At 59.8% G+C, this 57671-nt stretch carries 46 protein-coding genes and 1 pseudogene (2 of these 47 only partly in view); 20 read left to right on the top strand and 27 right to left on the bottom strand.

Annotated elements, in window-relative coordinates; translation table 11 throughout:
- Positions 1 to 157, bottom strand: partial view of a 6-phosphofructokinase gene (pfkA, locus tag IC231_RS14510; RefSeq protein WP_185889977.1) — the 5' end (the start) only. Its footprint begins 815 nt before the window's first position; 157 of the gene's 972 nt are visible here — the first part of the coding sequence; its start codon is at positions 155 to 157; its stop codon lies beyond the left edge, outside the window.
- A gap of 250 nt (positions 158 to 407) precedes the next feature.
- Here pfkA and IC231_RS14505 point away from each other — a divergent pair, with 250 nt between their 5' ends.
- Positions 408 to 845 (top strand): tellurite resistance TerB family protein, encoded by a 438-nt coding sequence (locus tag IC231_RS14505; RefSeq protein WP_190785224.1) that lies wholly within the window; start codon positions 408 to 410, stop codon positions 843 to 845.
- A 104-nt stretch (positions 846 to 949) separates the two neighbouring features.
- On the opposite strand, the gene IC231_RS14500 is transcribed toward IC231_RS14505, so the two are convergent.
- From IC231_RS14500 to IC231_RS14485, 4 genes are all read right to left on the bottom strand, one after another.
- Positions 950 to 2164, bottom strand: coding sequence for an aspartate aminotransferase family protein (locus IC231_RS14500; protein ID WP_190785223.1), 1215 nt, complete (start codon positions 2162 to 2164; stop codon positions 950 to 952).
- Positions 2165 to 2256: 92 nt separating this feature from the next.
- The gene (locus IC231_RS14495) at positions 2257 to 2727 is read right to left on the bottom strand and encodes a hypothetical protein (protein ID WP_190785222.1); all 471 of its coding nucleotides are present in this window, start codon (positions 2725 to 2727) and stop codon (positions 2257 to 2259) included.
- Between the two features lie 33 nt (positions 2728 to 2760).
- Entirely contained in the window at positions 2761 to 3222 is a 462-nt protein-coding gene (locus tag IC231_RS14490; RefSeq protein ID WP_190785221.1) for a hypothetical protein, read from the bottom strand.
- Positions 3223 to 3320: 98 nt separating this feature from the next.
- A complete protein-coding gene (locus tag IC231_RS14485) occupies positions 3321 to 3863 on the bottom strand; it encodes an RNA polymerase sigma factor (RefSeq protein WP_190785220.1) in 543 nt (180 codons plus the stop codon).
- 139 nt (positions 3864 to 4002) lie between these two features.
- Here IC231_RS14485 and IC231_RS14480 point away from each other — a divergent pair, with 139 nt between their 5' ends.
- Positions 4003 to 4785 (top strand): hypothetical protein, encoded by a 783-nt coding sequence (locus IC231_RS14480; RefSeq protein WP_190785219.1) that lies wholly within the window; start codon positions 4003 to 4005, stop codon positions 4783 to 4785.
- 6 nt (positions 4786 to 4791) lie between these two features.
- Here the strand turns inward: IC231_RS14480 and IC231_RS14475 are convergent, their stop codons facing one another.
- Positions 4792 to 5526 carry a DUF481 domain-containing protein gene (locus IC231_RS14475; protein ID WP_190785218.1) on the bottom strand — a complete coding sequence of 245 codons (735 nt, stop codon included), beginning with the start codon at positions 5524 to 5526 and terminating at the stop codon, positions 4792 to 4794.
- A 178-nt stretch (positions 5527 to 5704) separates the two neighbouring features.
- Between IC231_RS14475 and IC231_RS14470 the strand changes: the two genes are divergently transcribed.
- The 3 genes from IC231_RS14470 to IC231_RS14460 all read left to right on the top strand — a co-directional run bounded on the left by IC231_RS14470 (position 5705) and on the right by IC231_RS14460 (position 9619).
- The gene (locus IC231_RS14470; RefSeq protein WP_190785217.1) at positions 5705 to 7978 is read left to right on the top strand and encodes a DUF5060 domain-containing protein; all 2274 of its coding nucleotides are present in this window, start codon (positions 5705 to 5707) and stop codon (positions 7976 to 7978) included.
- A 254-nt stretch (positions 7979 to 8232) separates the two neighbouring features.
- Positions 8233 to 8883: a zinc ribbon domain-containing protein gene (locus IC231_RS14465; RefSeq protein ID WP_190785216.1), complete on the top strand. Its 651-nt coding sequence runs from the start codon at positions 8233 to 8235 to the stop codon at positions 8881 to 8883.
- Between the two features lie 145 nt (positions 8884 to 9028).
- Entirely contained in the window at positions 9029 to 9619 is a 591-nt protein-coding gene (locus IC231_RS14460) for a hypothetical protein (protein ID WP_190785215.1), read from the top strand.
- A 30-nt stretch (positions 9620 to 9649) separates the two neighbouring features.
- On the opposite strand, the gene IC231_RS14455 is transcribed toward IC231_RS14460, so the two are convergent.
- On the bottom strand, positions 9650 to 9793 hold the full coding sequence (locus IC231_RS14455) for a hypothetical protein (protein ID WP_190785214.1): 144 nt from the start codon (positions 9791 to 9793) through the stop codon (positions 9650 to 9652).
- Positions 9794 to 10059: 266 nt separating this feature from the next.
- Between IC231_RS14455 and IC231_RS20450 the strand changes: the two are divergent.
- Positions 10060 to 11432: pseudogene (locus IC231_RS20450) on the top strand (chloride channel protein).
- A gap of 52 nt (positions 11433 to 11484) precedes the next feature.
- Positions 11485 to 12078 carry a hypothetical protein gene (locus IC231_RS14445; RefSeq protein WP_190785213.1) on the top strand — a complete coding sequence of 198 codons (594 nt, stop codon included), beginning with the start codon at positions 11485 to 11487 and terminating at the stop codon, positions 12076 to 12078.
- A gap of 73 nt (positions 12079 to 12151) precedes the next feature.
- Here the strand turns inward: IC231_RS14445 and IC231_RS14440 are convergent, their stop codons facing one another.
- The 5 genes from IC231_RS14440 to IC231_RS14420 form a co-directional block, all read right to left on the bottom strand.
- A complete protein-coding gene (locus IC231_RS14440) occupies positions 12152 to 13108 on the bottom strand; it encodes a transketolase family protein (protein ID WP_190785212.1) in 957 nt (318 codons plus the stop codon).
- A gap of 165 nt (positions 13109 to 13273) precedes the next feature.
- On the bottom strand, positions 13274 to 14680 hold the full coding sequence (locus tag IC231_RS14435; protein WP_211539077.1) for a vWA domain-containing protein: 1407 nt from the start codon (positions 14678 to 14680) through the stop codon (positions 13274 to 13276).
- A gap of 303 nt (positions 14681 to 14983) precedes the next feature.
- On the bottom strand, positions 14984 to 15886 hold the full coding sequence (locus IC231_RS14430) for a transketolase (protein ID WP_185889577.1): 903 nt from the start codon (positions 15884 to 15886) through the stop codon (positions 14984 to 14986).
- A gap of 97 nt (positions 15887 to 15983) precedes the next feature.
- Entirely contained in the window at positions 15984 to 16439 is a 456-nt protein-coding gene (gene bcp / locus IC231_RS14425; RefSeq protein WP_185889578.1) for a thioredoxin-dependent thiol peroxidase, read from the bottom strand.
- Positions 16440 to 16515: 76 nt separating this feature from the next.
- Positions 16516 to 17094: a lipocalin family protein gene (locus IC231_RS14420; RefSeq protein WP_190785211.1), complete on the bottom strand. Its 579-nt coding sequence runs from the start codon at positions 17092 to 17094 to the stop codon at positions 16516 to 16518.
- Positions 17095 to 17246: 152 nt separating this feature from the next.
- Here IC231_RS14420 and IC231_RS14415 point away from each other — a divergent pair, with 152 nt between their 5' ends.
- Positions 17247 to 18587 (top strand): NAD(P)/FAD-dependent oxidoreductase, encoded by a 1341-nt coding sequence (locus tag IC231_RS14415; RefSeq protein WP_190785210.1) that lies wholly within the window; start codon positions 17247 to 17249, stop codon positions 18585 to 18587.
- Between the two features lie 82 nt (positions 18588 to 18669).
- Here IC231_RS14415 and IC231_RS14410 read toward each other — a convergent pair whose 3' ends face one another.
- Both IC231_RS14410 and IC231_RS14405 read right to left on the bottom strand, forming a co-directional pair.
- Complete coding sequence (locus tag IC231_RS14410; RefSeq protein WP_190785209.1) at positions 18670 to 20691, bottom strand: M23 family metallopeptidase; 2022 nt, start codon at positions 20689 to 20691, stop codon at positions 18670 to 18672.
- Positions 20692 to 20870: 179 nt separating this feature from the next.
- Positions 20871 to 21485 carry a fumarylacetoacetate hydrolase family protein gene (locus IC231_RS14405; protein ID WP_190785208.1) on the bottom strand — a complete coding sequence of 205 codons (615 nt, stop codon included), beginning with the start codon at positions 21483 to 21485 and terminating at the stop codon, positions 20871 to 20873.
- 261 nt (positions 21486 to 21746) lie between these two features.
- On the opposite strand from IC231_RS14405, the gene IC231_RS14400 reads away from it, so the two are divergent.
- Both IC231_RS14400 and IC231_RS14395 read left to right on the top strand, forming a co-directional pair.
- Positions 21747 to 22541: a M48 family metallopeptidase gene (locus tag IC231_RS14400; protein WP_185889583.1), complete on the top strand. Its 795-nt coding sequence runs from the start codon at positions 21747 to 21749 to the stop codon at positions 22539 to 22541.
- A 27-nt stretch (positions 22542 to 22568) separates the two neighbouring features.
- Positions 22569 to 23138 (top strand): hypothetical protein, encoded by a 570-nt coding sequence (locus IC231_RS14395; protein WP_190785207.1) that lies wholly within the window; start codon positions 22569 to 22571, stop codon positions 23136 to 23138.
- A 180-nt stretch (positions 23139 to 23318) separates the two neighbouring features.
- Here IC231_RS14395 and IC231_RS14390 read toward each other — a convergent pair whose 3' ends face one another.
- Entirely contained in the window at positions 23319 to 24029 is a 711-nt protein-coding gene (locus IC231_RS14390) for an alpha/beta fold hydrolase (protein WP_190785206.1), read from the bottom strand.
- Between the two features lie 48 nt (positions 24030 to 24077).
- Positions 24078 to 25463 carry a UDP-N-acetylmuramate--L-alanine ligase gene (locus IC231_RS14385; RefSeq protein WP_190785205.1) on the bottom strand — a complete coding sequence of 462 codons (1386 nt, stop codon included), beginning with the start codon at positions 25461 to 25463 and terminating at the stop codon, positions 24078 to 24080.
- Between the two features lie 400 nt (positions 25464 to 25863).
- Here IC231_RS14385 and dnaB point away from each other — a divergent pair, with 400 nt between their 5' ends.
- From dnaB to IC231_RS14350, 7 genes are all read left to right on the top strand, one after another.
- Positions 25864 to 27399 carry a replicative DNA helicase gene (dnaB, locus tag IC231_RS14380; RefSeq protein ID WP_449550022.1) on the top strand — a complete coding sequence of 512 codons (1536 nt, stop codon included), beginning with the start codon at positions 25864 to 25866 and terminating at the stop codon, positions 27397 to 27399.
- 120 nt (positions 27400 to 27519) lie between these two features.
- Positions 27520 to 27876 (top strand): winged helix-turn-helix domain-containing protein, encoded by a 357-nt coding sequence (locus IC231_RS14375; RefSeq protein ID WP_211539070.1) that lies wholly within the window; start codon positions 27520 to 27522, stop codon positions 27874 to 27876.
- Between the two features lie 106 nt (positions 27877 to 27982).
- Positions 27983 to 30550: a TonB-dependent receptor gene (locus IC231_RS14370; protein ID WP_190785203.1), complete on the top strand. Its 2568-nt coding sequence runs from the start codon at positions 27983 to 27985 to the stop codon at positions 30548 to 30550.
- A gap of 215 nt (positions 30551 to 30765) precedes the next feature.
- A complete protein-coding gene (locus IC231_RS14365) occupies positions 30766 to 31344 on the top strand; it encodes a Crp/Fnr family transcriptional regulator (protein WP_190785202.1) in 579 nt (192 codons plus the stop codon).
- Positions 31345 to 31631: 287 nt separating this feature from the next.
- Positions 31632 to 32156, top strand: a complete 525-nt coding sequence (locus IC231_RS14360) for a (2Fe-2S)-binding protein (protein ID WP_190785201.1) — start codon at positions 31632 to 31634, stop codon at positions 32154 to 32156.
- A gap of 96 nt (positions 32157 to 32252) precedes the next feature.
- Entirely contained in the window at positions 32253 to 33275 is a 1023-nt protein-coding gene (locus tag IC231_RS14355; protein ID WP_190785200.1) for an FAD binding domain-containing protein, read from the top strand.
- Positions 33276 to 33280: 5 nt separating this feature from the next.
- Entirely contained in the window at positions 33281 to 35515 is a 2235-nt protein-coding gene (locus IC231_RS14350; protein WP_190785199.1) for a xanthine dehydrogenase family protein molybdopterin-binding subunit, read from the top strand.
- Positions 35516 to 35731: 216 nt separating this feature from the next.
- On the opposite strand, the gene IC231_RS14345 is transcribed toward IC231_RS14350, so the two are convergent.
- The 3 genes from IC231_RS14345 to IC231_RS14335 all read right to left on the bottom strand — a co-directional run bounded on the left by IC231_RS14345 (position 35732) and on the right by IC231_RS14335 (position 39299).
- A complete protein-coding gene (locus IC231_RS14345) occupies positions 35732 to 36187 on the bottom strand; it encodes a hypothetical protein (RefSeq protein WP_190785198.1) in 456 nt (151 codons plus the stop codon).
- Positions 36188 to 36284: 97 nt separating this feature from the next.
- Positions 36285 to 37454 (bottom strand): MFS transporter, encoded by a 1170-nt coding sequence (locus IC231_RS14340; RefSeq protein ID WP_190785197.1) that lies wholly within the window; start codon positions 37452 to 37454, stop codon positions 36285 to 36287.
- 141 nt (positions 37455 to 37595) lie between these two features.
- Entirely contained in the window at positions 37596 to 39299 is a 1704-nt protein-coding gene (locus IC231_RS14335) for a hypothetical protein (RefSeq protein ID WP_190785196.1), read from the bottom strand.
- Between the two features lie 304 nt (positions 39300 to 39603).
- On the opposite strand from IC231_RS14335, the gene ygiD reads away from it, so the two are divergent.
- The gene (gene ygiD / locus IC231_RS14330) at positions 39604 to 40437 is read left to right on the top strand and encodes a 4,5-DOPA-extradiol-dioxygenase (RefSeq protein WP_190785195.1); all 834 of its coding nucleotides are present in this window, start codon (positions 39604 to 39606) and stop codon (positions 40435 to 40437) included.
- Positions 40438 to 40516: 79 nt separating this feature from the next.
- On the opposite strand, the gene IC231_RS14325 is transcribed toward ygiD, so the two are convergent.
- Together IC231_RS14325 and IC231_RS14320 are read right to left on the bottom strand one after the other, a co-directional pair.
- The gene (locus tag IC231_RS14325; RefSeq protein ID WP_190785194.1) at positions 40517 to 43084 is read right to left on the bottom strand and encodes a BamA/TamA family outer membrane protein; all 2568 of its coding nucleotides are present in this window, start codon (positions 43082 to 43084) and stop codon (positions 40517 to 40519) included.
- 148 nt (positions 43085 to 43232) lie between these two features.
- Positions 43233 to 43850 carry an efflux RND transporter periplasmic adaptor subunit gene (locus IC231_RS14320; protein WP_190785193.1) on the bottom strand — a complete coding sequence of 206 codons (618 nt, stop codon included), beginning with the start codon at positions 43848 to 43850 and terminating at the stop codon, positions 43233 to 43235.
- A gap of 471 nt (positions 43851 to 44321) precedes the next feature.
- Here IC231_RS14320 and IC231_RS14315 point away from each other — a divergent pair, with 471 nt between their 5' ends.
- Positions 44322 to 46799 (top strand): M1 family aminopeptidase, encoded by a 2478-nt coding sequence (locus tag IC231_RS14315; protein WP_190785192.1) that lies wholly within the window; start codon positions 44322 to 44324, stop codon positions 46797 to 46799.
- Between the two features lie 242 nt (positions 46800 to 47041).
- On the top strand, positions 47042 to 49681 hold the full coding sequence (locus tag IC231_RS14310; RefSeq protein WP_190785191.1) for an MGH1-like glycoside hydrolase domain-containing protein: 2640 nt from the start codon (positions 47042 to 47044) through the stop codon (positions 49679 to 49681).
- A 26-nt stretch (positions 49682 to 49707) separates the two neighbouring features.
- On the opposite strand, the gene IC231_RS14305 is transcribed toward IC231_RS14310, so the two are convergent.
- From IC231_RS14305 to IC231_RS14280, 6 genes are all read right to left on the bottom strand, one after another.
- The gene (locus IC231_RS14305; RefSeq protein WP_190785190.1) at positions 49708 to 50082 is read right to left on the bottom strand and encodes an ankyrin repeat domain-containing protein; all 375 of its coding nucleotides are present in this window, start codon (positions 50080 to 50082) and stop codon (positions 49708 to 49710) included.
- 311 nt (positions 50083 to 50393) lie between these two features.
- Positions 50394 to 51461 (bottom strand): bile acid:sodium symporter family protein, encoded by a 1068-nt coding sequence (locus IC231_RS14300; protein WP_190785189.1) that lies wholly within the window; start codon positions 51459 to 51461, stop codon positions 50394 to 50396.
- 84 nt (positions 51462 to 51545) lie between these two features.
- A complete protein-coding gene (locus IC231_RS14295; protein WP_190785188.1) occupies positions 51546 to 52913 on the bottom strand; it encodes a PepSY-associated TM helix domain-containing protein in 1368 nt (455 codons plus the stop codon).
- Positions 52914 to 53091: 178 nt separating this feature from the next.
- A complete protein-coding gene (locus IC231_RS14290) occupies positions 53092 to 55623 on the bottom strand; it encodes a TonB-dependent receptor (RefSeq protein ID WP_190785187.1) in 2532 nt (843 codons plus the stop codon).
- A gap of 202 nt (positions 55624 to 55825) precedes the next feature.
- Positions 55826 to 56875 (bottom strand): LLM class flavin-dependent oxidoreductase, encoded by a 1050-nt coding sequence (locus IC231_RS14285; RefSeq protein ID WP_190785186.1) that lies wholly within the window; start codon positions 56873 to 56875, stop codon positions 55826 to 55828.
- Positions 56876 to 56981: 106 nt separating this feature from the next.
- Positions 56982 to 57671, bottom strand: partial view of an MDR family MFS transporter gene (locus IC231_RS14280; RefSeq protein WP_211539068.1) — the 3' end only. It continues 885 nt past the right edge of the window; 690 of the gene's 1575 nt are visible here — the last part of the coding sequence; its start codon lies beyond the right edge, outside the window; its stop codon occupies positions 56982 to 56984.

Below are 57671 nucleotides of genomic sequence, written 5' to 3'. Positions count from 1 at the left end.
CGAGACGCACGAATTCGCCTTTGATCATGCCGCTGAACCCGCGCATGATACCATAAACCTCAATGCCGTGGTAAACGGCCGTACGCACGACGGCCCGGACGCAGGCGTTCATGCCGGGTGCATCGCCGCCGCTGGTGAAAACTGCTATACGCTTCATCATACTGCTTCTCGAAAGTCATTCCTGCACTCACCTGGAGTACGGAACTGGCAAAGGTGGCAAATCAATGCCGAAAACCCGCTGATTTCTGCTTGCCGGGCGAAATTTTGGAGGGGAAGACCAGCTGTTTTTTTTGGGTGTACGTAAGCAGACCTGTTGGAAACCAGCACTCAGACGAGTAACTTCCCCTTTCGGCCTTGTGCCGAGCCGCTTTCTCGTTCTTTTTCCGCTCCCTACTCCGTGCCCACCTATGTTTGGTTTTTTTGAAAACGAGCAGACCCGCAAAATCAGGAGTCACATCCAGAACCTGGCGGCACTAGCTAAGGCCGATGGCCATCTGGACGAGCGGGAAATGAGCTTTATTGTAGCGGTGGGCAAGAAAAACGGCATGCGGGCCGACGAAATCCGCAACATAGTAGCCAGTAGCAGCACTAACCGCCTAGTCGTGCCCGACAATGATTCGGAACGGTTCGACCAGATTTTTGACATGGTGGACATGATGCTGGCCGACGGCATAGTGGACGACAGCGAAATGAATTTCTGCACCGTAATGGCCGAAAAGCTGGGCTTCCGCAAAGACGTGGTAAACCTGCTGGTGAAGCAGATTTCGCAAGGCGTGAAAGACGGAATGGACCGGGAAACCATTAAGTCCGAAACGCAGCCTTTTCTTAAAGGCATCAGACAGTAGCCAGCACCGGCAATACCTTTTGGGCAGCGCCCCGGCCAGGACATCAGCAGCGGATGGGTACTGGCCGGGGCGTGCTGTTATGAGGCATCGGCCGGATTTCATCTTTAATGGGCCACCGCCGGCGCCTCGTCGCAAACTGCCGAAATAGCCCGCAGCAGCGCCGCGCAGGCTTCGTCGATTTCCGTGTCGGTGATGATGAGCGGCGGGGCTAGCCGCAGCGAATTGTCGCAGAACAGAAACCAATCGGTGAGGATGCCTTCGTGCTCAAGGGCTTGGTCGATGATGGGCTTGAGCACCTCAAACGAGTCGAACTCCACGGCCATCAGCAGACCGCAGCCCCGCACCGCCCGGATGGCCGGATGCACCAGCTGCCGCCGGAAGCGGGCAGCTTTTTCGGCTACGCCTGCCAGCAGGTTTTCCTGCTGAATGACGCGCAGCGTGGCCAATGACGCCGCGCACGACACCGGATGGCCTCCAAACGTAGTGCAGTGGCCTAGGATGGGGTTGGTTTTGAAGCCGGCCATGATTTCCTGCGAGGAAATAAAGGCTCCGATGGGCATACCGCCACCCATGCCTTTGGCACACAGCAGAATATCCGGCTCAATGCCAAACTGCTCGAAGGCCCAGAAACTGCCGGTGCGCCCGAAGCCACACTGAATTTCATCCAGAATTAGTAGCGCTCCTACCTCATTGCAGCGCCGGCGCAGGGCGGGCAGGTAGCCCGGCTCAGGCACCCGCACGCCCGCCTCGCCCTGCACGGTTTCGACAATGACGGCCGCCGTATGCTCGTCAATCAGGGCCAGGTCGTCGAAGCTGTTGTAGCGGAAGTGCCGGACATCAGGCAGCAAGGGGCGGTAGGAATTCTTAAAGCCTTCGGAACCGGTGATGCTGAGCGCGCCGTGCGTGGAGCCGTGGTAGGCATTCAGGCAACTGATAAAGCCTGTGCGGCCAGTGTGGCGCTTGGCCAGCTTCAGGGCACCTTCCACCGCCTCGGTGCCGGAGTTGGTGAAATAGACTGTGTCGAGGTGGGGAGGCAGCGTTTCGTGCAGGGCCTGGGCCAGCTGCGCGGGCGGCGCCTGCACCAGTTCGCCATATACCATCAGGTGCAGGTATTTATCCACCTGGTACTTGATGGCCTCGACTACGCGCGGGTGGCGGTGGCCTATGTTGCTGACGCCGATACCGGAAATCAAATCGAGGTAGCGGCGGCCGTCCGGGGCATACATATACACACCTTCGGCCCGCTCGATTTCCAGCAGCAGCGGAAAGTCGGAGGTCTGGGCTTGATGACGCAGGAAAAGCTGGCGAGTGGTAAGCATCCGGCAAAGGTACGGACCCCCAGGCCATGCGTGGCACCCCACGCTACCCTGCCAGCCAACAAAAACGGCCGCCGAAGCAGCCGTTTTTTCACTTATTCCTCAAGACCGCCGGGCGGTGTGCCACCGCGCCGGTCGGCTACGCGCTTCAGCACCTCTTTGGTAAACTGCCGCTCGGCCACGAACAGCTTGCCTACCTGCCGGATGCTGAGCACCTTCTGAAACTTATCGAAATACTCTTTTTCCAGGTTCACTTCCTGCTGGCGAAGGGCCAGGGCCTGCGTGAGATTTTCCTTGATCTGCACATCGGACAAGCCGTCGGGATTGTCGGTGCGCAGGGTGCGCATGCGGCGGCTCAGGTCGCGGCGTTTGGCCGTAAACTCGTTGTAGACCGGCCAGAACCGCTGGGCCTGGTCCTGCGTGAGGACTACCTTTTCGGTGATGTAGGCAATCCTGGCGTTTTCGAGCTGGCTCAGGCGGCCACCCTGGCGGCCCCCGTTCTGAGCCATAGCCGGTGCGGTAGCCAGCAGGCAGAGCAACAGCAGATTGCGGAGAAGATTATTCATTGGGAGAGAATCGAAAGGAAAGGCAAAAACAGCTTACAGATAGAGGTCTTCGGTGGGTTGGATGTCCAGCAGGTCCTGCACCTCGGCTGGCGAGGCACGCAGGTAGGCTTCGGGCAAAGCCTGCTCGGTGGTGGGCAGCTCAGCCAGGTCGCTGAGCGTAACACGCTGCTCGCTGGCCAGCAGGTATTCTACCAGCTCGGTACGGGGCACAGTGGCAAGCGTACCGGCAGCGCTGCTGGTAGCAGGCAGCGGACCGGGTTGGTTCAGGAGGAACGAAGCCGCGAAGCCGCCCAGCACGACGCTGGCCGCCAGCGCCGTGCGCAGCGGCGCCGACAGAGCGGCCAGCCACTCCGGTACCGGCCGGCGGCCCGTAGCAGGAGCGGGCTGCACGCGCTGCATCACGCGCATCGGCAGCTGATCGAAGTAGCCGTCCGGGGGCGAGGCCAACGGCTGCGGCCGGCGGGGGTGGTCGTCCAGACGAAATGGTGTTTTCATGGCACTTAGAAGCGGTCCGAGCCGCAAGGTTTAATCCGGTAACAGGCGCTGCCGGCTGATCAGGTAGGGTGGCTTAGCCTGCCTGATCAGCCGGCAACTCAATCAGACTGCGTGATGTAGTGTTCTATCTTCTTGGCGGCGTGGTGGTAAGAGGCTTTCAGCGCGCCTACGCTGGTACCCGTTACTTCGGACATCTGCTCGTAGGGCATTTCGTCGTAGTAGCGCAGGTTGAACACGAGGCGCTGCTTGTCGGGCAGCGTGAGGATGGCTTTCTGCAGCTTCAGCTCAATATCGTCGCCGGCCAGCGCAGGGTCGGCTTCTACTTTGGCGGTCAACTCGGCGGCTACATCATTGAGGGGCAGGAAGAATTTGCGCCGCTTGCTGGAAAGGAAGTTCAGGCATTCGTTGGTGGCAATGCGGTAAATCCAGGTGTAAAGCGAAGCATCCTTCCGAAAGCTTTCCAGGTGCTTCCATACCTTCACAAACACGTCCTGCGTGAGGTCGTCGGCGTCGTCGTGGTCGATGACCATTTTGCGCACGTGCCAGTACACCTTCGTCTGGTATTTGCGCACCAGCTGGTTGAAGGCCACGTTGCGGGAGGCCGGGTCTGCGAATTTGAGGAGGATGTCCTGGTCTTCCAAGCAGAAGAAGCGGGTTAGAAGCGGCGGGAGGCGGGCACGGACCGGTTAGAGGCGGCCGGGAGCGGGAGGTTTAACGAGCCGGGAGGAAAATGCTGACTGGCCATTACATTTATGCAGTCATCTTACCAGCTATTTCCGGATGTTTGTCATAAAGGTCGAAGTGGCAGCGGCTGTGGCGGCGCTGGTTATTGGCAGTAGTATGCCGATGGAAAGTGAGCAGTACCGCAGACAGGTGCTGGCCGATAAGGCCCTGCGACCCGTCGAGCAACTCAGCCGCTACCACCGATACGACTTCTCCCCGCTCTGGTTGAAAACCGATAATGAGAATATCCTTGGCTTTATCGGCAACGACTACCAGCGCCTACGCATCAAGCTGCTCACAGCCCGCCCCGACCCGCGCCAGCCGGGGCGCTACTCAGTCACCGGCAAATCGAAGGTGAAGGACAACCTGCTGCCGTTTGAGGGCACGTTCCGGCTGCTGCACGTGCGGGAGGCCGCTGCGCTGCCGGAGGGCCTGGATGGAGCGGCAGTGCCGGCCGTGAAGACGGGCGTGATGCTGGCCGAATATGAGTTGAAGGAACCAGCCGGCCAACAGAGCGCGGGCGTATTCAGAGGCATCCTGAGCACCAACTGGTACCTGGACCGCAGCGGCAAGATGCAGTACGACGACCTGCGCCAGCACGCCGATGCCTTCTCGAACAACCAATGCGTCGGGACCTGGCAATCCTACAAAACCAACCTCACGAAACGCTGCAACTGGGGCGACCACCGGATTCCGGCTGCGGCTGGCCTGGACCAGGGCGCAGGGGAGTTCAGCCCCGCCGACAAATACGTGGCGAACGGCTGGCAGTCGTATCGGCAGGCTTGGGCAGACAACGATGCCGAAGCCCGGCGCCAGGAAAAGGCGGAGTGGTGGAAATAACGGGCGCTACTTCGTGCTGAACGCCACGCCCAGCGTCAGGTTGGTGTTGTCGCGGGATTTGCCTTCCAGCACGCGGCTCTCAAAGGTGTAGAGGTAGTTGGCCGTGATGGCGAAGCGCGGCGTGAAGCGTAGGGCCAGCGAAGTCAGCTGGTTCACGCGGTAATCGGTGAAGCCGCTGAGATTGGGGAGGTAGAAGGTAGTGGAGTTCAGTGAAAAGACCCGGTACGAGTACACCAGCTTCAGCCGCAAGGAGCTGCGCGATACGATGCGCTCCGAGCCGTCCTGGAAGTAGGTGGCCTCCCGGATAAACAGGTTGCTCAGCGACACTTCGCGCCCCAGCGAATCGGAGTAGAACGCCCATCCCGGCCCCAGGCCCAGTTGCACGCGCCCCGTAATGCCGCGCAGGTTGCTCCGCTCGTAGCCCCCGATGCCGTAGGCCCGGAAGTGGCCCTTCCAGTAGTAGGGCGTGGCATTGAACAGGAATTCCCGCTCTTTGAGCAGCTTTTCCTGCTTGCCGTACGAGAAGCTGCCATTCACCGGCGCCCCAAAGTGCTTGCCGCGTAGCAGCGTGACGTTGTGCGTGGTCGTGAGCAGCGTCCGGTTTACGCCGCCCGACGTGTACTGGCCCGTCAGCTGCCCGCCATACCGGATGATGGTGGTATCGGGGCGCTGGGCGTAGGCCCCGAACGGGAGTAAAAGCAGCAGCGGAAACAGAAGAATCAGTTGGGTAGGTACACGCATTCAACAGCCAGGCAAAAGCAAAGAGCAGCCACCAGGCCTGCTCTTCAACGGAAACATGAGCCGGCAAAAGTGGGAAATGATTCTGCTTTGGCTGCCGCCGAAGGTCTGCGCTTCGGTGCATAATGGGTAGCTTGGGCCCGCTACGGCCTGCAAAATGCTACCCGATACTGCTGTTCTTATGCGTTGCCTGTTTCTTGTTCTGTGCTATTTCTGCCTGGGAAATTCGTCTGCCCGGGCGCTACGCATTACGGAGCAGCGCCTGGTGGGCACGGCTCCGCCTACGCGGCTGCAGAAGCTGGAAATAGGGTTGGCGCTGGAAGCAGGGCAGGTGCGCAACCCCTACGATCCGGCCGAAATTACGGTCGGGGCCGAGTTTGTGTCGCCGGACGGGAAGGTGTACAGGGCGCCGGGCTTCTGGTACCAGGATTTCCGGCGCTGCACCACCTGCGGCCCGCCGCCCCGCCAGGCCAACGACACCTGCTACTACTGCTCCACCTGCCCCGAAGACCCGCGCTACCTCACGCCGGTAGCCACGCGGCTGCCATGGCGCATCCGGTTTGCCCCGCCGCAGGCCGGCCGCTGGAGCTACCGCCTGCTCGTGCGCCACGCCGATACCAGCGTGGCCAGCGCGCCCATGTACTTCACGGTGGCCGCTGCGGCCAACCCCGGTTTTGTGCAGGTGCATCCCAACGGCCGCAATTTCGCCTTCGCCGACGGACAGGTGTTTTTTCCGCTGGGCATGAACGTGGTCAATTACGAAGTGGAAGACCACTACAGCCGGCTGCCCTACCTGGATGTGCAAAAAGGTATCAACCGCATTGCCGACAACGGCGGTAATTTTGCCCGCCTCATGCTGGCGCATGGTCAGTTCAGCCCCGAGGGACCCGGGGACCCGCCCGGCCGCTACGACACCCGCCAGAACCGCGCCTACGACCTGGATGCCCTGGTGGAGCTGGCCGCTCGCCGCCGCATCTACCTGCAGATGGCCGTAGCCATTGCCGCCGAGCTCTTCGATTCCGACGAGTTCGGGCACGCGTGGCGGAAGCACCCGTACCGCCAGGTGCTGGCGCCCGGCGCGTCCTCGCTGCACTTTTTCACGGATTCGCTCAGCCGGCAGCTGTTCCGGCAGCGCATCCGGTACGTGCTGGCCCGCTGGGGCTATTCGCCGGCCGTGCTGGGGCTGGAAATGATGAACGAAGCCGATCTGTACGGCTCCGGCAACGCCGACAACTTCTGGAGTCCCGGCAACTCGGCACGGGTGGGGGGCTGGGTAGATGAGATGATAGCCTATGCCCGGACGCTGGCCCCGCAGCATCTCTACACCAGCAACCTGGGCTACGCCTTCAGCAGCCAGTATCCGGGCCCCGACGGGCAACCGCTCTACCAATCCAGGGAGCTGGACTATGTGCAGGACCACTACTACAGCTCCGACCTGAGCGTAGAGCACCAGCGGGCCTTTCTGGCCCGCCGGGCAGCGGCTTTGTATCCGGGCAAGCCCTATCAGCTGGCCGAATTTGCGCTGGGCATCGAGAAGCCATGCTGGTACAACAGCTCCAGCTTCACGGCCGGTCAGTACCCGGCCGGCCTCAAGTACCACGACCTGAACGAAATGCACAATACGCTGTGGTCCTCGACGTTCAACGGCTCGGGCGGGGCCGCCACGTACTGGTGGTCCAACCAGGTGCTGGGCCTGTGCTCGGGCGGGCAGTACCACTATTTCCGGCCGCTTCAGCAGTTTCTGGCCGGCTGCCCCATCTTCAGCGAAGCCTACGAGCCGCTTGCCAGTGCCTGCCCGGGGGTGGCCGGACCCAAAGATGCCCCGCACCAGCCGACAACGCCCGGCAATTGTGTGCCGCTGTGGGCCGTAGACAAAGAAAGCGGGCAGAATGCCGCCCTGGAGCCTGCCGGGGCTGCCACTTCCAGCGCCGCGCTGGAAGTGTTTGCGCTGCGCAGCCCGGCCCGGGTAGTAGGCTGGGTGCATAACCGCCACAACTACTGGTATAAGCTGCCCCATCTGGCGGGCTCGTTTACGGATACTTCCTGCCAGCGCCTCAACGACAACCAGCCCAGCACCCCCGACAGTATTCCGGCGCTGGTGGGCCAGCAAGTCACCATTCCGGGCATGGCGCGGCCGGGGCGCTACCGCCTCGAATTTTTCAGCACTTACCCGTTTTATGCGCTTAGCCGCGGCGGCCGGCAGGCCCAGGGGGGCGTCATTGCGCAGTTTACCACAGAAGTGCGGGCTGTTGAGGGGCAGCTCACGTTTACGGTGCCGCCGCTCCGCCCGCTTGGCACCCCGCCCTTCGCCCCCGACTACGGCTTCAAGGCCACGTGGCTGCCGGAGCCGACCGCACCGCCAAAAGCGCCGCTGAAGACAACCCCTAAAGTGCCAGCCAGGAAGCCCGCCGCGCCCCCGGCACGGAAACCGGCCAAAGCACCAGTTCGGCGATAGAGCGTGTTTGGCAGGTGCAATGCAGTGTTTTTTCAGGAGTTTTTCGCTGCTGCTGCTGAAAACAGCGTCCGGTTTAAGCTTCCCGGCGTAGGCTGAGGCAGGAAGCGGCCCGGCGTAGTGGAAGATGGTGCCAGCGGGGTGTTGGGAGCGGACGGGCCGGCAAACAGCAGAGGCGCCTGAAGCCGCCGGGCTCAGGATAGCGAATCGGAAATAGAGAAATACTATTTTTAGGCCTCTACTCCTCCTTGTTCACTATGAGCAGCATGATTCAGTTCGTGGCCAACCACGACGACTTATCAACTGACAAAGGCTTTCAGTTCAAATTCTACTGCGACAAATGCCGCAACGGCCACATGTCGCGCTTTCAGCCCAATGCCATTGGCATTGCCGGGGAGCTGATGCGGGCGGCGGGCAGCCTGTTTGGCGGCAGCTTCTCCAGCGCCGGCAGCGCCGCCTACCACGTGCAGCGTGCCATCGGCGGCAAAGCCCACGACTCGGCGCTGGAAAAGGCCGTGCAGGAAGGCAAAGCCTACTTTAAGCAGTGCACCCGCTGCGGCAACTGGGTGTGCCCCGATGTGTGCTGGAACCACAGCGCCAGCCTCTGCGAAGGCTGCGCCCCCGATGAGCACGAAGAGCTGGCCGCCCAGCAGCGCCAGGCTGCCAGCGAGCAAATCCGCACCAAAACGCGGGAGCAGGACTACACGAAGGGCCTTGATTTCCTTAATACCGGTGGCCTAGTGCAGTGCCCTAACTGCCAGACCAAGCTGGCCCCCGGCCAGAAGTTCTGCCCGAGCTGCGGCGCGCCCAACGCCACCGCCCAGGCGAAAGACAAATTCTGCGGTGACTGTGGCGCCACCGTGAAACCCGAGCAACGGTTCTGCGCCGAGTGCGGCGGGAAGCAGTAGATTTCCGGGCCACAACCGTTTATTATTCGGCAAAAGAGAGTAAATCGGAAATTAATTTGCTTCAGGTGTAGTAATCTGTTTGGTGGAAAAAATTTCAAACGCTGATACAGTGCATTATACTGTTTACAGTTTATTCGGAATGTAATTGTCTGCAGAAATATCAAAAATAAACAGGCAAAGAATTGTTGCTGCTTTCCCCGATTATCTGCAACAAGACGCCGAAGTAGTAGCAGATTTTTTGCTCAACAGAAATCTTGACCTGCATCCAAGCCTGCACCAAGAAGTATCTCTGCTTGGGCAAAAGCTGACTATTCCCGGGCGGATTTATTCAGAGTTGCCACTGGAAGAAGCAACAAGTATGTTGTCTGCTGTTCAGCAGGCAATCCTTAATTGTCTTTTCTTGCGGCATCACAACGGGTTTGTACGACAAAAATGCTTGGAGCGTCTTGTAGATATAAATGAATATTTTATTACTCCTTTCGTAGTGAGCCTGTTAGGGGAATATGTAATTGAAATTCTATTTGTGGCTGATAAAGTTATTAATAGTAATACAGTAGATAATTACATAGCATTCATTGTGAAAAATACCGAATATTGGGATAAAACGAAAAGTAGAGTAATAAGCTACTGGAACGAGTATTATAGACGAAACAGATATGAGGATATACGTGAGTATATCGGCATGCAGATAGCGAATCGGTTGGACAAAGCTAAGTGGCAGTCAGGTGTTGGCTAGGCAAAACGTGCGCAACGGATAATAACCCTTCTACACCAAAAACGCCCCGGCTGCTACCAGCAACCGGGGCGTTTCTGTAGGCGGCAGGCTGTTACTTCCGGTCCAGCAGTAGGGCGTGGCGTTGAGCAGCCGTTTCCGCAGCTCCTGTTTGCCAAACGTGAAGCTGCCCGCCATAGCAGATGATGGTGGTGCCAGCCTTCGGGCCCGGGCCGGTAGGGACGCGCCACCGAGCAGTAGCAGCAGCGGTAGCGAAAAAAGGAAAAATACGCGTATAAGTACGGGAACAGCAGAAGGGCCGCTCCGGGGCAAAGGTAGCCTGGCCGCCGGGAGCATAGGCTGGTAGCCATTCATCCTACCCTCATGGGGCAGGGCTACCTTTGACGCGCGGGCCTTCGCTGTGTCCGTCACTCACCCGTTGATTTTACCTCGTTCCCGCCTGCATGCCGCTACCCGATTCGCTTCGCCGCCAGCTCAAAATCCGCTATGATGCCATTGCCAACCACCACATCAAGCGCGACCTGCTGAACGCGCTGCCGTTTTGGGTGGGAGCCGTCGTTACCGGGCTGGTGGCGGTGCTGTACGCCAAGCTGTTTGGCTGGGCCGAAGCCGGCACCCGCTACCTTTACCATCTGTCGCCGTGGCTGTTTCTGGCCGTTACGCCGCTGTGCTTTTTAGCGGGCTGGTGGCTGGTGCAGCGGTATGCGCCGTATTCGCGGGGCAGCGGCATTCCGCAGGTCAGCGCCGCCATCGACCTGACCAATCCCCGCCACCGCTACAAGGTGAGCCGGCTGCTGAGTTTGCGCGTCATCTTCGTCAAAATCCTGTCGAGTCTGGTGATGGTGGTGGGCGGGGCCGTTATTGGGCGCGAGGGGCCGACTATCCAGATTGCGGCCTCCATCTTCAAGAAAATCAACGACTGGCTGCCCGCCTGGTACCCTAAAGTGTCGCGGCGCAACATGGTGGTAACGGGGGCGGCGGCCGGGCTGGCCTCGGCCTTCAACACGCCGCTGGGCGGTATCGTGTTTGCCATTGAGGAAATCACCAAAACGCATTTTAACTACTTCAAATCGGCCCTGCTCACGGGCGTTATCATTGCCGGCCTCACGGCCCTCAACCTGCTGGGGCCCTACCTGTACCTGGGCTACCCCAAGCTCGACCACCTGCCCATCTGGATTATCTTCGTGGTGATACTGGTGGCGGTGCTCACGGGGTTTGCCGCCAGCAGCACCGCCGAAGCCATTTTGTGGCTGCTGCGCCAGAAAGCCCGCCTGACCAGCCCCCTGCAACGCGCGCTGTACCCGGTGGGCTGCTGATTGCCGGGCTGGGCGTGGCTTTTGGCGAACAGGTGTTCGGATCGGGCAAGGAAATCATGGTCAGTACGCTGTTTACCGCCGACAAGCACGTGGCGTGGTACCTGCCGCTGCTGCGCATTATCGGGCCGGTTATTTCCTTCTCCACGGGGGCGGCCGGCGGCGTTTTTGCGCCCGCCCTGAGCGCCGGGGCCAGCATGGGGGCCGTACTGGCCGAGTGGATGTACCTTTCCGATACGGCCACCAACCTGCTGGTGCTCTGCGGTATGGCCGGCTTCCTGACGGGCATCACCCGCAGCCCGTTCACCTCGTCCATCCTGGTGATTGAAATGACCAACAGCCACAACATCATCTTCTACCTGATGCTCACGGCGCTGCTGGCTAACTTGGTATCCAACCTCGTCACCCGCCACTCCTTCTACGACCAGCTCAAGGTGCAGTACATCCAGGAAATCCACCGCACGGAGGAGCAGGCGAGAACTGTAGAAAACAAGAGGGAATAGCGTAGTTTGGGGGATAATCAGGTAATCATTATGCTATCAAGCCTTTGCCAGAATGATAAATAGGATAGTGCTATTTGTGGGGGTTACTGCATTTGCAGCAACAGCTCACGGCCAAACGGTGCTCCAGGGCGACTCGCTGTACCGAGGATTACAGGTGGGCAAGTCAACATTAGAGGATATCAGGCGGATAATGGGCAGTAGTTATAGAAAAGGGAAAATGATCCGGCAATTTCACGCCAAGTGGCGCGATGGTGGAACTGGTTCGTATCAGGTTATCTATGGCTACATTCTGGAATACCAAAGAGACGGTGTTCAGTTTGCCATAGAAACGGCGGAAAAGCCCGAGGGCCAGCAGACAATAAGCGGTATACAGTTCAGACCAAAATCATCAATAACTACTTTCAAAGGTATTTCTCCAGCTAATACCTTTGCGGATGTCATTAGCCGGTATGGCCCTTTAGACACAACTCAGACCAGAAGAGTGATACCGTACGTTTATGGCTGGAGTGTAGATAGGGGAGAGAAAACGGAAAAGCGGTATACCATTCTTCGATACGGCAATGGTATTCGCTTTGTGAGCTACGGCCCAAGAAACGAAGCTGAAAATCTGAATGTCCGTAGAGTGGATGAAATCTGGCTTGATTGAATGAGTAAACACAACGCCCCGGTTGCACTTGCTGCAGCCGGGGCGTTGTGGTATATATAGAAGTCGTTAAAACCTACTTCCGGCGGGCCATTACCTTCTCCACGGCGGCCACAATGGCGTGCTCGTTGAGGCCGTATTTCTCCATCAACTGGTCGGGCGTGCCGGACTCGCCAAAGGAGTCGTTGACGGCTACCATCTCCAAGGGCAGGGGCTCCTCGCGGGCCAGCAGCTGCGCGATGGAGTCGCCGAGGCCACCGTTCATCTGGTGCTCTTCGGCCGTCACCACGCAACGTGTTTTGCGCGCCGATTCCAGAATCAGGCGTGCATCCAGCGGCTTGATGGTGTGGATGTTGATAATTTCGGCGTTGATGCCTTTCTCGGCCAGCAGCTTGCCCGCCAGAATAGCTTTCCAGACGAGGTGGCCGGTGGCGAAGATGCTCACGTCGGCACCCTCGTTCAGCACAATGCCTTCCCCAATCTTAAACTCCTGGTCGGCGGGCGTGAAGTTGGGCACCACCGGGCGGCCGAAGCGCAGGTATACCGGGCCTTCGTGGTCGGCAATGGCGATGGTAGCGGCTTTGGTCTGGTTGTAGTCGCAGGGGTTGATGACCGTCATGTGAGGCAGCATTTTCATCATGCCCACGTCTTCCAAAATCTGGTGCGTGGCGCCGTCTTCGCCCAGCGTGAGGCCGGCGTGCGAAGCGCAGATCTTCACGTTTTTGTTGGAATACGCAATGCTCTGCCGGATCTGGTCATACACGCGGCCCGTGCTGAAGTTGGCGAAGGTGCCCGTGAAGGGAATCTTGCCCCCAATGGTGAGGCCGGCGGCCAGGCCCATCATGTTGGCTTCGGCAATGCCCACCTGGAAGAAACGCTCGGGGTTGTCCTTGATGAAGGCGTCCATTTTGAGCGAGCCAATCAGGTCGGCGCACAGGGCCACTACGTTGGGGTTGGTGCGGCCCAGTTCCTGCAGGCCGGCCCCAAAGCCGCTGCGCGTGTCCTTCGATTCGGTGTAGGGAAAGTCTTTCATTATGGAGGGTTGTAGGGTCCTTTGTCGTTATTTAGTCTGTCATGCTGAGCGGGGTCGAAGCATCTCTACCTCTGGCTAATTCTGCCGTGAGGACGAAGCGGTAGAGATGCTTCTGCTGCGCTCAGCATGACAGCCTTTTGTTGGAGTAATTCTCGGTGCGCTCTATCACTTCCCGAAAATGCTCACCGAGCTGGTCTGGCCCGAGCGGATGGTGAAGTTGCGCACGTCGGTGAACTTGCTGCCGGTGGCGTTGGTGGTGCGGAAGATGAGCCGGTAGGCACCCGGCTGCATGGGCACGTTTACTTTGCTGCTGCCGCCATCGGGCAGGTTGTACACCCACGTCTGGGTTTCGTCGTCGTTGAGAGCGTAGATGCTGCCGTAGCCTTTCAGGTCCGAAATGATGTTGAGCGTGCCGGGGGCCAGATACGTAATGGTGGCTTCCCGGCCCTGTTTCACCGTGAGGCGGTGCGTCTGGCGGGGCAAGGTCAGCACCTCCACTTCGTAGTCGCCGGCCAGCAGCTTCTGCCGCGTCCCGAAGGGCAGAGCCACCACGGTAGCCGCGCTTCCTCGGGCCCGCACCACGGCCTGCACCTTGCCGTAGGGGTTGGCCGTCATGTTGGGGCTTTGTAGCCAGAGCGTGCCTTGGGGCGTTTTGTAGGTTAGTACGTTGGCCTTGCCGGGCTTAATGGGCAGGTTTTCCTGCCGCACGGGCGGCACCGTATTTATCACCAAATCGTAGCTCTGCAGCGCGTCGATGTCGAGGGCATCGGGTTTGCCTTGGGTGTCGCGGTAGTGCACGTAGTTGTATTCGGGCTGACCGGTGATGTTGTTGAGAAACGTCATGTTCACGTTCGACTCCACCGGCTTACCGCCCGCATCCGTCAGGTTGATAGCCACAGTGGTTTTGGCCAGCGTCTGCGCCACTACATCGTTGAGAATGGTGCGGAAGGTCTTGACGTCGGCGGCGTTGTAGTATTGGCCCAGGCATTCAAGCTGCTTGCCAAACTCCCGTTCGGCCCCGATTCCAATCACAAACGGCTTGAGAAACACGTGCTTGCGCTGCAGTGCCACCGACGTAGCGCACGGGTCGCCCTTGCACGATTCGAGGCCGTCAGTTATCAAAATCAGGACGTTGCGCGCTGTTTTATCAGTTGGGAAGTCGCCGGCCGACTGGAGCAGCGAGTAGGTAATGGGCGTGTTGCCCTTCGGCTCGATGGACTTGAGCCGGGCCTTGATAGCACCGGCATTCTTCGGCGCAAACGGCACTTCTAGCTTCGAGTCTTCGCAGTTGTTTTCCTCGCGTCCGTGCATGTGCCCGTAGGCGCGCAGTCCCAGCTCCAGGTTGGGGTAGGCGTTGAGCGAGTCCACCATTTTGGCCAGCAGACTCTTGGCCACCTCCATGCGCGGCCGGCCTTCCCAGGGCGCCAGCATCGAGCCCGAGGCATCCAGCAGAAACAGGATGCGCGTGACGCGCGGCTTGGCCGGCGGCACGTTCTGGGCATGGGTCGGAACCGCCAGCCACAACGCAGCCAGCAATACCCAACACCCTACCCAGGACATGCGCTTATTCATAGGGAGTTAAAAGGTGACCGTTGAGCTTTAATTAGATGTTCTTGCTGCTTTCAGGAAATTAGAGCTACAGCAAGTATCAAGGCAACGGAACCTGACAAAACAATCAATCTGAGCTTGGTAGCTTTTTTTTCGGTCCACTTTCCCAAGGCAAAAGCAAGAAAGAAAAGGAGAATACATATTCCCAGACTGGAAGTATCATCTAGGGCCCTTGTGAGCAGTACCGCGCCTGCAATCCAAAGGGTACATAAAATTCCCCTATAGACCGCAGGGCGAAGCAGTTCTTGCATTGCTGTTTCGTCCAGCCTAGTAGTCTGAAGCCGTATCGACGATGAGTTGCTGCAGGGCTTTTTCCAGCTGCTCGTCGTTTGGGGCCACGCCGTGCCACTTGTGCGAGCCCATCATGAAATCGACGCCGTAGCCCATCTGCGTGTCCATGAGCACCATTACGGGGCGTCCGTTGCTGAGCAGGCCCTGCGCTTCCTCGATGGTCGCCAGCAGTTTCTCCAAGTCGTTGCCATCGGTTTCCACTACCTGCCAGTTGAAGGCCTCAAACTTGGCGCGCAGGTCGCCGAGGCCCCCGATTTTCTCGGTGGGACCGTCAATCTGCTGGCCGTTGCGGTCTACGAAGGCAATCAGGTTATTGACCTTGTGATGCGGGGCGTACATGGCCGCTTCCCACACCTGGCCTTCTTCCAGCTCACCGTCGCCCATCAGCACGTACACTGTGCGGTCGTCGTTGTTGAGCTTCTTGGCTTGGGCGGCACCTACGGCCACGCTCAGGCCCTGGCCCAACGAGCCGGACGCTACCCGAATGCCGGGCAGGTGCTCGTGGGTGGCGGGGTGGCCCTGCAACCGTGAGTTCAGCTTACGGAATGTGGACAGCTCGCTCACCGGGAAGTAGCCCGAGCGGGCCAGTACCGAGTAGAAAACCGGCGAAATGTGACCGTTGGAAAGGAAAAACAGGTCCTGCCCGGTGCCGTCCATATCAAACGGCTGGGGCGTGTGCTTCATCACCTTGAAATACAGCGCCACCAGCAGGTCGGTGCAGCCGAGCGAACCGCCGGGATGGCCCGAATTGACAGCGTGTACCATGCGCACGATGTCGCGGCGCACCTGCGCGGCAATCTGTTTCAGCTCAGCTACCGAGGTGGTGGCGGAAGGAGCATGCGTTTCGGGGGTAGGAGCGAGGGGCGTGACCTGCGACATGAGATTCAGAAAGGAAAGGTGATGGTGAGGCAAAGGTAGAAACTTGGGCGGGGCGTGCCATAAAAAAGCCCCGCCGTTTTGGCGAGGCTTTATACTATTACAGCGACATCAGTTGGGCGGCGTGGTTCTTGGTGTCGACTTTCGTTATCACCTTTTCAATTTTGCCGGTTTCATCAATCAGGAAGGTGTAGCGCATGGTGCCCATGTACTTACGGCCATACATAGATTTTTCCTGCCATACGCCGTAGTCCTCGACCAGCTTTTTGTCTTCGTCCACGAGCAGCGGAAACGGCAACTCATATTTCTCGGCGAACTTCTTGTGCGACTTCTCGCTGTCGATGCTCACGCCCAGCACCTGAATGCCGGCAGCCTGCAGGCTCTGGTAGTTGTCGCGCAGGTCGCAGGCCTGGGCAGTGCAGCCGCTGGTGTCGTCTTTGGGGTAGAAGTACAGGGCCACTTTGCGGCCGGCATACTCCTGCAGGCGGTGCGTGGTACCGTGCTGGTCTAAGGCTTCGAAGGCCGGGGCCTGCTCGCCAACTTGAGGAATGGGCATAATCAGGGGTTTGCGGCAAATGTAGCGCGGAAGTCCGGTATAGCCCAGCGCAGCGCCAAAATCCCGCTGGCCGCAGCTATGGCTTGCCGTCGATGGGCTGCGGCGTAAAGATCAGCTGATCCACGTTGAAACCCAGGTCCCGGGCCTTGCCCACGAGCATGTCGCGGCGGTTGCGCTCCATGTGGGGCGTGCGGCTCAGCAGCCAGAGGTTTTCGCGGCTGGGGGTGCCCACCAAGGCGTAGCGGTAGTCAGAATGGTCGAGGTCCAGCACCCAGTAGTCGCCCTCGAAGGGCCAGAAGAAACTCACTTTCAGCTTGGCATTGGTAGCGGTGTCTACCACGCGGGCGGTGCCGTTGGCCACTTCAGTGGGTCCGTTGAGGCCTTCCTTGTGGCAGGTATTGCGCACACTCACCTTGCCATCGGGCCGGAGCTTGTACTGGGCCGTGACGTGCTGGCAGTCTTTTTCGTAGCGGATAGGCAGCCGAGCTACTTCATACCAGAGCCCCATGTACTTGTGCAGGTCTACGTGGGGCACAGTTTCCAGGGGCGCGTGCAGTTGCCGACGGGTGTAGGCGTAGGCCGCTACGCCCGTAGCTACGGCAGCGCCTAACACAGTGAATAATACCGGACGGCGGCGTTTGAGTAGGTTAGCCATAGGAGTGAAAGTAAGGTCCGTGACTTTTACGCAGCCGCGCCACAACAAGCTAAACAGTCAGAGCGGAACCCTTTCGCGGGCCTGTCCGGCTGATCTGACCGGTTGCCGGATTCGCGCGTATAGGTGCTGTAGATACTATTTCTCTCCGAATCATGCTGCAGCTGGAACAACTCACGCTCAATATCCCGGATACGACCAAACCACGCGTCGTTATCATTGGTGGGGGCTTTGGGGCGGTCAATCTGACCAAAAACCTGCCCGACGAACATTTTCAGGTGGTGATGCTCAGCAAGCAGAACTACCACGGCTTCTGGCCCTTGCTCTACCAAGTAGCCACGGCGGGTCTGGAGCCCGAGTCCATTGCCGAGCCCATTCGTAAGCTCTTCGACGACCACAACGACTTTCACTTTCGCTTCACGCGGGTCAACAGCATCAATCCGGCCGCCAAAACCGTCAGCACCGTCATCGGCGACGTGCGCTACGACTACCTCATTATTGCCACCGGTACTAAGTCCAACTACTTTGGCAACGAGCAAATCAAGCAGAATGCTTTTGGCCTCAAGCACCTCAGCGACGCCGTGAACCTGCGCAGCCAGCTGTTGCAAAGCTTCGAGCAGGCCAACCTGACCCAAAACGCCGAAGCCCGCCAAAGCCTGCTCAACATCGTTATTGCAGGGGCCGGGCCTACGGGTGTGGAACTGGCTGGCTCGCTGGCCGAAATGCGCCAGCACGTGCTGCCCCGCGACTATCCGGGTATGGATTTTCGGGAGATGAACATCTATCTGGTTGATGGGCTGGACCGGGTACTGCCACCGATGTCGCCAGAATCGAGCCGGCACACGCACGGCTACCTGGAGAAGCTGGGTGTTATCATCAAGCTCAACAAGTTCGTGGACTCCTACGACGGGCAAACTGTCAAATTCAAGGACGGTGAGGAAATCCGGAGCCAGACGCTGGTGTGGGCCGCCGGCGTGGCTGGCGCGACTATAGAAGGCCTGCCCGCCGAAACCGTGGAGCGTGGCCGCTACCTGGTCAATACGTTCAATCAGGTGCAGGGCTTCACCGACATCTTCGCCATCGGCGACGTAGCCGTGATGAAAAGCGACAAGTGGCCTAAAGGCCACCCGCAGGTAGCGCAGCCCGCTATTCAGCAAGGTGTGCATCTGGCCAAAAACCTGGTGCGCAGGCTGCGCGGCGACGAATGGAAACCGTTCAGCTACTTCGATAAGGGCTCTTTGGCCATTGTGGGCCGCGCCCGCGCCGTCGCCGATTTGCCCGGCAACAAGAGCCTGAGCGGGTTTATAGCGTGGGTAGCTTGGCTATTCGTGCACATCTACTACCTCGTGGGCTTCCGCAACAAGCTGATTGTAATGGCCAACTGGGTGTATCGCTTCTTCACGTACCAGCGCGGCACCCGCATTATCATTCAGCCCTATGTCAATTCCGAGGACAAAGTGGGGCAGGAGTTCGTGCGCCTGCAGACAGTGGACTGATCTGGCATATGCCCGAACCATCGATACAAAGAAAGGCCTCTCTTCCACGAAAGAGAGGCCTTTCTTATGAATACCGGCAGGCTTAGAGAGTCACATGAATGACCTTCTCATTGCCGGCCTGGTCGGTGAGGTACAGTGTGGCGGGGCCACGTAATGGCGGACCGAGCTTGTCGGAACGCTCCGAAAACAGCGTAGCATTCTTGTGCTCGAAGCGCAACAAATGGAACTGGCCATTCACCTCCAGCTTGTAGGAGGCCAGGCCCGAGAGGTCGTCGCCGACTTTGAACACCACACCGCCAGCGCCCTTGCTAAGCAAACGCCCCGAAGGCGGAATGGTATCAGTCAGGATGCAGAACTGTCCGAAGGCTTTGATAGGGGCCGAAATGGTGGTGCCAGTTGCGTCCCACTTGCCACCCACGTAGGCTTTGCCGCCCTTCGCCGTCACACCATAGATAGCCGTGCGGCGCGGATCTGCCACGGGCCCATCGGGCCGCAGGCTGACGCGCATGGTTTCGTAGAGCGGGGTGCGGGGCAAGTGTACAGTCCAGAGGCCAGTTTTGTAGCTGGTCTGCACATACAGCGTGTCAAACAGCGTTTTGGGTGAGAAACTCAGTTGCAAGTTGTGTGTGCTGAAGGCAAAATCCTGACCCGATGGAATCAGCCCCTGCCGATCAAACCGCTTTGTAACACCACCGAACTGTAGGGAGTCGGGGAGGCCGGCGCGTAGGTCGTAGAGGTAGGTGTTTTCGCTCTGCACCGTGTAGCTAGGCTTGAGGGTGAGGCGGCGGTTGCCTTTATAGAGCGTGAGCGGGCCGCCGGTGGCCGCTGTATCGGGGTCGGCGGCTACGGCCACCAGCAGGTTGCGGCTGATATCGTAGCGGAGAGCCGGCTTTTTCACCAGCGCCGAGCGGGTTTTGTAGTATGTTGGCTGTTCGCCGCGCAGTACAAATTGCAATGGTGTCTGGTTGCCATAAGAGTCCGCCAGAATGATTTCGACGGTGTAGATTTTGTCGGCATCCACCCGTAGTTTGCCTTTGGCAGGACCGGTGGTATACATGCTCAAGTCGTTGCCATCATCCAAAAACAGCTTTTCAAACTGCCGGCCCTGCGTGTAGCGCCACTCGTAGTCTACGTGCCGGTTGATCTGGCGGGAACCTTCCGGAAACGGAATATCATCCACTACATGCTTGTAGAGCGGCTGCCCGTTCACGCGCACTTCCACCCGCTGCAGGCCGTTCTTGTTCCAGACTCCATCAAACCGGTCGAAGCCCTGCACCAGCAGACCCACGTGGCCAAACGCCGGAATAGTATCCGTCCAGACATAGCCTCCGCCGTTAGGTAGCGGCGGTGCCTTTGGCACAAACACCGACTTGCCAAAACGCCCCTGCACGCGGGCCTCAATGCCCAGCGCCTCCACAGCAAACGCCTGCAGCTGCGGCGCCACATGGTCCTGAATTTCAGGGAAGCCGCCGAATTGCAATGGGTTGAGCTGGTTGTCTTTGGCGTCGCGGACTTCCCAGTGCAGGTGCGGGCCCGCCGAGCCACCTGTGTTGCCCGAAAGTGCGACCACCTCGCCGCGTTTCACCGGAAACTGGTCTTTCTCAAAGAACAGCTCCAGCTCATAGGTCTGCTTGGCATATTGCTGCCGCAGTAGCTCCTCCGAAACCGGCCCCTTGAAGTGGTTGAGGTGTCCGTACACTGTGGTCAGGCCGTTGGGATGCGTGATGTAGAGCACGTTGCCGTAGCCGAAGGAACTCCGCTTGAGCCGCGAGATATAGCCATCGGCCGATGCGTACACCGGCAAATCCACCCGGCCATCGGTCTTGATATCGAGGCCGCCATGGAAGTGGTTGGGGCGCAGCTCGCCCATGCTACCAGCCAGGTAGTTCTGCACGCCAGGCTTGATCGGAAACAGGAAATACCCGTTCGGCACTTCGGGCCGCGCGCCAGTGCTGGCTTGAGCAGGAGCAGTAGGCTTTTGAGTAACCGTGTCGGGCTCCTGGCCGCTGCATGAAGCCGGTAGCGCCCCCAACGTAAAGAGCAGCGGCAGTAGCGCCAGCCCCAGCAGCCGGCGCGGCTGCTTCAAGGAAAAAATATCGGGCATTCAGAAAGGAATCAAGGAAACTCCGGCAGTGTGGGTGCACATGCCAGATAATAAAGGTGGTCGTGTCAGCAGCGCTGCCTGCTTGGCATGGAGTGAAACGAAGCCAACGGCACTGTCAACGACGAAAGTCCCGGTGGCGTACAGCCGCGGAAAAAAGTAATCCGCAGCCAATTGCAGGGTTATTTCACGGCCAGATTCAGCAGTTGGCGGTCTTCGATGTAGCCAGTTAGCTGGTCGCCGAGCTTTACCGGACCTACGCCACTGGGTGTGCCGGTGAAAAGTAGGTCGCCCATTTTGAGCGTGATGAACTGCGAGATGTAGCTGATGATTTTGCTGAAATCGTGCAGCATCAGGCCGGAATTGCCCTGCTGGCGCACCTCGCCGTTTACTTCCAGCCGGAAGTTGATGTTCTTCAAATCGGGGAAATTAGCAACAGGTATGAACTCCTGTGAAAGCGGAGCCGAGCCATCGAAGCCTTTGGCCAGCTCCCAAGGCAGCCCTTTGCTCTTGAGCTTGCTTTGCAGGTCGCGGGCCGTGAAGTCGATGCCCAGGCCGATGGCGTCGAAATACGTAGGCGCAAACTTCTCTTCGATGTTCTTGCCGTTGCGGCAGATCCGCAGCACCAGTTCTATTTCGTGGTGAATGTCCTGCGAGAAATCGGGGATAAAGAAGGGCTGGTTCCGCTGAAGCAGAGCCGTGTCGGGCTTGGCAAAAATGACAGGCGCGTCGGGCGTTTCGTTCTGCAGTTCAGCAATATGTTCGGCGTAATTGCGGCCAATGCACAGAATTTTCATGGAGCGGTGTGGGGCGTGGGGCTGGGGTGGCGGGCAGTGCAGGATGTTCTTCGCTTCATCCAACTTGCTGCCTGCCTGACACTCAAAAATAGGGTTAATTCGGGCCGCCTACTGAGTAGGAGCGGAAAAAAACGGGTACGCAATGTTGGCACCAGGGTTAAGTAAACATTTTGCCCGGCCTCCGACGTATAGAATGCGTTGCTCAGCGTGGTACTCACTGCACCACACGCTGCTGTCTCTCACTCCTAAGCTCTCTTTCCGATGATCAGAAAATTTGCTCTGGCCAGCTGCCTGTTCGTGGCCGCCGCCTGCTCCACCGTTCCAATTACGGGCCGTCGCCAGCTCAGCCTCGTTTCCGATGCGGAAATGAACACAATGGCTGCCACCGAATACCAAAAAGTGCTGGCCTCAAGCCGCGTGGTGAGCAGCGGTGAGCAGGCCGCCATGGTAAAGCGGGTAGGTCAGCGCATCCAGCAGGCAGTAGAAACGTATTTCCGCCAGCAAAATGCCCAGAGCCAGCTGGAAGGTTATGCTTGGGAGTTCAACCTGATTGATGATAAGCAGGAAAACGCCTGGTGTATGCCTGGCGGCAAGGTGGCCGTGTACAGCGGTATTCTGCCCATCACGCAGGACGAAACCGGCCTGGCGGTGGTAATGGGTCACGAAATTGCGCACGCAGTAGCCAAACACAGCTCGGAGCGTATGAGCCAGCAAATGGCGGCGCAAGGCCTGGGGGGCGTACTGTCGGCCTCGGCGGGGCAAAACCCAACGGCTACGCAAAGTGTGTTTATGCAGGTAGTAGGAGCCGGCTCGCAGCTGGGGCTGCTTAAATACGGCCGCAGCCAAGAATCGGAAGCCGACCACCTGGGGCTGATTTTTATGGCCATGGCCGGCTACAACCCGGATGGGGCCGTGGCATTCTGGCAGCGGATGGAGGCCCGTGAGGGTCAGGCTTCGCCACCGGAATTTCTGTCCACGCACCCTTCCAGCGGCACACGTATCGCCGATATTCAGCGGGAGCTGCCCGAAGCGCGCAAGTACTATACTGCCCGTTAAACGGTGCTTACTGCCTATCTTTCCCGCATGATGCTTTCTATTCGCCCTTTGGGGCGCCTGCTATTGGCCGCTGTGCTGCTCACTGCCACGCTGCCCGCCTGCGAAACCACCAAAAAAGGCTTCCCGGAGATGAACTCGCCCAATGGCGAGTCGGACGAAGCCGCCCGGCGCAAGCGGGAGCCGGCCAGCAAGCTTATTGCCTCCGTAGGGGAAAGAGGATTGATTAAATACGTGCTGCCCCGCGAACAGCTGGCGCAGGCGTTCAACCGCCAGTTCAGCGACGGTACCAGCATCGACAAAACCATGGTGCGCAAAGTGCAGGGTAAGCCCAAGGACCCGGCTGTGTACTACGTAGTGGGCTTGGGACTCCGCAACGGTATGTTCCGCGGAATGGCGCTGCCGCTCACGTTGTCTGGCAGCGAATTGTATTTGAGTTCCAACGCTTCGCGCTATGTTATTTCCGGGGTGGGCTGCACGTTCTGCTTTTTCAACTTCGAGAACAACGATATAGTAGGGACTTCCTGCGAGGAAAACACCGGCGGCAGCCGCTGCGACCTGCGTGTGGAGGACAACAATACCCTGTTTACGCCCCGCTAGCCATGCTCAGCCGCAAATGGATTCTGCGCCTCTCGCTCACGGCCCTGGCCCTACTCGTCACGACGGATAGGCGCCGACCGCGCCCGGCCGTGCCGCCTGGCAAGCCCGAGGAGAAGTAGCTACAGAAAAGGCCCGCCAAGTAGCGGGCCTTTTCTGTGCGCTTCCGGAACGGTGCCAAAGCTATACTCTGTCTTCCTGCACCAGTTCCACAAACCGGGCAATGCGCGTCACCAGCAAATCGGGGTTTACTTTCTCCAGCGGGTGCGGCGTATTCATGATGATTTCGAAGGTAGCGCGAGGCATGAAGTCGGCGAAGTGGCGAGAGGCGTCTACCCCAGCTGTTTTGTCCAGCTCACCCACCAGCACCTGTACCGGAACTTCCAGCGTCGCCAGGTTCTGTGGCGTCAGCAGGGGCGCGTCGCCGAGGCCCCGCATGAGGCTGGCCGTGGCGTTTAGTAGCTCTGGCAGCTGCGTAGGTGCGTGCAGTTGCTCCAATTGCGCCACAAACTGAGGCACTTTCTCACGCATTTTACCAGCATCCAGAAAACGGGTTTCCAGCGCGGCCGTGGCGGGTGTCCAGTCGAACTTGGTGCCCAGCGTGGTGATGCTGCTAAACAGCTCCGGCGCGTCCACTGCGGCGGCCAAGGCTGCGTAGCCGCCCATGCTGTAGCCGAATACGTGCACCGGCGGCAGCTGGCGGCTCCGGATAAACTGCTGCACCTGCTGCGCAAAGTGCTTCATCGTGTGTTCAGCGGCCACCAGCGGCTGCCCGCCGTGGCCGCTGAACGAGAAGGAATGCACCGCATAGAAAGGCGGCAGCTCCCGTTTCAGCCATTTCAGCTGCGCCTCCGATGCCAGCGCCCCGTGCAGCAGTAAAATCGTGTGTTTCATAGCAGAGAGGCGGTTCCCTGTGCGTTGCGCAAGGGTGGGCCCGAAAAGTTAGTTGGTCACTTCGGCGGCCAGCTGGTTCAGGTCCAGCCCATCGAACGTACCCGACGACATCATCAACAGGTTAGCGTTCTGCCAGTTCTGGGCGTGCAGAAAAGCGGCCAGTTCGCGGCTATCCGTAAACACGCGCAAATCGGGACGCTGGAAGGCGGCCTGCACGGCTTCGGGCGGCAGCGCCGGCAGGCGCTTGTGCTCCAGCACGTGCGGGTTGAAATACACCACCGCCACATCGGGTGCATCAAAGGTGTGGGCATATTGCGGCAGGAAGGCCGGATTGAGCGAGCTGAACGTGTGCAGCTCCAGGCAGGCTACCAGCCGCCGCTGCGGATACTGCTTCTTGAAAGCCGTAGCGGTGGCTTTCAGCTTACTGGGCGCGTGCGCGAAGTCCTTGTACACCACCGAGTCGGCGCCTTCTTTCACCAGCTCGAGGCGGCGGGCGGCTCCCTTAAACGTGCCCAGGGCCTCGTAGAAGTCCTTGCCTTTGATGCCCAGACATTTGCAGACTTCCTTGGCCGCCGAGATGTTGCGCAGGTTGTGCTCCCCAAACACCTGCACGGGCACCTCTTCGTCTTTCTTGTTAAGCAGGAAGGTTTTGCCGTTCCGGATGACGTTTTCGTGCGGGCCGTAGCCAATGTACTTCACATCGGGGTTGCTGGGCACGGTCACCAGCTGCACCTGCTCGTCGTCCCGGTCGTAGATGAGCGTACCGGCCTTGGGGGTCATGTCGGCGAAGATTTTGAATTGCTCCCGGTAGACTTCCTCGGTCGGAAACACGTTGATATGGTCCCAGCTAATACCGGAAATCACGCCGATGTGGTGGTGGTACAGGTGGAACTTCGGCCGCCGGTCGATGGGAGAGGAGAGGTATTCGTCGCCCTCGATAATGATAATAGGCGCATCATCAGTCAGTTGCACCATCAAGTCGAAGCCTTCCAGCTGGGCGCCTACCGCATAGTCGAACTTGCGGCCGTGGTAGCGCAGCACGTGCAGAATGAGCGAGGTGATGCTGGTTTTGCCGTGCGAGCCGCCAATCACCACCCGCTGCTTGTTTTTTGACGCCTCGTAGATAAATTCCGGGAAGGAATACACCCGCAGGCCCAGCTCCTGAGCACGGAGCAGCTCGGGGTTGTCGGGGCGGGCGTGCATACCCACAATCACGGCGTCGAGGTCGGCCGTTACTTTTTCCGGAAACCAGCCTTCCTGAGCAGGCAGCAGGCCAGCGGCGGCCAGCCGGCTCTTGGCCGGCTCAAATATTTCGTCGTCGGAGCCCGTCACCCGGGCCCCGCTTTTGTGCAGCGCCAGGGCCAGGTTGTGCATAATACTACCCCCGACGGCAATCAGGTGTAGGCGTTGGAGAGAGGAGGGCGTAGCAGCCATTCAGAATAGTGGATAAGGGGCCGGCAAAGGTAAGCCGATTGGCTGAGAGGTGAGGCAGGCCCGCAGCACGAGACGGCGCTGGCCGGTTCGGGTTTACGCTCACCGGTTTACCTCCGCCCGCGCCCTGCCGCTGCCTCCTGCCGCCACTTCACATCCTACAAAAAAGAAACCTTTTTGCCTACTCCCGGATTGTAGACCTCACCCGTTAGCTTTGTACCCCCTTTGCGAAAAACCGGGGTGGTGGACGGAAGAAACCCGGCCGACATCTGCTGAAACCGCCCGAACCTGCTTACCTTGTAGTGCTTACCTGCTGATGAACGACCGGATGGATGACCGCCTGAAACTATCGGCCTCGCGAGCCAAAGCCGCCTGGAATAGCCGTGCCACGCCGGCCCTTCCAATGGGTGGCCCCGCCGGTAAACTTCCCCCACAGGCGCTGGAACTGGAGGCCGCCGTACTCGGTGCCCTCATGCTCGAGAAGGATGCCCTGACTACGGTAATCGATATTCTGAAGCCTCAGAGCTTTTACAAGGACGGGCACCAGCGCATCTTCAAGGCTATCCTGAATCTGTTCGACAAGTCGGAGCCGATTGACATCCTGACCGTCACGCATGAGCTGCGCGAGATGGGCGAACTGGAAGCAGCCGGCGGCGCGCACTACGTAGCCAACCTCACGTTCAAGGTCAATTCGGCCGCCAACATTGAGTACCACTCCCGCATCATCACCGAAAACGCCATCAAGCGGGAGCTGATCAATATTGCCAGCACCATCCAGCGCGACGCCTTCGAGGACACCACCGACGTATTTAACCTCCTCGACAGCACCGAGCAGGCCCTGTTTGAAGTATCGGAGTCGAACATCCGGAAGAACTTCGACGACATGCGCAGCCTGATGGGCAAGGCCATCAAGGAGCTGGAAGAGAAGAAAGACCAGAAGGACGGCCTGACCGGCGTGCCCAGCGGCTTCTCGGCCCTGGACCGCGTAACCAGCGGCTGGCAACCATCGGACTTAGTTATTATTGCGGCTCGGCCAGGCATGGGCAAAACCGCTTTTGTGGTGTCGGCGATGCGCAACGCGGCGGTGGAGTTCAAGAAGCCGGTGGCCATTTTCTCGCTGGAAATGTCCTCGCTGCAGCTCGTGAATCGTCTGATTTCGGCGGAAGCGGAGCTGGATTCCGAGAAAATCAAGAAGGGCAACCTCGCCGACTACGAGTGGGCGCAGCTCAACCACAAAATTTCCAGCCTCTCGTCGGCTCCCATCTTCATTGATGATACGCCCGGCCTCAGCATCCGGGAGCTGCGCACCAAGTGCCGCCGTCTCAAAGCCCACCACGATATTTCGATGATCATCATCGACTATCTGCAGCTGATGACGGGCAACACCGACGGCAAAGGTGGCGGCGGCAACCGCGAACAGGAAATTGCCTCGATTTCGCGGGCGCTGAAGGGCATTGCCAAGGAGCTGAATGTGCCGGTGCTGGCCCTGTCGCAGCTTTCCCGCTCCGTAGAAACGCGCGGCGGCGACAAAAAGCCGCAGCTGAGTGACCTCCGGGAATCGGGTTCCATCGAGCAGGACGCCGACATGGTTATCTTCCTGTACCGTCCGGAGTATTACAAGATTACGGAAGACGAAATGGGTAATCCGACCCAGGGAACTGGCGAGGTAATCATTGCCAAGCACCGGAATGGCTCCCTGGAAACCGTGCAGCTCAAGTTCATCGGTAAGTTCACCAAGTTCGCCGACCTCGATGGGGCAGGCGGCTTCGGCGACGCAGGCTTCAACCCCGGCGCCTTCCCCAGCAGCACCTTCGACGACGATCCTTCGGCCTTTGCGCCCAACACCATCCGGCTGGGCTCGCGCATCAACAACGACGGCCCGCCGCCGGCGCAGCCCTTTCCCCGCAGCAACTTCGACGACGGCCCGCCGCCATTCTAACCCTCAGCTTCAAAAGCGTCAGCCGACAACGTCTGACGCTTTTTTACGCTTAGCCCATCTTGCCGAAATAAGAGAACTGCTACGGTGCTGTCTATTGCGGTTTTTTGGGAAATTGCCCGCATGAAAGACCTACTGCGCCCCGACCTGACCTTCCGCCTGACCGGCCGCCTCTGGGTGGAATCCGAACAGGACCGGTTCATGGGTATCGGACGGCTGGAACTGCTGCGCCACATACAGCAGCATGGCTCCATATCGAAGGCGGCACAGGCAATGGATATGTCCTACAAACGGGCCTGGGATTTAGTGTCGTCGCTGAACGCGCAGAGTGCTAGTCCTTTGGTGCTTACCCAGACTGGCGGCAAGCGGGGAGGTGGCACCGTAGTAACGCCGGAAGGAGAGGAGTTGATTGCGGAGTTTGAGGCGTTGCAGGCACGTTTTCAGGCGTTTCTGGCAGCAGAAGCCGCCCGCGTGTTATAGTGTAGGTTCTAGCAGGCCGTTCAGGCGGTTAAGGCGCACCACTTTAGGAAGAGCCAGCGAAAAACCAATCATTCAGCTTGTCGTTATATTCATGAAAATATAACGAATGAAACACGTTACACCCGCGCTTCTCCTTCTTCCTGTTCTCGCCCATGGCCAAGCTCCCGATACCACGCGGCTGGGGGAAGTAGTGGTATCGGCCTCCAGAGTGGAAGAAAGCATTCTGCAGTCGCCGGTGACGGTGGAGAAGCTGAACGCCCGGGCGTTGCGGCTGACGCCGGCGCCATCGTTTTTCGATGCCATTGAACATCTGAAAGGAGTGCAGGTGATTACGCCCAGCCTGAGCTTCAAGGTGATAAATGCCCGTGGCTTCACCAACACAACCAATGTGCGGTTTGCGCAACTCGTGGATGGCATCGATAACCAAGCGCCCCACATCGGCGGGCCGATTGGCAACGTGCTGGGACCAAGCGACCTGGACATCAGCGCGGTGGAAATAGTGCCGGGTACGGCGGCGGCACTCTATGGTCTCAATGCCATCAACGGGCTGGCCAATTTCACGACGAAAAACCCGTTTCGGAGCGAAGGACTGAGCGTGCAGCAGAAGACCGGTGTCAATCATCTGAATGACCCTAACAGCGGCGCAAAGCTGTTTTCGGAGACCAGTGTGCGCTACGCCAAGGCGCTGACGCCTAAGTTGGCCTTTAAAGTGAACGGAACCTACCTGCGCGGCTACGATTGGATTGCCAACGACCAAACTGAGCTAAACCCCAATGGCAATGCTACGACCAGTTTGTTCGGCGCAGAAAACCCTGCCCAGGACCCTGTGAGCCGCTACGGCAACGAATCCTCGAACCGCAGTAGCCTCACGCTGGGCGGCAAAAGCTACTCTGTAGCCCGCACTGGCTACGATGAGAAGGACGTGGTGGATTACCGGCTCCAAACCATCAAATACGACGCGGCACTGCACTACAAGCTGGGCCGCCACGCAGAGTTGGCCTACACCTATCGGGGCACTATACTCGACAATGTGTACCAGCGCAGCAACCGGTTTCGGCTGGAAGACTACCGCCTGCAGCAGCATGCCCTGCAACTCAGCGGACCTGTGGTGCAGGCCCGCGCCTACCTGACCAGTGAAAATACCGGCAAAAGCTACAACCTCCGCTCGGCCGCCGAAAACCTGGACCGCAGCTTCACGCCTGATAAGCAGTGGAACGACGACTACACTGCCGCCTGGAATGCAGCTACGCAAGCCGGCCAGACCGTAGCGCAGGCCCACGCTGCTGCCCGCGCCGCCGCTGATGCCGGCCGCTTGCAGCCGGGCACACCCGAGTTTCGGCAGCGCCTGCAGGAACTGGCAGATATCAACAACTGGGACGAGGGAGCCGCGCTGCGGGTTGAGGCTGAAATGCTTCATGCTGAAGCGCAGCTAAACCTGGGCGAAGCGCTTCGGCGCAGTGGCCGCAACGGGCTGCCTGCCTGGGCTGACGTGCTGCTCGGCGCCGACCACCGCACCTACTTCATCCAGCCCGACGGCAACTACTTCATCAATCCGGAAAAAGGCGAGGACCCATATAGTACGCTCACCTACGGCAAAACCGGTGGCTTCGTGCAGGCCGGTGCGCGGCTGCTGCAAGACAGAATCCGGCTGACGGCCACGCTACGTGCCGACAAGAACGACTACTTCAGTACCCGCTTCAATCCGCGTTTTACGGCCGTATACTCGCCCACGCGCCAGCACAACTTCCGGCTGAGCTACCAGAGTGGCTACCGTTTTCCGAGCTTGTTCGAGGGCTTTTCTAACGTAAACAGTGGCCAGGTAAAACGCATTGGCGGCTTGCGCGTGATGTCAGACGGCGTATTTGAGAACAGTTACCTGCGCAGCTCCATCGAGGCCTTCAACACGGCCGTAACGCGCGACCGGAACACCAACGGACTAACGCTGGCACAGGCTATTGCCAACAACCAGGATGCCTTAGTGAAAACGCCCTACACGTATCTGAAGCCCGAGCATATTAGGTCGGTGGAGGTGGGCTACAAGACCGCCATGCTGCCCGGCGGCCGGTTGCTGGCCGATGTGGATTTCTACTACAACACCTACCGCGACTTTATTGCCCAGGTGGAAGCCTATGTGCCCATCGGCAACAGCGGCCAGCCACTCAACACCGGCACCGACCTCAACACCATTGCCACTGCGCTGAATACCCGTTCCGGCCAGGCCCGCTACCGCCTCTGGACCAACTCCCAAAGCCAGGTCTACAACTACGGCGGCTCCTTGGGGTTGCGCTACGATGTGGCCAGTGGCTACCTGGTCGGCGCCAGCGCCACCGTCGCCCGCCTCGACCGAACCGAATCGGGTGACGGGCTGGAAGACGGGTTCAACACACCGCGCTGGGCTTACAATCTGAGTCTCGGTAATGAGAAGGTGTACAGGAATGTTGGCTTTGGGTTGAACTACCGCTGGCAGGCCCGCTACTACTCCCAAACCTTTCTGGTAACTGGCTACGTGCCTGCCTATAGCACCCTCGATGCGCAGCTCAGTTATACAGCTCCTACGCCTAATCTGTGCTTCAAGCTGGGCGCCAGCAACCTGCTCAATAACTACTACACAAGTTACCTGGGCGGCCCAAGCATCGGCGGGTTGTATTACCTGCAGCTCACGTATGGGTTGTAGAGCGTCTCGTCGTTGCTGATGTTGCTAATGCAGGGAAAGTTGGCCGGCGCAAAATACCCGTCATGCTGAGCTTGCCGAAGCATCTCTACCACTCCGGTGTGGTAGTAATTGATTTCCCTCGGGAGAGATGCTTCGGCAAGCTCAGCATGACGTTTATTACCAAACCGTTCCACGACGAGACGCAAGATGTTGCGTCTCTAACTCCGTTCTCTCCCATGCTCGACGCTCTGCGCACCTACTTCCACGACAAACTCCCGCTCACCGAAACTCAGTTTGCTGAGCTGGTGGGGCTGCTGACACCGCGCCAGCTGGCGAAAGGGGAGGTGCTGGGGCGGCAGGGCGAGTCGGCCCGCTTCGGGGCCTTTGTGGTGCGGGGCTGCCTGCGTAGCTACGTGACAGATGAGCGGCAGAAAGAACACATCCTACAATTTGCGCCCGAAAACTGGTGGATTTCCGACCAGCACAGCCTGCGCCACCATGCGCCGGCGCTGTTCACCATTGAGGCGCTGGAAGACTCGGAGGTGCTGCTGTTTGGGGCGGGGCTGTATGGGCAGCTGCCGGCGCTGGGGCCCGAGTTTCAGGCGTTTTTCTACGAGCTGCTGCAGAATAGCCTGGTAGCCATGCAGCGCCGGCTGATTGGGGTGCTGAGCGCCCCGGCCGAGGCGCGGTACCAGGAGTTTCAGCAACTCTACCCCACGCTTGCCCGGCGGCTGCCGCAGCGGCATATTGCGGCGTATCTGGGTATCACGCCGGAGTCGTTGAGCCGGTTGCGGGCCGGGCGGGGGCGGGTGTAATCGGTGGCGTTGTGTTTCGTAGAATATGACGAAATATAGAAATAATGCGGGGTCGTTGTATTCCAGTCGAGTCGATATTTAGACTGAATATGGATAGATAGATAATGAGTTGATAAATAAGGCGCAGAAATAGAGGGAGCAGCAGGATAGGATTTTGTACAGGCAAAATACGCCGCAAAGCATAACGCCGAAGCGCAAAGGCGCGTACGTCAGATAGCCTGTCCGGCGGCAACCGCCGTGGTAGCCGCCGCCCGCATTTGCACTCCTTCACCTCTACGCTTCTTTCTATGCCTCAGCACCCGACTAACTCCGCTGCCGCCGGGGTGGCCGCGCCGCCGGCCACCAGCCCGGTTCAGCTTTCCATCAACGGCCAGCAGCACACGCTGCACATTGCCCCCTGGACCACCCTGCTCGACGCTTTGCGCGAGTACCTGCACCTGACCGGCACCAAAAAAGGCTGCGACCATGGCCAGTGCGGCGCCTGCACGGTGCTGGTGGATGGCAAGCGCATCAACAGCTGCCTCTCCCTGGCCGTGATGCACGAGGGCGACGAAATCACCACCATCGAAGGCCTCGGCACCCCCGAAAACCTGCACCCGCTGCAGCAGGCCTTCGTCGACCACGACGCCTTCCAATGCGGCTATTGCACCCCCGGGCAGATCTGCTCGGCCCAGGGCCTCATCAACGAGGGCCACGCGCACACCGAAGCCGAAATCCGGGAGCTGATGAGCGGCAACGTCTGCCGCTGCGGCGCCTATGTAGGCATCCTGAACGCGGTGAAGGAAGTGGTGGATAAGGGAATTAAAAATTAAGAATTAAGAATTAAAAATGACGCTGTTGCCACGCGCAACCGTCAGGGCAACAGCCCAATTCTTAATTTTTAATTCATAATTTTTAATTGAAAACACATGAACCCATTTACCTACTCCCGCGCTACGGCTGTCGCCGACGCCGTGCGTGATAAAGCCAGCCACCCGGACTCTGAATACCTCGGGGGCGGCACCAACCTCATCGACTTGATGAAGGAAAACGTGGCCCGCCCCACGCATTTGGTGGGCCTCAACAAGCTGCCGCTGGCCGACATCGAAGCCCTGCCCGACGGCGGCCTGCGCCTGGGCGCGCTGGCTACCAACGCCGATACGGCCTGGCACGACGAGGTGAAAAGCCGCTATCCGCTGCTCAATCAGGCCATTCTGGCCGGGGCCTCGCCGCAGCTGCGCAACGCCGCCACTAACGGCGGCAACCTGATGCAGCGCACCCGCTGCTACTACTTCTACGACCTGGCCACGCCCTGCAACAAGCGGGAGCCCGGCTCCGGCTGCTCGGCCATTGGCGGCTATAACCGTGTGTGCGGCATCTTGGGTACCAGCGAGTCGTGTATTGCTACGCACCCTTCGGATATGTGCGTGGCCCTGGCGGCGCTGGCTCCCACGGTGCGCGTGAGCGGCCCCAACGGCGACCGGACCATTGCCTTCGACGACTTCCACCGCCTGCCCGGCGACCAGCCCGAGAAAGACAACAACCTGGAGCCCGGCGAGCTGATTACCGGCCTCGACCTGCCCGCCAAAGGCTTCGAGAAGAACTTCAGTTACTTGAAGCTGCGCGACCGGAGCAGCTACGCCTTCGCCCTGATTTCGGTGGCGGCGGGCCTGGAGCTGGAAGGCAACACCATCAAGGATGCCCGCTTGGCGCTGGGCGGCGTGGCCCACAAGCCCTGGCGCGACCAGGAGGCCGAAAATATGCTGAAAGGCCAGCCCGCCACCGAGGATACGTTCCGGCGGGTGGCGGCCAAAGTAGTGGCCGATGCCAAGGGCCACGGCTCCAACGACTTCAAGATTGAGCTGGCCAAGCGCGCCATTGTGCGGGCCCTCAAGCAGGCCGCCGAGGGCAACCAGCACGCCGCCGACGTATTCCTCAACTCGAATCCCTAATCCGTATGAGCACGACTAACTATATCGGCAAGCCCACCAGCCGCGTCGATGGCCCGGCCAAGGTGACGGGCACGGCCACGTACGCCGCCGAGTATTCGGTGGCCAACATGGCCTACGGCTATGTGGTGAGCAGCCCCATTGCCAAAGGCAAAATCACGAAAATTCACGCCGAGGAAGTGCTGGCGCTGCCGGGCGTGGTGCAGGTGTTTTCGCACGAAAACGTGCCTTCCCTGGCCTGGTTCGATAGAAGCTACAAAGACGACGTAGCTCCCGGCGGCTCGCCGTTCCGGGCGCTGCACGACGCCGACATCAAGTTCAGCCAGCAGCCCGTGGCTTTGATTGTGGCCGAAACCTTCGAGTTGGCCCGTTACGCCGCCTCGGTGCTGCGCGTGGAGTACCAGCAGGAAGACCACGAAACCAGCCTCGAAACCCAGCGCGCTAAAGGCTACGAGCCCGGCGCGGGCAAAACCGGCTTCCAGCCGCCACCAGCCCCGCGCGGCAACCCCGACAAGGCCTGGGAAGAGGCCCCGCACCGCATGGAGGCCGAGTACGTGCACGGCGCCCAGCACCACAACCCCATGGAGCTGTTCTCGACCACCGTAGAGTGGCGCGGCGAGGGCAAAATCACGGCCTACGACAAGACGCAGGGCGTGATGAACGTGCAGCAGTACCTCACCAAAATCTTCGGCCTGAAAAAGGACGACTGCCGGGTGGTGAACGAGTACATGGGCGGCGGCTTCGGCTCGGGTTTGCGTCCGCAGTACTCAGCCTACCTGGCCGTGCTGGCGGCGCTGGAGTTGAAACGCTCGGTGCGCCTCACGCTCACCCGCGAGCAGATGTTCAGCTTCGGCCACCGGCCCCACACGCTGCAGTACCTCAAGCTGGCCGCCAACGCCGACGGCACGCTGGCTGCGCTGCAGCACCACGCGCTGCACGAAACCTCGCAGTTTGAGGACTACACCGAAAACGTGGTGAACTGGTCGGGTATGCTCTACCAGTGCGAAAACGTGAAGCTGGGCTACCAGATTGCCAAGCTCGATATGTACACGCCCCTCGACATGCGCGCCCCCGGTGCCGCGTCGGGCTCCATCGGCCTCGAAATTGCCATGGATGAAATGGCCTACGCCGCCGGCCTCGACCCGCTGGAGTTCCGCCTGCGCAACTACGCCGAGCGGGACCAGAACGTGGATAAGCCCTTCAGCAGCAAAAAGCTGCGCGAGTGCTACCACCAGGGCGCGGCCAAGTTCGGCTGGGACAAGCGCACCCAGGCTCCCGGCTCCATGCGTAACGCCGACGGCAAGCTCGTGGGCTGGGGCGTGGGCGGCGGCGTGTGGGATGCCACGCAGCAGAAAGCCGCCGCCAAAGCCAGCATCACGGCCGATGGCAAGCTGACCGTCTCGTCGGCGACCGGCGAGAACGGCACCGGCACCTATACCATCATGTCGCAGATTGCGGCCGAAACGCTGGGCCTGCCCATCGAGGCCGTGACCTTCAAGCTCGGTGATACGGACCTGCCAGAGTCGCCGCTGCAGGGCGGTTCCTGGACGGCGGCCTCGGTGGGCTCGGCGGTGCAGAGCACCTGTGAGGCCCTAGCCGAGAAAATCTTCAAGCTGGCCCGGAAAATGGACGATTCGCCGTTGCGCGACGCCAAGTTCGAGGACGTGGAATTTGCCAGCGGCCAGCTCCGCCTGCGCGCCGACCACAGCCAGGCCGTGGTGCTGCGCGACGTGCTGCAGGCCAGCGGCGAAGCCAAGCTGGAAGCCGATTCATCGGTGATGCCCAACATGGTGAAGCAGAACGGCTACTCGCTGCACTCGCACAACGTGGTGTTTGCGGAAGTAACCGTAGATGAGGACCTGGGCACCGTGCACGTGACGCGCGTGGTAAATGCCATAGCCGCCGGCCGCATCCTCAACCTCAAAACCGCCCGCTCGCAGGTGTTGGGCTCGGTGGTGTGGGGCCTGGGCATGGCCCTGATGGAGGAAACGGTGATGGACCACAAGTTCGGCCGCTATATGAACCACAACTTCGCCGAGTACCACGTGCCCGTCAACGCCGACATCCACGACATCGACGTGCTGTTTGTGGAAGAGGAAGACGACATCGTGAACCCGCTGGGCGTGAAAGGCATCGGCGAAGTAGGCATGCTAGGCGTAGCCGCCGCCGTGGCCAACGCCGTGTTCCACGCCACCGGCAAACGCGTCCGCGACTTACCCGTCATGATTGACAAGCTGCTGTAACCGCCGCCGCTTGCCGTAACGCAAACCGCCCCGTAATCGTGAGGTTGCGGGGCGGTTTTGTGTGTGGCTATTTAAGGGCTCGAATATGCGTAGTGCGGGATTTTAAGGTCCTTTACTATCAAACCGCCACTTTGTTTATTAATTGCACTAAGTTCAAATTCACAGATTTGCCCCGCATTACGTGTATTTATTGTTGCCAGCTTTTTTCTTTTTAATCTATTTCAAATTCTTGCATTGTTTTATAAAAGCTTCTTTCCCATAAGCAGGCGGAACATGGTAAGCAATATATCCATATTTACTTTCTAATAATTCTTTTAATTCACTTAGAACCAGTTCTTCTTTGATTGAGTCTTGGTACATATTTAATCCAAAAACCAAACTATTGTCTTCAAAGTAGTAAAGCGTTAATGCTCTAAATTCAGATTCAGTTGTCGAACGAAAACTTGGCCGAAAGAGAATTTTATTTTGACTATCCAAGAAACCAAATAAATCGGATTCTGATTTAAAGAATATTGATGGTTGATTCTCTGTCTGGTTTGAGTCATTCCAAAATTCAAATTGCCCATCTTGCTTACCCAACTGATAGCTCCTATTCGGTAGGTACTTATCAAGTGCTTTTAACACATTCTCTTTTTTTCGGTTGTTTGCTAATACATATATATCTGCATTCATGTTTTTTGAATTGATGGTAACATTCCTGTTGTCAAAAGTAGATAACACGTCCAAGTTGCGGTTATAATTCTACCGTAGGCAATATAAGCGAAACTCCCTACTGCACCACCTGCCTTCCCCGCCACAGCGCCCACAGCCCCAGCGCCGGGCCGAGGGCCAGGGGCAGCAGCAGCAACTGAGGCGGCAGGCGCGGGGCCAGCCAGCCGGTGAGCTGCACGCTGCCGATGGTGAGGGCAAACCCCAAGCAGTTGACGATGGTCAGGGCCGCGCCGCGCGATTCGGCGGGGGCGTGCCGGGCCACCAGGGTGGAAAACATCGGCGAATCGGCTACCACCACCAGCCCCCAGAACGCCAGAAACGCCACCAGCCCCACCGCCGAGCCCAGGCCCAGCACCACCCCCGAGGCCAGACAGCACCCGCCCGATAGCGCCAGCGCCGTAGTGGCTACCTGGGCCGGGCCCAGCCGCCGGGCCAGCAGCCCCGCGCCCACGCAGGCCATGCTGCCCCCGCCAATAATGCCGAACGAGAGCAACGGCACCGTCAGCGCCGCCGCCGGGTGCCGCGCCTGAAACGCCGCCAGCACCACCGGCACAAACGCCCAGAACGCGTACAGCTCCCACATGTGCCCAAAGTAGCCCAGCGCCGCCGCCCGAAACTCCGGCTGCCGGAACCCCGCCAGAAACGCCGTGAGGCGGGGCCGCTGGCCGGGGCGGCGGTGGGGGCCATCGGGCACCAGCAGCAGCATGGCCACGCCGCCCAGCACCGCCAGCACGGAGGTAGCCCCCGTCACGTAGTACCACGGCAGCGCCGCCGTGAGGCTGCGCAGCAGGTGCGGAAACGCCGTGCCCAGCACCAGCGCCCCCACCAGCCACCCCAACGAGCGGCCCAGGCCTTCCTGGTAGTAGTCAGAGGCTATTTTCATGCCCACCGGGTAGATGCCGGCCAGGAAAAAGCCCGTCAGGAAGCGGCAGGCCAGCAGCCCCTCGGCCCCGAGGTCGCTCAGGTGCACGCCCAGGTTGGCCGCCGCCGCCGCCAGTGCACTCACAAAAAACACCCGCGAGGGCGAAAACCGGTCAGGCAGGGCCAGCAGCGCAAACAGTAGCGTGCCGCTGATGAAGCCCAGCTGCACGGCGCTGGTGAGCGAGGCCACAAAGCCGGCCGGCAGCTGAAACCGCGCCGCCAGCTCGGGCGCTACGGCATTGCCGGCAAACCACAGCGAGGTGCAGCAGAACTGCGCCCCCACAATAGTGGGAAGAATACGGGACATGAGAGCGGGTGGGAGAGAGGCAGGCGAGAGAGCAGCGAAAGTACCCAAATTCCGCAGCCACACCTGCGGCCGGACGTGCCAGAGCGCAGGCGTAAGTATAAGCCACGCGTAACCGGAAATAGCGCGGCTCCTGGGTAAGCCTTATTGAAGACGGGGCTGCTGGCCGGCCAGAAACCGGCGGGCCACGGCCAGCTCCGGGCGAGTAGACCGAGGCGCATCGGCGCTGGCCAGCAGGCGCTGGTAGTAGCGTTGGGCCTGGGCAGCGTTGCCGGTTTGGGCTGCGGCAGTGGCCGCCCCATATAGGCCGTTGAGGCGGTTGGGATGCTGCACTAGGCTCGTTTCGTAGGCTGCCAGGGCCTGTTGGGGCTGGTTGAGCTGCAGGAGCAGGTCGCCGAGCAGTTCCCGGGCGGGCAGCACCTCGCTGGGCGTTACGGCGTGCTTCTGGGTGCCGTCTTCGGTGTCGGCGGCCTGCCGCATGAGCTGCAGCGCCTCCTGGGGCTTTCCCTGCGCGGCCAGGAGCCAGGCCTGAGCGGTTTTCAGCTGAATAGCCACTTGCGTGGCTTTATACTGGTCTTGTTGCCGCATCAGGGTATCTTGGTAGGCCTGCAGCTGGCGCAGCTCCTGCTGCGCCGAATCGGGCTGGCGGATGTGCGCGTAGCCCAAAGCGCGGGCAAAGTGCAGCATTGATTTCTGCCAGGGAAACTGGTGCCACGCTACGTTGGCCGTCGGGATTTTCAGGTGGGCGGCTTGCGTCCACAGCTTGTTTTCCAGCACGTAGCGCGCCGGAATGGCCGCAAAGGCATACGCCACCTTGAAATTGGCCGGTTGCACCTCCCGCATCGTCTGCAGATACTGCCATTGCGCCTTGGCCCGCTGGTTATCGGCTTGCTGCAGATACGCGTACGTCAGGTAGTCGAGGGCGTGCAGCTCTTCGTCCCAGTGCCCTTTGAGGCCGCTACTTTCGGCGTAGCACCGGGCGGAAGCGGCCGCATCCAGATTGGACGCCACACACTCAGCCCAGAGCCCCAGCCGAACAAAAATATGGGAAGGCATGTGCTGGGCATGGGCCGAGGATGGCGCAATAGCCGCGTACTTTTTGGCGGCCGGCAAGGCCAAAGCAGCCAGTTCCGGGTAGTCGTAGCTGTGGATGATGTAGTGAATGATGCCCGGATGATTGGGCGCATCCAGCGACAACGCCATCAGCATAGCGCCAGCCTTCCGTTGCCGGCGAAAAAGCTTGTCGGCAGGGTCGGCGGCTCCGTTGAGGGCCAGCGCGTAGAAGATGGCGGCCTCCTTATCGGTTGGATACGTAGCGTGCAGTGTTGCCATGGCCTGCTCAAACCGTGCGCACCGCACCGCGTGCGGCGTGGTGGTGCCATCCTGATAGAATTGCGCCAACGCATTGATGTAGGCCGTTTCGCGGGGCGTTTTCTGCGGAATGCGCTGCGCAATAGTAATGGCCTGGGTGCCTTTCGCCAGTTCAGTTGGGGTAGGAGGCGCCCACAGCGGGTGGTAGTTGGCCATGGCCACGCCCCAGTAGGCCATGGCGCAGCCCGGCTCCTGGTCGATGAGGGCGGCAAATGCCTTTTCGGCCTCCTCATACTCAAAGGAATGCAGCAGCGAAACAGCCGTATTGAACGCCTCCTTACGCGAAGCCGGACAGGAGGTGCTAAAGCCGGAAAAGCCGAATTTCTGATTAGGAATGCCGCAGGTAATGGGGGCGCCGCGGTTCAGGTTGATGGCCCGGATGGCAGCGGCGGAGGGCGTACCGGATTTTTCCCGGCACGAAACGAGCCCGCCCACTAGCGCTACTGCCCAAAGACAGCGGAAAAGCATTCGTTTCATGGCCGTTTCTGGAAATGAAGCTCACTTGGCTGTTGGTTGGTTTTTGCCTGGGCGACTAGCTTAGCTAACGGCTGCAGGAGCGGAGGTCTAATTTTGAATATAGTGAAATGATTATTAAAGATGTGAACGAGCCGGATTGGTGGGCGAATTCCGGGCCTCGGGCGGGCCGTATCGGCAGGCTATTTCTTATCCCACATCAAGGCGCCGCCACAGCAGGCGCGGTAGCTTTGTTCTTGCTAACTTGATAGCCATGCACCGCAGCACTTGCCTGAAAATCTTGGCCGTGCTGCCTTTTGCTTCCGCCATGAACTCCCTGCAAGACCTCCACAAAACTGCCAGCAGCTTCCAAACCACCGCCAAAATGCCCGTGTTGTTCGTCGGGCACGGCTCGCCGATGAACGCGCTGGCCGATAACGCCTTCACCCAAACGCTGCACCGGCTGGGCCTCGATATCCGGAACCGGCAGCCGCCCCGGGCGGTGCTGGTGGTATCGGCGCACTGGCTCACGCGCGGCACCTTCGTGGCCGTGAACGAGCGGCCCGAAACCATCCACGACTTCGGCGGCTTCCCGCAGGAGCTGTTCGAGATGCAGTATCCTGCGCCCGGCGCGCCCGATGTGGCCCAGGAGGTGCTGGCCGCGCTGCCCGACGCCCATCCTACCGACGAGTGGGGCCTCGACCACGGCACCTGGACGGTGCTGCACCACATGTTCCCCGAAGCCGACATTCCGGTGTTCCAGCTCAGCATCGACTACCACCAGCCGATGACCTACCACGCTGAGCTAGCCCGGCAACTGCAGTTTCTGCGCCGCCGCGGCGTCCTGATTCTGGGCAGCGGCAACATCGTGCACAACCTGCGCCAGAGCATGCCCAAGCTCATGGCCGACGACCCCACGCCCTACGCCTGGGCCTCGGAGTTCGACGAGTGGGCCAAACGCAAAATCGACCAGCGCGACCTGTTGGCCCTGGCCCACTACCAGCAGGCCGGTGCCAGCGGCCCTCTGGCCGTGCCCACCCCCGACCACTACATCCCGCTACTCTACAGCCTGGCACTGGCCGAGCCCGACGACGACATCCGCCACGCCTACGAAGCCGTGGAGTACGGCGGCCTGAGCATGCGCACGTTTGTGGTGGGGTAGGTGGGGCAGCTGCTTCCAGCTACTTCTGACTGCTGATGAGCTGTTGCACAACTAGCAGCTGCAGCATCCAGCGAGTTACTTAAAACAGGAAGCCAAGCCGTACCACCGGCAGCCGGTCTTCGCGCGAAACGTTATAGGTGCCCACCAGCACCACGCGCCGGAAAGGCTCCAGCCACAGGCCACCGCCGTAGCCGGTGTGCCAGGTAGCCGAGCTTTCAGCATCCGTCCATACCCTTCCTACATCGTGGAAGGCAAGCAGCCCCACCTTGGTGGATATGAGCAGCGTGTTTAGGGTGCCGAGGTAGAGCCGGCCCTCCAGGTTATTGTACAGGCTGTTTTCACCGGCAAAGCGTGTCCGCCGGTAGCCGCGCAGGTTGGAAAGGCCGCCGAGAGTTGCGGCCTGGAAAAATGCGTAGTCGCTGAAATTCAGGGTGCTGCCAACGCGGCCGGCCATGGTCAGGCCTGGTAGGTTCACGGGGGTCCAGTAGCCGGCGGCTTCTGCGGTGAGCTGCGAAAGAGAGTTGGCGTCACTGTTGAGGCCGCGTAGCTCCGTGTATTCTGCGCGCACCACTGTTCCCTGCGTTGGGCGCCAGTCGTTGTTGCGGCTATCAAATGTGTAACCGGCTTTCACGCCGCCATAGTGCCGGGGCTCGAACACGGGTGCCGCGAAGTCTGGCTCGTCCTGCACCTGCTCGATAAAGCGCCCCGGCGCATTCTTCACGCGCACCCGCTGGTAGGTGGGGCCGGCAAAGAACTGATGCTGCCCGAAGCGCCGTCGGGCTAGGGCCTGCAGCACGACATTGTTGTACCGCACCCGGTAATCGTCAATGCCCAGCGGCTTGTCGTAGGTGCTTTCGTTTCCGTAGCCGAAAAAATTGCGCACGTAGTTGGGTGCCTGCAGGTCGGCGCGGAGCAGTAGGTCAAGGTTTCTAGCCAGATTGTGTAGCTCGCCGGCATAGCGAAAACTGTAGGCCGCAGTACCCAGCGCGACGTTGGCCTGCAGCCGATGAGTAGCAGCCCAGGGCGCTTTGCGAAAACCCGGCTGGCGAAATTCTACGCCCACGCCCAGAAATATGCCGTCATCGGGGTTGAAAGCCACCGGCAGAATAGGACCTGCGTACGGGTAGCGAAATGCCTGGCGGTTATACTGGTTGACGAGTGAATCAGGGGAAGTGCGGTTGCGGCTTTCCGGACCCAGCTGCAGCTCGGCACCGGTTGGCGCGTCATACACGACCGTATGGCGGAGAGGCCCGGCTACATGCGAATGGTCCATGAGCACATCGTGGCCTTCTCCGCCTATCATCCGGATGGTGATGCCTTTATTGACGGTGCCGTTCACTTCCATTCGGTCGTTGCCGCCATAGCCGTACAGGCGAATTTCCCGGGTTTCCTCGGTCAAGAAAGTGCGGTCGTAGAGTGGCACGGCCGCCGGTTCGCTGGCGGCTGCCAGCTGGTACATCCGGACCCGGGTTTGCGCATTATCCAGCCTTTCCACCAGGAAATATTCGCTCTGCTCGCTGCCTGTAATATCTACTTGCCGGGCCAGGAAGCGGTAGTATTGCGCTGCATAGGCCGGCAGCGCATTGCGGTTAGACTTCAACTTGGCTACGATGGTAGGGCCCGACAGCTGGTAGACCGAATCAGGCAGCTGCCGGATAGCGGCTTCCAGCACACCATCAGTCAGGCGGGCTTGTAGGTCGTGGGCCACCTCGGCCCAGTCGGCCCGCGTGGCTTCGGTCAGGAAGGACCGGTCGAAGTAGCGGGCACTGAACATGAACGTATTGACATTGCGCAGCGTCCCGTCGAAGCCCTGTACGGCTGGTACGGCCCAGTTGCGGCTTGCCAGGTTGGGCAGCAGCCCCTGATTGACGAAGTACGCCTGGTCCCGGTCGCGGGGCACGGCGCGCAGCAGCAGTCCGCCCCCGGGCTGCGCATATGCTAGCCAGCGCCACTGGTCCTCGTGGCGGTCGAAATCAGCTACCAGCACATCAAACAGCCGGGCGCGTACCAGCTCCCGCTTGTCGACCCGGTTTTTGGAGTCGGTGCGCAGCAGCTCTAGTGCCTTGTCGGTGGCATAGTTTTTTTCCAGCGCTTGGCCGGTAAAGGAAGCCGGAGTTTGCGGGTCGCGCTCCTCCAGAATGGCTAGCGTATTCGCAAACTCGGCCCGGAATTCGCCCAGCAGCTCATCATCGGGCACGTACACCAGCTCCGGATTGGTATGCCCCACGCCGGCTGCTTCAGCCAGCAGCGGAATGGTAAGCGCGGCGTAGGGATGGGCCGCTGATACCTGGTCCTGCACTACTTTGGCCGCCAGGGTATTGCGAAGTTCAGTGCTGAGTACCTGCTCGGTGTTTTTCTCGATGGATCGTAGCACGTACTCGCGCCCGTTGGCGGCCCGGAGCCGCAGGGATTTGGTCTGCTTGCCGCCGCCCTGCCGCAAGGGCCGGAGGCCGCCCTGCGTCGTTCCCAGGTTTAGGATGGGTACCCGAACGGGTTGCTGCCACTCCTGCCGGTAGTTTTTGCCCAGCAGCCACGTCTTGACCGGGCCGGCCGCGTATCGTTGGCTGGCGCTGGTAAGATGGCAGGCCTGGCCCGGAGTTGGAGAGGATACGGGCCTGGCCGCCGCTGTGCCGCCTGAGGTAGCCATAGGGGCTGAGGCTGCTCGTTGAGCCTGTGCAGGAGCCGGCAGGCAACCTAGTGTCCAGAGTAAGGCGGAGAGTAGAAGTCGGCGCATTGCAAAGGAGCTAAGTGAAGCGTGTTTTCTAGGGTCACAAGCCGCTGGCATATGTCCGGAGTCAGCGCCGGGCCATATCTGGTGCCGGCTGGGCCGGCAATCGGACAGTAGCGTGCATCCGGGGCCTGATCAGCGGCGAGCCGCTATTGCGCACCAGCACCGTGACACGATGCCTAGAGCCGGATGCGGAAGGAGCCACGATGCTCTCGACTGCACCGGTAAAGGACCGCGCCGGCAGTTCCGCAATGCTCACCGGAACCGGGGCGCATACGCTCAGGCGCTGGGCCAGCGGCGGCGGCAACAGCAGGCATATCTTCACCTGGGCCACATCCTGCAGGTACGCAACGCTGGCTCCTGCCGCGACGTGGCGGCCCACCTCCACGTTTTTCCTCACCACAAACCCGGCCTGCGGCGCCAACAGATACTGGCGGTTGAAATTGCTGGAATACAGGTCGTTGTGGTATAGCCGAAGCAGCACCTGCCGCTTCCGGACGTACTCTCCCTCCACAAAGAAAATCTGGCGCACCCACCCGTGCGCCGCCACCGTCAGGGGTATCGTCTGCTGGGCTTCCACCACTCCCTGAACCGCTACGGTGCCGGCCCCAGAAGAACCAGTGGCAGGCTGCCGCGCCTGAGGCAGGAAGGCTGGCCGCGCCCACTCGGCAGGTAAGTGGAGCACACTGCTCAGGAGGGCAGCGGCAAGGACTATGTAGTAACTCTGTACGCCCATAGACTTCACATATGGGATGAGGCCGCATGTAATACAGTTGGCAATAGCCAACCCCGTTGTTGCTGCCCGCGCACTACGGGACACGCATATGGAAGGCCAACCGTAGTGTTGTGCCTTCAACTAGCTCAGATAAAGTAAGATATATATAATGCAGTTTTTTATCAAATATTTTCTACTTGTATGCCGTTCAATGATGAATTGACCTTAAAAAGCTCAAGCCAGTAGCAGCGCGTGCCTTAGGAAACCGAAGTACTAGAGTTGCCGCCCGAAACAGCAGGAGCACTGTGGCGCTTGTCGTCAGGTGGCCAAGGGCGTATGGTGGCGTGGGGCTGAAGCAGGCGGTTGGCAGTAGCTGCGGCTGCGGCAACCAATTCCGCTGCCGGGGCATCTTCGCGGGTATCTCTCTATACCTTGTGCCTGATGCGAAACCTCTTCTTTGTGCCACTGAGCTTATTTTTTGCTGCCACGGCTGCGGCTCAACAGCCAACTCCCTCACAGCCAAGTGCCACAACTTACCGCGCTACTACTCGGAAAGTCAACGCTCTGGTGCATACCAAGCTGGATCTGCGCTTCGACTATGCCAAGCGGTATGCCTACGGCCAGGAATGGCTGACAATTAAGCCAGTAGCCTACGCCACCGACTCGTTGCGGCTGGATGCCCAGGGCATGGACATTACATCGGTAGGCTTAGTGGTAGGCCAGCAGACGAAGCCCCTGAAATTCAGCTACAACCAGCAGCATCTATTGGTGCGGTTGGGCCGGCAGGTGCCGGCGGGGGAGGTCTACACAGTCTACATTGAATACACTGCCAAGCCGGAGGAACTGCAGGTGCTGGGCAGCAAAATTATTTCCGATGGCAAAGGATTACACTTTATCAACCCTGATAGTGCCGTGGCCGGCAAACCCGTGCAGATCTGGACGCAGGGCGAGACCCAGGCCAACTCGGCTTGGTTCCCGACCATTGATAGTCCCAACCAGAAAACCACCTCGGAAATCAGCCTGACGGTGCCCAGCAAATACGTAACACTCAGCAACGGAGCCCTTGTGAGCCAGACACCGGCCGGTCCCGGCCTGCGGCGCGACACCTGGAAGATGGACCAGCCCCACGCGCCTTACCTGTTCATGCTGGCCATCGGCGACTTCCGGATTACGAAGGATACGTGGCGCGGCAAGGAGGTCAGCTACTACATGGAGCCCCAATACACGAATCAGGCTCGCGCCGTTTTCGGGAAGACGCCGCGCATGCTGGAGTTCTTCTCGCAACGTCTTGGCGTAGCGTATCCGTGGAATAAATACGCCCAGGTGGTCGTGCGGGAATACCCGGCCGGGGCCATGGAAAACACCACGGCTTCCTTGTTTGGGGAGCAGGCTCAGGGCACTGCCCGCGAACTGCTGGATTGGGAGTATGCTGGGGTGGAGCGCGAAATTGCCCACGAATTGTTCCACCATTGGTTCGGGGACTATGTGACGGCCGAAAGCTGGAGCAACCTGACCGTAAACGAGTCGTTTGCCAATTTCAGCGAGGTGCTGTGGGCCGAGCACGAATATGGCCCCGATGCTGGCGCTGCGCAGGCCGACCGTAGCCTCCGCAACTACCTCCGCGACCCATCCAACCACCTCAAGCCGCTGGCGCGCTACCAGTACACCGACAAGGAGGACCTGTTTGATGGGGTGAGCTACCAGAAAGGCGGCAGCATCCTGAACATGCTGCGCAGCTATCTTGGCGAGGAGGTGTTTTTCCAGGGTCTGAAAGAATACCTCACGCAGCAGGCTTTCGGGACGGGCGAGCCGCATCAGCTGCGGCTGGCCCTGGAAAACGCTTCCGGCCAGGATCTGAACTGGTTTTTCAACCAATGGTACTACCGCGCCGGCCACCCCGTCGTCACGATTGACTACAAGTGGGATGCAGCCAACAAGAGGCAGGCTGTGATGGTGAAGCAAACTCAGCCGGGCGAGCCATTCGTGCTGCCGCTTGCGGTAGATATCTACCACAACGGCCGCGCCCAGCGCTACCGAGCCACGGTGCGCCATGCCGTCGATACGCTTTACTTCCCGGCCGCTGCCCGGCCTGAGCTGGTGAATGTAGACGCCCAAAAGGTGCTGGTGTGGCAGAAGAAAGACAACAAGCCGATGGCCGAATACGCCTACCAATACCGGCACGCCCCCCAGTACCTCGACCGGCGCGAAGCCCTTGCCGCTGCTCAAACTCAACTCACCGACCCGCTGGCCCAGAAAACTTTGGTGGCAGGCCTGGCGGATAAGTCGCCGGCGCTACGCAGTATGGCGGTAGAGCTGCTCAATCTCAAAAACGATACGCTACGCAAAGCCGTAGCGCCCGTGCTGGCCCGCCTCGCCGCCTCCGATTCGTCGGTGGTAGTGCGGGCGGCGGCCCTTACGGCGCTGGGCAAGCTCAAAAACAAGCGGTATACCAAGCTGTTCGGCAAAGCCCTGGAAAGCCAGTCGTATCAGGTGCAGGGCGCGGCGCTGCAGGCATTGTTGCCGCTAAACCCGAAGCTGGCTTTGGCCCGTGCCACGGCGTTTGAAGCGGATAACAAAGGCGCCCTCACGGTGGCCCTGGTTACGGTGTATGGTCAGGTCGGCGACCTGTCGCACTGGCCTTTGGTGCTTGCCAAGTTTGATGCTGCTGACCCCAATGGCCGCTTCAATATGCTCGCCGGTATGGCCAACCTCATGGGCCGATTGGACGACGTAACCGCCCTGACCCCGGGTGTCACGCGCGTGAAGACTATGGCCGTGCAGTACAAGGCGTTTGGGGTAGCAAAACCGCTGATTGGGCTGCTGCAGGAGTTGCAACAGCGTCAGGCCACTCGCGCCAACTCGGCCCAGGTTGCCACGTTGGTAGCGCAGGCCGTAGCGGAAATTGAGGCCGCCAAATAGAGAGCTGTGAGTGACAGCGCGTTGCAAGGAAGCTGTGGCAAGTGGCACACGGTTTCGCTAGCACCGGCTACCTGCTCCGTAGCAACCCTGCCTCCCAAAACAGAGTAGGGCAGAACTTCATGTGGCAAGACCGGCCTGCACGAGGAATAGGCTGGTTGTCGGCGGCACACCAGGTGCCGTCTCCCGGCGGAATACCGCAGACGCGGCAAACCGTATATTGAGGGGCCACGAGCTACCAACTTATGACGCAGGAACAAGTACGCTTACAGGAAAGCAACGCGCAATCAGCTCACTGGAAGAAATTCGGGCCGTACCTCACCGAGCGGCAGTGGGGCACGGTGCGCGAAGACTACAGCCCCGATGGCAACGCCTGGGACTATATCACCCACGATATGGCCCGCAGCAAGGCCTACCGCTGGGGCGAGGAGGGCATTGGCGGCATCAGCGACGACAAGCAGCAACTTTGCTTTGCCGTGGCCCTCTGGAACGGGCAAGACGAAATGCTGAAGGAGCGCCTGTTCGGCCTCACCAACGGCCAAGGCAACCACGGCGAAGACGTGAAGGAGCAGTACTACTACCTCGACAGTACGCCCACGCACTCCTACATGCGCATGCTCTACAAGTATCCGCAGGCAAAGTTTCCGTATCAGAAGCTGGTGCGCGAAAATGCCCGCCGTACGCGTCAGGATGCTGAGTATGAATTGCTGGATACCGGCATTTTCAACAAGAGCCGCTACTTCGATGTGTACGTGGAGTACGCCAAAGCCGGCCCCGACGATATCCTGATTAAGCTGACCGTACATAACCGCGGGGCGCAAAAAGCCCGCGTGCAGCTGCTGCCTCAGCTATGGTTTCGCAACACCTGGAGCTGGGACCAGCACACTCCCCGCCCCATACTGCGCCAGTCGCAGCCCGGGGCGGTGCATGCCGAGCATCCGGAGCTGGGCCACTACCACTTGTATTGTGAAGAGGACGGAGACGAAGCGCCCCAGCTGCTTTTCTGCGAAAACGAAACCAACGGCGCCCGGCTCTATGGGCTGCCGGCCAAAGGGCTCTACTTCAAGGATGGCATCAACAACTTCGTCGTAGAGGGGGAGGAAGACGCCATCAACCAGGGACAGACCGGCACCAAAGTAGCGGCGCGCTACCACATGAGCCTGCCGGCCGGGCAGGCGCGTACCGTGCGGCTGCGCCTGAGCCAGATGTGGCAGGATGCTCCTTTTGCCGGTTTCGACGAGCTGTTTTTTGCCCGCCAGCAGGAAGCCGATGAGTTCTACGACTGCCTCCAGCAAACTCTGCCCGCCAGCGCCGATGTACGCAATGTGCAGCGCCAGGCTTTTGCGGGCATGCTGTGGAGCAAGCAGTTCTACTACTACGACGTGGCGAAGTGGCTCGATGGCGACCCTGCCATGAGCAAGGCCCCGGCCAGCCGCCGCCAAGGGCGCAACAGCACCTGGCGCCACCTCTACAACGCCGACATCATTTCGATGCCGGACAAGTGGGAGTATCCATGGTACGCAGCCTGGGACCTGGCTTTCCACTGCATTCCGCTGGCCATGGTCGACTCGGAATTTGCCAAGCAGCAGTTGCGCCTGTTCACCAAAGATTGGTACATGCACCCGAACGGCCAGCTGCCTGCCTACGAGTGGAACCTGAGCGACGTAAACCCGCCGGTACATGCCTGGGCTACGTGGCGCGTGTACCAGATGGACAAGAAGCTCTACGAGGGCCGCGGCGACCTTACGTTTTTGGAAGCCATGTTCCATAAGCTGGCCCTGAACTTTGCGTGGTGGGTGAACCGCAAGGATAAAAGTGAGCGGAACATCTTCGAGGGCGGCTTTCTGGGCCTCGACAACATCGGGGTATTCGACCGGAGCGCACCGCTGCCTACCGGCGGCTTCATCGAGCAGAGCGACGGCACGAGCTGGATGGCCATGTTTGCCCTGAACATGATGCGTATGGCCCTGGAGCTGGCCAAGCACAACCAGGTGTACCAGGAAATGGCCGGCAAGTTCTTCGAGCATTTCCTCTACATCGCCGATGCCATGACCCGCGGCGGCGACGGTGCCTTCAACCTCTGGGACGAAGAGGATGGCTTTTATTATGATGTGCTGCACACCCCCGACGGGGTGCGGACTAAGCTCAAAGTACGGTCCATTGTGGGCCTGATTCCGCTATTTGCTGTGGAGGTGGTAGAGCAGGATATACTGGATTCGCTCCCCGAATTTACGGCCCGGGCGACGTGGCTGCTGCAAAACCGTCCGTATCTGGCCCAACTGGTGAGCCGCTGGGAAGAACCCGGCAAAGGCGCCCGCCACCTGCTGGGGCTGCTGCGCCGCCCGCGCCTCAAAAAGCTGCTGCACCGCATGCTCGACGAAACCGAGTTTTTGTCGGATTACGGGATTCGGGCCATGTCGCGCTACCACCTGGAGCACCCGTACGTCTTTCATACCGAGGAGGCTGACTTCATGGTGCAGTACGTGCCAGGCGAGGCCGAAAGCAGCATGTTTGGAGGCAACAGCAACTGGCGCGGCCCCATCTGGCTGCCCATCAACTACCTCATCATTGAGTCGTTGCAGCGTTACCACTTCTACTACGGCGACAACTTCAAGATTGAGTATCCTACCGGCTCCGGCGTGTTGCTCAATTTGCAGCAAGTGGCAGCAGCTCTGGCAGGCCGCCTCACCAGTTTGGTGCTGAAAGATGCCGATGGACGCCGGCCGGCTTTCGGCGCAAATGAACTGCTGCAGACGGACCCGAACTTCCAGGACAATGTGCTCTTCCACGAGTACTTCCACGGCGACACCGGCGCGGGCCTGGGGGCCAGCCACCAAACCGGCTGGACCGGCCTGCTGGTGCGGCTGCTACAGCTGCGCGGGTAGCGGCAGGGCTTCGTAGCGGCGGCCCGCTACCGGGCTTTGCCCTGAATGAGCTTGATAACGGCTTTGTTGCCGCCTTCTTTGGCGCTGGCCAGCACGTCTTTTCCGTCGGTGTCTTTGGCTTTCGGATCTGCGCCGTGGGCCAGCAGGAACTCCACCACCTCTAAGCTGCCCTGCAGCGAAGCCGCCATGAGGGCCGTTGCGTTGAAAGAGTCGGGCTTATCAACCTGGGCCCGATGCTTCACCAGAATCCTGACCAGCTCCAGCTGTCCGTTGCCGGCGGCCAGAATAAGAAAAGTGGTGGGAAAGCCGGGCATCATTTCCACGGGTGCATTGGCGTCGGCTCCGCCAGCCAGTAGGCTTTCCAACACATCCGGCTGGTTCTTCACAACGGCTGCGTACACTTTCTGTGTAGGTGTTTGAGCGTGGGAAGCAGTAAGGCAACCTAGAAATAAGGCAAAAAAGAGAAGAAGTGTTTTCATGCCAGGAAATCGAATGAGTGGGTCAATGATAGTCCCAAACATACATCGAAACATCCCTACTATGTACTTCTTTGTGCAGCCATCTGGAAGATTTTACTGAAAGGCTGCTTGGATGGAATAGTAGTGCCATCATTGGCAAAATGACATAATGATGACCAGCTTGTGCCGGCTATGCTACACAATATAATGCAGTTTGCCAGAAGTGGCCGCCAGCCCGTAATATGCGGGGCGCATCAGGCAACTGGCACGGCTGGCAGCACCTCGGCTTCCCGGCCCATGCGTTGGGCCATCATGCTGGCCAGAATAATCTGGAGGGCATGATACAGCATAAGCGGCAGTAACAGCAGCCCGGTGGCGGCCATGCCCGGAAACAGCAGGCTCGCCATGACGCTCCCGTGCACCAACGACTTCTTGGAGCCACAGAACAGCGCCGTAATCCGGTCCTCGCGCGAGAAGCCCAGCGCCCGGCTCAGTCCCCATACTGCCCCGAAAATGGCGAAGTAAAGCGCCACCATGCCCAGGCCCAGCAACAGGATGTCTTGCGCCGCGAAGCTGCGGAAAATGCCCTCGGCAAATGACTCGCAGAACGCCGTGAAAACGATGAGCAGAATCACTATTTGGTCGGAGATGCGGAGGGCACCTTTGTACTGCTCGGCAATGCGGCCGAAACGGCGGCTGAGCAGCACGCCCGCCACCACCGGCAGAATCACCTGCCATACCAAACTAACGGCCAAGCCCCAAAGATGGCCGCCATCGGCCGAGGTATTTAGAAACAGACTAGTCCAGAGCGGCGTGAGCACAATGCCGAGCAAACTGCTGATGCTGGCATTGAAGATGGCTGCCGGCAGATTGCCACGCGCAATGCTCACCATTACTACCGAGGTAGAAACGGTACTGGGTAGCGTACACAGAAAGAAAATGCTCTGCCACAGCTGCTCACCCTTCCCTCCTTCGAATAGCGGCCTAGCTAATAATGCCAGCACCGGAAACGCGACGAACGTAATGAACTGGACCATAACGTGCAGCTTCCAGTTGCGCAGGCCCGCCTGCAGCTTCTCAAGGCTGAGCCGCAAACCATAGAAAAAGAAGATGAGGGCCACGCCGGCCGTCGTAATTACCTTCCAGGGAATAGGGCTGGCTTTACTGCCTGCCTCCGGCACCAAGTAGGCCAGCCCTACCGCACCCAGCAGCCCCAGCAGAAACCAGTCGAGGAGGCCAGCGCGACGGAGCAGGGCCAGCAGGCGGTTTTCGGGGGAGGGTAGCGGGGTTGGGGGAAGAGGCTGGGCAGCAGGCGGAGTCATAGGCAGGGCAAAAGAAAAGCGTCAGGCTAAAGTAGCCTGACGCTTGCATGCAGTACGAATAGCTGCAAAAAGAAGTTGAGCCAACTACGCCGCTGTAGCCAGTTTGCGCTGCTTCTTTTTGGCCTTTTTCAGGCGGTTAAGCCACATAATGGTGCCCGTGATGGGGAATGTGACGCCCAGCAGGCAGACGACAAGGCTCACGATTTTGGAAGGCCAGCCGAAAATGGAGCCCGTGTGCACCGGCTTAAACATACCGCGCACGCGCTGGCCCAGGTTGCGCTGCTCGTAGGTATGCGACTTGAGTACGCTGCCCGAGTACTGGTCGAGGTATACCTCATCGGTGGCATTCTCATACACTGCATTGGGCCGCAGCGTAGCTACCCGAATGCTGCCGGTGGGGTCTTTAGGAAGCTGCAACGCATAGTATACGGCCGCTGGAGCTATTTTCCGGGCCTGTACCAGCACCGCATCTGCCGATAGGGCTGGAGCTGATGGAGTAACTACCACCGCGTCATCGGCGGCAGGAGTAGCCTCAGGGGTTGCGGGGAGTACTGCTGCGGTGCCGGCGGGCAGTGCCGAAACCGGTGGTTCGGGGCGCTCCATCGGGGAGTTGGTGACGGCGTAGATGCCTTTGTTGAACCACTCAAACGACCACGCCAAGCCCGTAAAGGCAAATACAAACAGCAGCAAAGCCGAGTAGAAGCCCAACACAATGTGCAGATCGTGGTTGAGGCGCTTCCAGCCGCCGCTCCATTTCACCTGCAGCCGCTGCTTCACCACCTTGCGCGAAGCCGGCCACCACAGCACAATGCCTGTTCCGATGATGAACAGGAACATCACCGTGCTAACACCCACCACCAGTTTGCCAACTGAGCCGCCCACCATGCCGCGGTGCAGGGCCATCATCGTAAAGAAGAACGTTTCGCGGTAGTTAAGCTCGCCCGTAACGGCGGCGGTGTAGGGGTTCACAAATACCGTGGGGCCACGGCCGCCTTCTCCGCCACCCCCTTTGCCACCCTTGCCGGCTTCTTTGCCTCCCCGGCCTTCGCCTTTTTCAGCCTTGCTATTTTCGCCGCCCCGCTCACCTCCGCGGCCCTCGGCAGCACGGTCCGCTCCTTCCGGCCGTCCCTCTTTTCGGCCTTCGCCTTTCTGCTCGCCGCCAGGGCCGCCGGGTGCACCAGCCAGACTGAATTCCACGGTGCGGGCCGGATCGGCATATACTTTCAGGCCGGTAATGGTGGCCTGTGGCTTGTAGGCGCGCACGGCCTCGGTCAGCCGGGCTAGCGGCAGGCGCGCGGTAGAGGCGGGCGTCACGTAGTAGCGCTCCGGGTGCCAGGCCTGCTCCAGTTCCTTTTCAAAGACCAGTACGCCGCCCGTGAAGCACACCACGGCAATGATGAGCCCCGAAACCAGGCTGAGGTAGAGGTGGATGTTGCGGAAGAAGAGTTTCATGTAGGGTGGTATAATGCAGCTAATGCAGCTGCTGGCGCTCAAAAATAACAGGCAAAATCAGGCGGAGCGGTGGAGTAGAGGAAAACCCGGGCGGGGCCAGTTGCAGCTGGTTCCGACCGGGTTTTTATTCACTCAGTCACTCAGTCACTCAGTCACTCATTCAGCGCAGGGCTGACACCTACAACTTGTAGCTCACGGTAGCCGAGAAGTTGCGCGGCGCAATAGGATTCACGCTGTTGTCGTCGTGCAGGTTGTAGCTCAGTTCATCCAGAATATTGGCCAGCTTCACGCGCACCGCAACCCGGTCGTAGGTGTAGCCCAGCGAAGCGTCGAACAGCACGTAGTCTGGAATGCTGATGAGGCGGTACGCATCGTTGGGAACTGTCAGGCGGGTGTTGCGGCCGGCCAGCTTGTCGCCCACGTAGTAGGTGGTGATGCCGGCTGTCAGGCCGCGCAGGAAGGTGCTTTCGCTGAAAGCGCTGTTGAAGCTGTAGAACAGGCTCAGGTTGGCCGTGTGGGCCGGGTTGTAGCGCAGGCGGCTGCCGTTTTCGTAGGTGTTGCTCTTGGTGTAAGACGTATGATTGTAGCTGTAGCCCGTAATCAGGCTCCAGCCCAGCATTGGCTTGCTTTGGATGTCTACCTCTACGCCTTTGCTGGTCACTTCACCGGCCAGCTCCTGCGCTGTTGGGCGGCTTTCGTTGAAGTTCGGCGCGCCCGGCTGGATGGTCTGCGACTGGTCGCTGTTCACAATCTGGTAGGCCGTAACGTTGGCCGACAGCGCGCCTTTGAACAGGTCGTTCTTGATACCTACCTCGTACTGCTCGATGATAGAGGGGCGGAGCGTATTGCCATCGGTATCAATACCGGTATTCGGTGTAAATGAGTTCGAGTAGGAAGCAAATACCGAAGACGTCTTGACCGGCTGATAGACCACGCCCAGACGTGGCGAAAACGCGTTGTCGTAGCGGCGGTTTTCCACGTAGGTGTCGGCCGTTTTGCTGTTGCGGTTTGCTACTGTGTTGTAGTTGAACACGTCGCTGGGCGTTTCCTGATAGCTCCAGCGTACGCCGGCCAGCACTTTCACCTTCTCACTCACACTCAGCAGGTCCTGCACGTAGAAACCGGCCCGGCGGGTGTTGCCTTTCGTCAGGGAGTTGCGTACCAGTTGGTCGAAGCTGCTCAGGCGCTCAGCCGGCTGCGCGAGTTCTTTGCTGGGGTCCAGAATGTTGATGACATCGTAGGCGGAAACGGCCGTGTTGGGCCGGGTCGCCGACTCCGGATTGGTATAGGAAGTTGTCGTCGTGGCATACTGGTCGGCATCGGCCCCCACCAGCAGCGTGTGGCCCAGGAAGCCCGTGTTGAACGTGCCGGTCAGGTCCAACTGGGCCAGGTAGTAGTTCTCGGCGGTTTGGGAGCGTTGCAGGCCGCGGGTCCAGTTGCCGTAGGTAGCACCGGGCGTGCTGACGATATTGGTAGGGCGCGAGGCACTGCGCAGGTTGTTGTCGTAGCGCTGGAAACCGGCCACTCCGCGCAGGTTCCAGGCGTTGTTGAGGCGGGTAGTGAGCGTAGCGGTGGTGCTGGTTTGGGTGGTAGCATTGTTCGCGCCGGCCACGTTCAGGAAGCGGGTGCGCGACTCCGGAATCTCATAGTTGATAGCGCCGATGCCGTAATCCGGGGTGCGGTTGTCGCGCAGGTAGTCGCCTTCCAGCACCAGCGTGGTGTTGGGGCTCAGCTCCAGCAGCACGCTGGGGTTCACATACACCCGGTCCGATTTTACTTCGTCGCGGTAGCTGTTGCCCTGCTCGTAAGTGCCGTTCAGGCGGAAAGCTGCTTTCTTGCTGTCGCCGATGGCGCCGTACACGTCCACGGTAGGTTTCCAGAACCCAAAGCTGCCCACCCGCAGACCCACCGAGCCGCCGCGCTCGAACTGCGGCTTTTTGGTCACGAGGTTCAGTACGCCGCCCGCTGCTACGTTGCCATACAGGATGGCCGCGCTGCCTTTCAGTACTTCCATGCGCTCCAGCGAGCTGGCTTCCGGCATGATACCGTTGTTGAAGCGCACCCCATTCTTAAAGGTGTTGTTCGAGCCGTAGGCAAAGCCCCGGCTGCCCAGTTCCTCCTGCGTGCCGCCCGTGGTGCTGGTCACGTATAGGCCGCTCACATTCACTAAGGCGTCGGAGAGGCGCAGCACCTGCTGCTGCTCCAGTACTTCGCGCTCCACGGTTACGGCGCTCTGCGGCAGGTCCAGTGCGGCTACGGGCAGCTTGCCAACCGTTACGGCCCGCTGGTTTAGTGACTTCTGGCCCGTTACGGTTACCTCCGTGAGTTGCTGACTGCTGGCCGCCAGCACGAAAGCCGGAACAGAAAGGGTTTCGCCGCCTATTACCGTGACGGTTATTTCCTGCGTGATATACCCAATGCTGCTCACAACCAATTGGTAGGAACCTGCCTGGGCTGCCAGACGGAAGCTGCCATTTGCCTGAGTGCTGGCACCATACGAAGTGCCTTTCAGGGCCACCGTTACGCCTTCCACTGCCTGGCCGTTGGCATCCGCTACCCGGCCGGTAATCCAGCCGCGACGGGCGGCGTCGTCCGCTCCGTTTGCTGGCCCATTCAACCGTAACTCCCCAGCCGTTGCGGCCAAAGAAGCATGAGAGAAACCAGCAAGAGGCAAGGACAGCAGCAGCAGAAGCGGAAAGGGTCGGGACATGAGTCGAAGCACCAAGGCTTGTTTAGAATCATTTAATATACTGCAAAGCACGGGTCTATTTAGATAGATTCAAAATAGTTGAATAGAAAAATTCTACATAAGGTATCTGGTGCCTGATTTACAGGTCGATAAGAAGCCGCTACATGCAGAAAGCCCGGCAGGGCCGGGCTTTCTTGCGCTAAGCAGTATAGTGGAGGCTATCTTACAGCGCCGCCGCCAAGGGGGCCTGAGCCGTGTGCTGCAGTTGAAAAGCATCGGCCAGCAGTTCATAGGAGCGAAGCCGGTCGTCGAAATCATGGGTGATGGTAACGGCTACCACCTCATTCACGTCGTAGCTGGCAGCCAGGGCAGTTAGCTCGGCTTTCACCTTATCAGGGGTGCCGCTCACGATACGCTGGTGATGGTAGGCAAGGCGGTGCTGCAGGTCAGCGGAAAGCGCCGAAACATTGGCTTTCTCTACTGCATCAATCGGCGAGTAGTTACCGGTTTCCAGCTTCAGCATCTGCAGAGCAAGGTTGTCGGCGAGGGCCTGTGCATGGCCGGCGGTATCGGCACACACCACAAATACGGCGACGTTGCCCTGCGGTGCGCCCAGCTCCGGCGAGGGCTGGAACCGTTCCCGGTACAGCTGCATCATTTTGGGGCCGCCGTTGGGGTTGATGAAGTGCGCGAACGAAAATGCCGCGCCCACGTGGGCCGCAAACAGGCCGCTTTGCCCGCTGCTGCTCAGCAGCCACATTTCCGGGGTGGTATCCGTGAAAGGGGCCGCTTTCACTTTGGCGTGAATGGTGTCGGCCACTACTTCGTCGCGCAGGTAGGCGCGCAGGTCCATAAGCTGATCCGCGAAATCCTGGTCGCTGAAGGTGTTGTGCGGGTTGAGGGCGTGCGCGGTAATCCGGTCGGTACCCGGTGCGCGGCCAATGCCCAGGTCGATACGGCCGGGGTAGAGCGTTTCGAGCAGGCGGAAGTTCTCGGCCACTTTCAGCGCCGAGTAGTGCGGCAGCATCACGCCACCCGAGCCCAGCCGGATGCGTTGCGTTTCGGCCCCGAGGCGGGCCAGCAGCACTTCCGGGGCCGAGCCGGCCAGTGTGTTCGTGTTGTGGTGCTCCGACACCCAGAAGCGGGTGAAGCCAAGGCGGTCTGTGAGGCGGGCCAGCTCAACAGTATGTTGCAGGGCCTCGCGGGGAGTGCGCCCGAGCGGTACCGGCGACTGGTCGAGTACGCTCAGGTGCAGATTGTTATCTAACGGCATGGGGAAAGGTATAGGCTGGAGAAAGGCCATTGCAACTGCAGTACAGTCCGTGGCAACTCCTACAACAGAGTCCCGCGCCAACTAGTTTACCAGCCCTGGCCCACTGCTACTCGGCTGCCGGTATCGGGGTGCCCGGGGCATTGGATTTTCGCAGGGGCAATTCGGGCACGAAAAGCGTCATCACCAGGCCACCAAGCACCAGAACGATATTGAACAAGTACACCCGGGAAATGGCCTTGGAAAAAGCAGCCTGCATTGCCGGGGAAGCGGAGTCCGCCCCGGCCGGCAGGGCCGGACCTTCTGACACTACTACCTTGGGTGCCGCAGGGGCCGGGGCTGCACTGGCGGGCAGACTATGGGCCAGGGTGAGCGTGAGAATCGCGCCTAGAACAGACGCGGTAATGGCGCCGCCTATCTGCCGGAAAAACTGGCTGGCCGACGTGGCCTGCCCCAGCAAGTGAGGTTCAATAGCATTCTGGATAGCCAGCGTATAGAGTGGCATGGTGGGGCCCAGGCCCAGGCCGCACAGCAGCAGATACCCCAGCACCTGCCCGTAGCTGACAGTAGCCGGCATGGTAGCCAGCAACGATAAGCCTCCCAGCAGTACCACGATTCCGCCCAGCATCCAGCGCTTGTAGTGCCCGAAGCGCGACACCATCTGGCCGGCCAGCAACGAACCCGCCACTACTCCCATCGACAGCGGAATCAGGCTCACGCCGGCTTTGGTAGCCGATACGCCCAGTACGTTCACCATGAACAGGGGCTCGAAAATGATAATACCGAGGAATGCCCCGCC

Origin of the sequence: Hymenobacter duratus, from assembly GCF_014698995.1 — a bacterium.
Taxonomy (GTDB): domain Bacteria; phylum Bacteroidota; class Bacteroidia; order Cytophagales; family Hymenobacteraceae; genus Hymenobacter; species Hymenobacter duratus.
Note: the sequence above shows the minus strand (reverse complement) of the source record. Positions and strands in the feature narration are given on the sequence as shown.

What these genes read in the sequence shown, in the direction of transcription:
- IC231_RS14505 (WP_190785224.1), top strand. Translation starts at nt 408, where the DNA reads ATGTTTGGTTTTTTTGAAAACGAGCAGACCCGCAAAATCAGGAGTCAC.
- IC231_RS14500 (WP_190785223.1), bottom strand. Translation starts at nt 2,164, where the DNA reads ATGCTTACCACTCGCCAGCTTTTCCTGCGTCATCAAGCCCAGACCTCC.
- IC231_RS14495 (WP_190785222.1), bottom strand. Translation starts at nt 2,727, where the DNA reads ATGAATAATCTTCTCCGCAATCTGCTGTTGCTCTGCCTGCTGGCTACC.
- IC231_RS14490 (WP_190785221.1), bottom strand. Translation starts at nt 3,222, where the DNA reads ATGAAAACACCATTTCGTCTGGACGACCACCCCCGCCGGCCGCAGCCG.
- IC231_RS14480 (WP_190785219.1), top strand. Translation starts at nt 4,003, where the DNA reads ATGTTTGTCATAAAGGTCGAAGTGGCAGCGGCTGTGGCGGCGCTGGTT.
- IC231_RS14475 (WP_190785218.1), bottom strand. Translation starts at nt 5,526, where the DNA reads ATGCGTGTACCTACCCAACTGATTCTTCTGTTTCCGCTGCTGCTTTTA.
- IC231_RS14470 (WP_190785217.1), top strand. Translation starts at nt 5,705, where the DNA reads ATGCGTTGCCTGTTTCTTGTTCTGTGCTATTTCTGCCTGGGAAATTCG.
- IC231_RS14465 (WP_190785216.1), top strand. Translation starts at nt 8,233, where the DNA reads ATGAGCAGCATGATTCAGTTCGTGGCCAACCACGACGACTTATCAACT.
- IC231_RS14455 (WP_190785214.1), bottom strand. Translation starts at nt 9,793, where the DNA reads ATGGCGGGCAGCTTCACGTTTGGCAAACAGGAGCTGCGGAAACGGCTG.
- IC231_RS14445 (WP_190785213.1), top strand. Translation starts at nt 11,485, where the DNA reads ATGATAAATAGGATAGTGCTATTTGTGGGGGTTACTGCATTTGCAGCA.
- IC231_RS14440 (WP_190785212.1), bottom strand. Translation starts at nt 13,108, where the DNA reads ATGAAAGACTTTCCCTACACCGAATCGAAGGACACGCGCAGCGGCTTT.
- IC231_RS14435 (WP_211539077.1), bottom strand. Translation starts at nt 14,680, where the DNA reads ATGAATAAGCGCATGTCCTGGGTAGGGTGTTGGGTATTGCTGGCTGCG.
- IC231_RS14430 (WP_185889577.1), bottom strand. Translation starts at nt 15,886, where the DNA reads ATGTCGCAGGTCACGCCCCTCGCTCCTACCCCCGAAACGCATGCTCCT.
- bcp (WP_185889578.1), bottom strand. Translation starts at nt 16,439, where the DNA reads ATGCCCATTCCTCAAGTTGGCGAGCAGGCCCCGGCCTTCGAAGCCTTA.
- IC231_RS14420 (WP_190785211.1), bottom strand. Translation starts at nt 17,094, where the DNA reads ATGGCTAACCTACTCAAACGCCGCCGTCCGGTATTATTCACTGTGTTA.
- IC231_RS14415 (WP_190785210.1), top strand. Translation starts at nt 17,247, where the DNA reads ATGCTGCAGCTGGAACAACTCACGCTCAATATCCCGGATACGACCAAA.
- IC231_RS14410 (WP_190785209.1), bottom strand. Translation starts at nt 20,691, where the DNA reads ATGCCCGATATTTTTTCCTTGAAGCAGCCGCGCCGGCTGCTGGGGCTG.
- IC231_RS14405 (WP_190785208.1), bottom strand. Translation starts at nt 21,485, where the DNA reads ATGAAAATTCTGTGCATTGGCCGCAATTACGCCGAACATATTGCTGAA.
- IC231_RS14400 (WP_185889583.1), top strand. Translation starts at nt 21,747, where the DNA reads ATGATCAGAAAATTTGCTCTGGCCAGCTGCCTGTTCGTGGCCGCCGCC.
- IC231_RS14395 (WP_190785207.1), top strand. Translation starts at nt 22,569, where the DNA reads ATGATGCTTTCTATTCGCCCTTTGGGGCGCCTGCTATTGGCCGCTGTG.
- IC231_RS14390 (WP_190785206.1), bottom strand. Translation starts at nt 24,029, where the DNA reads ATGAAACACACGATTTTACTGCTGCACGGGGCGCTGGCATCGGAGGCG.
- IC231_RS14385 (WP_190785205.1), bottom strand. Translation starts at nt 25,463, where the DNA reads ATGGCTGCTACGCCCTCCTCTCTCCAACGCCTACACCTGATTGCCGTC.
- dnaB (WP_449550022.1), top strand. Translation starts at nt 25,864, where the DNA reads ATGGGTGGCCCCGCCGGTAAACTTCCCCCACAGGCGCTGGAACTGGAG.
- IC231_RS14375 (WP_211539070.1), top strand. Translation starts at nt 27,520, where the DNA reads ATGAAAGACCTACTGCGCCCCGACCTGACCTTCCGCCTGACCGGCCGC.
- IC231_RS14370 (WP_190785203.1), top strand. Translation starts at nt 27,983, where the DNA reads ATGAAACACGTTACACCCGCGCTTCTCCTTCTTCCTGTTCTCGCCCAT.
- IC231_RS14365 (WP_190785202.1), top strand. Translation starts at nt 30,766, where the DNA reads ATGCTCGACGCTCTGCGCACCTACTTCCACGACAAACTCCCGCTCACC.
- IC231_RS14360 (WP_190785201.1), top strand. Translation starts at nt 31,632, where the DNA reads ATGCCTCAGCACCCGACTAACTCCGCTGCCGCCGGGGTGGCCGCGCCG.
- IC231_RS14355 (WP_190785200.1), top strand. Translation starts at nt 32,253, where the DNA reads ATGAACCCATTTACCTACTCCCGCGCTACGGCTGTCGCCGACGCCGTG.
- IC231_RS14350 (WP_190785199.1), top strand. Translation starts at nt 33,281, where the DNA reads ATGAGCACGACTAACTATATCGGCAAGCCCACCAGCCGCGTCGATGGC.
- IC231_RS14345 (WP_190785198.1), bottom strand. Translation starts at nt 36,187, where the DNA reads ATGAATGCAGATATATATGTATTAGCAAACAACCGAAAAAAAGAGAAT.
- IC231_RS14340 (WP_190785197.1), bottom strand. Translation starts at nt 37,454, where the DNA reads ATGTCCCGTATTCTTCCCACTATTGTGGGGGCGCAGTTCTGCTGCACC.
- IC231_RS14335 (WP_190785196.1), bottom strand. Translation starts at nt 39,299, where the DNA reads ATGAAACGAATGCTTTTCCGCTGTCTTTGGGCAGTAGCGCTAGTGGGC.
- ygiD (WP_190785195.1), top strand. Translation starts at nt 39,604, where the DNA reads ATGAACTCCCTGCAAGACCTCCACAAAACTGCCAGCAGCTTCCAAACC.
- IC231_RS14325 (WP_190785194.1), bottom strand. Translation starts at nt 43,084, where the DNA reads ATGGCTACCTCAGGCGGCACAGCGGCGGCCAGGCCCGTATCCTCTCCA.
- IC231_RS14315 (WP_190785192.1), top strand. Translation starts at nt 44,322, where the DNA reads ATGCGAAACCTCTTCTTTGTGCCACTGAGCTTATTTTTTGCTGCCACG.
- IC231_RS14310 (WP_190785191.1), top strand. Translation starts at nt 47,042, where the DNA reads ATGACGCAGGAACAAGTACGCTTACAGGAAAGCAACGCGCAATCAGCT.
- IC231_RS14300 (WP_190785189.1), bottom strand. Translation starts at nt 51,461, where the DNA reads ATGACTCCGCCTGCTGCCCAGCCTCTTCCCCCAACCCCGCTACCCTCC.
- IC231_RS14295 (WP_190785188.1), bottom strand. Translation starts at nt 52,913, where the DNA reads ATGAAACTCTTCTTCCGCAACATCCACCTCTACCTCAGCCTGGTTTCG.
- IC231_RS14290 (WP_190785187.1), bottom strand. Translation starts at nt 55,623, where the DNA reads ATGTCCCGACCCTTTCCGCTTCTGCTGCTGCTGTCCTTGCCTCTTGCT.
- IC231_RS14285 (WP_190785186.1), bottom strand. Translation starts at nt 56,875, where the DNA reads ATGCCGTTAGATAACAATCTGCACCTGAGCGTACTCGACCAGTCGCCG.